Here is a 57671-nt window from a genome sequence, read left to right on the forward strand (position 1 = left end):
CGCGTCGCCAAAGCTCAGTTGCATCGAAATCGTCCGCTTGGATCGTCGGTCAATTGTCGCAGATCAGGCTGCTTTGTTCAGAGCGTCCTTAACGGGATTTTCTGAGCTGCCTACGCGGCAGTGAACATCGCGCACTCGCCAAGCGCCGCAACGTCCGTTTTCTGAGCTGCCTACGCGGCAGTGAACTGGATTGTGCATGTTGGTCGGGCAGCCCGGATTTTCTGAGCTGCCTACGCGGCAGTGAACAGAAACCAGTCACCACGATATTTTTCGTGTGTTTTTCTGAGCTGCCTACGCGGCAGTGAACGCCCGGATGGCTATCCCATGCGCCTAAATTTAGTTTCTGAGCTGCCTACGCGGCAGTGAACTCTCGATATAAGGGCGATGAGGTGGCCGTTAATTTCTGAGCTGCCTACGCGGCAGTGAACTATTTGGAACATTCGTATCGCTATTAAGTGATTTTCTGAGCTGCCTACGCGGCAGTGAACGTTCGCGGCGCACGGATCAAGGCCACCGCAGCTTTCTGAGCTGCCTACGCGGCAGTGAACCTGAAGGGGATGATTGCCGAGTACTTCACAAATTTCTGAGCTGCCTACGCGGCAGTGAACTGAGGTAGGACATTGTTAGCTTCCTTTGGATTTTTCTGAGCTGCCTACGCGGCAGTGAACTGCGAGCGTGCTATGAGCAGGCCGCTTGCGATTTTCTGAGCTGCCTACGCGGCAGTGAACGATTTTGAATGATGCTGCATTTTTGCTGGGAGTTTCTGAGCTGCCTACGCGGCAGTGAACGGTTCCTGCGACATAGCGGGTGCGTCCTTTGGTTTCTGAGCTGCCTACGCGGCAGTGAACCGACGGCCGCCGGCTTCGATCTTTCGCGCTTCTTTCTGAGCTGCCTACGCGGCAGTGAACGCATCGCGTGCTTGAGCGAGGAATCCGCTAATTTTCTGAGCTGCCTACGCGGCAGTGAACATGAGAATGGGGATATCGTGGAGACGGTGGGGTTTCTGAGCTGCCTACGCGGCAGTGAACACATGATCGCCTCATCCGCTTCCGGCGGGCTTTTTCTGAGCTGCCTACGCGGCAGTGAACATGCTGGATAGGTTCTCGGCCTGCTGGTTCTCTTTCTGAGCTGCCTACGCGGCAGTGAACATCTGCTTCATGGCCTGTCGCAGCTTGTTGACTTTCTGAGCTGCCTACGCGGCAGTGAACTGCAGGATGCGCGGATACACGCATGTGGACCCTTTCTGAGCTGCCTACGCGGCAGTGAACTCGACGCAAGTCATGTTCCCGCTGAACGGGTCTTTCTGAGCTGCCTACGCGGCAGTGAACTTAGCTTGCAGGCAAGGCGCATGGTAGCAAGCTTTCTGAGCTGCCTACGCGGCAGTGAACAGTGGGCGGAAAGCAACCTTCGCATCCCTGCCTTTCTGAGCTGCCTACGCGGCAGTGAACACCCTTCAGCGTCGGCGTGCTGATTTCCATCATTTCTGAGCTGCCTACGCGGCAGTGAACGACACTTCAGGTTCGGGGGCAGCGGCCGGCTCTTTCTGAGCTGCCTACGCGGCAGTGAACCTGCGTGTACCCGCTTGTGCCGCCGGTATCCAGTTTCTGAGCTGCCTACGCGGCAGTGAACGGATGCCCGGTGTAAAGGTCGGAGCCGGTAAGTTTCTGAGCTGCCTACGCGGCAGTGAACCGGGCCGGCGTGGACAAAGAGCAGCTGCATAATTTCTGAGCTGCCTACGCGGCAGTGAACGAGCACGAGGCCGCCGCCAAGCACATGCTGCTTTTCTGAGCTGCCTACGCGGCAGTGAACCAACATCATCTTGGGGATACCGGCCCGGCATCTTTCTGAGCTGCCTACGCGGCAGTGAACCGGGTCGTTTCATCCCACTGGTGCCGGTCTGGTTTCTGAGCTGCCTACGCGGCAGTGAACGCGCCTCAACTTTTCCTCGGAGTTTTCCTGATTTTCTGAGCTGCCTACGCGGCAGTGAACGCGCTCTCGCAATGCCGAGCGCATGAAGGTCTTTTCTGAGCTGCCTACGCGGCAGTGAACCCAGCGACGGCGCTGAACCTGGTGCGCGGCATTTTCTGAGCTGCCTACGCGGCAGTGAACTCGATTCTGCTGGAGCCATGAACGGGCTGTATTTTCTGAGCTGCCTACGCGGCAGTGAACGCTTACTCCCGTAAAGCTGCCCTCGCCGACCATTTCTGAGCTGCCTACGCGGCAGTGAACCCGGCTCTCCGCCATTCTCCAGCGCTGCGTCCTTTCTGAGCTGCCTACGCGGCAGTGAACTGCGCGGTACAGGCAGCATTGGGTCCGTAAAATTTCTGAGCTGCCTACGCGGCAGTGAACGCGAACCACTCGGGCGCAGGCGTAGACTCCACTTTTCTGAGCTGCCTACGCGGCAGTGAACAGTGCGGAAGGAAGGGTCAGGCTACCGAGTTTTTTCTGAGCTGCCTACGCGGCAGTGAACATCAGAGTGGAAAGTAAAATCAGATTTCCCCGTTTCTGAGCTGCCTACGCGGCAGTGAACATGTCGCACGAAGCCATGATCGAATCACTCATTTTCTGAGCTGCCTACGCGGCAGTGAACGGCAACCGTTTCGCACCCATGCGTCTACAGTCTTTCTGAGCTGCCTACGCGGCAGTGAACAATCCATTCGCCCTCGCGGACGGCGGCCACGCGTTTCTGAGCTGCCTACGCGGCAGTGAACTGGAGCTGCGCCGGTGTCGCCGAGATCGAGCCTTTCTGAGCTGCCTACGCGGCAGTGAACGTGACGAAGGTTGTTGCATTACGTGTGTAAGTTTTCTGAGCTGCCTACGCGGCAGTGAACAAGAGAAGGTTCTCTTCAATGCATTGATAAATAAGACAATACTGACGAAAAAGAGCAGGCACCCTTTCCTTCAGGGTGCCTGCTAAGTGACTGATTCTTAAGAAGGCCGCATGCTTACCGAAAAAAGGGTCAGAACCAGGGTACGGTCGCTTCCTGGCTCAGGCCATAGCTGCTGAAACTGCCGTCTTTGGGTTTAGGTAGTAGGGGGCCATGGCAGATGAAGAGCGGGAATGATGCTTGGCCGGTACTACGGCTGCCCAGCGTCACGAACGGGAGCCACAACTGTTCGGCTGTCGTGTCCGGGATGCGTTGGGTCGCTGTTTCGGCATCGATCCCGTGACGCCGCATGGCACGACGTCGCAGGCGCGATGGGCTGCTTTTGGCCTGAACCCGTGTGACCTGCCGGTAAGAGGGACTGGCCGCAACAGCAGTGATACTCGAGACCAGCAGGTGATCGCGCATGCCGTGCAGCCAGGGACTTGCCATCACTGTCTGCAAAGCGGCCTGTTGTCCGTGCAGACGCAGGTGGCTACCTAGAGTCGGTTTGCGTGCGTCATGGCCTGGAAAGCTGACTCCGATGTCCTGGCGTTGCTGTTGTGCCAATACTCGGTGCAGACGTGTGTACAAGCCACTGAGCAGTTGGTGCGGTGCCAACTCCGAGTCTGGACGAAGGTGAAGGTCCACGTAGTGGTCCATGGTCTCAGCCCGCATCGCCAAAGACGCCGCCACGAATCAGTGTTGCGATCACGAAGTGCTGCTGGTCCGGCTCCGGTTGCTTGTCCTTGAGTACCCAACCATCGAGCAGATTGTAGAAATCCTGCTTGGCCTTGGGTTGTCGGTAGGCTTTGCCTTGCGTGGTCACCGAGCCGTAGGGCTCTACGGCGATCGGACCATTTTTTTCGGCCTCCGGGTACCATGTGTCGATGGTGCGCAGTGCGTTGCCGATCTTCTGCGAATGGATCGCGGCCACTGCATTGTCGCCGTGGCCAACGGCATAGAGCGTCTTGCTCTTCTTGCTGCTGCCCTTGTCCAGAATGAGTTCCTGCGAGGGAAATACTTCCTGGCCCGCTCCCACACGCACGAACGCGGTGACTTGCAGCAGCAGGTGTGCACTGCCTGCCAGCGCAGTGGCGATCAGTGCGGAAAGTGCTGCCAGGTCCGCAGCTTCGGCGGGAGGCGCCTGCAAATCGCGCAATGAGTGGTCGTGCGCCTGAAACGTCCAGTGCGCGGCAGGCGCACCGTTCTTCAGATGTGCAACCTGTACCTCCACCTGCTCGGCACCAATCCGGTTGCGCCATAGAAAACGTCCGTTGGCCAGATTGGCCGCGTAGCGCCGCGCCAACGTGTCGAAGCCGTGCTGTTGCACGTAGCCAGCAACGGTGGCGGCCAGTTTGTTGCGGTAGTCGGTATCGTTGCAGGCCGAGGGCGTGCCGGTACCACCAAGCACGCGCAGCGTAAATTGTACTTTTAGCGTATCTGCATCTAGCGGCAGTGCGGCTACGTCCACGGTCTGCAGGTTGGGATTTTCGATTTGCGCATCAAGCTTTGCAGGGTCTTGGTCTTTGGTCTTGAGTCGATTGGAAATCGTGCCACGCACGGATTTTTCGCGCAGCTTCACGGGTTGCCAGTCGGCGGGTGCCGCGCGTGCTGCCCAGGCGCCGGAAAACAGCAGCGCGTCGGAGGGGTCGAGCTTGCGCTCGAAGGCGAGAACGGAGGCGGTCTTGAGTTCGGTTGCCATGCTGGAATTCCTTGTCGTGAGGTCAGTCGAGAAAGTAGTTGAAATCAAGCGAGTCATCTTCAATGTGTGCCGCAGCGAAATCGTTGCGGCAGCGATACAACCCCCGATCCGGTTCGCTGCCGGGGTACCAGAGCAACTGCTGCGGCGTGTCCAGGCGGTGCGGGCTGATCCACTGGCCGAGCGAGTACAGGCTCTCGACGAAGCGGAATGCAGTGGTCGTGTCGCGCGCGTTGGCAATACTGTCCGGTGCCTGCAGTTCACACAGGGCGCCATAGCCCACCGGAATCGGCACGGTCCAGCCACGCCCTGTGCGGTCATGGCGCCATCCGGGGGTGTCGTCCGGGGTGTCCTGGCCCTGGTGGTAGCGCCAGTTGACGCGTGCCAGCGACAGCCAGGCATCCAGCCCGGTGGCATCGGGAGCGGTGGCCCGCAGCTCGGCCAGGCGGGTGTCGAGCAGGTCGGCCCGTTCCACCAGCGCAAAGCCCGGCAGCAGACGCGTGCGTGCCTTGCGGAACTGCGCCGCGCGGTCGTCTTCGGTGCCAGTCAGATCCAGTGTCCACGGTTGATAGCGATGCCTCCAGGCGTCGGCCGGTGGCCGCAGGCTGCCACCGGCGATGCGCATGCCGGCGAGCAACCCGGCCACCGTCGCCGTTTCGGCCTGGTGTGCCTGCGGCTGGTCTTTCCAGCGTTGGCTGTTCACCGCCAGCACCAGACTCAGTTCCAGGTGGATACGGCCTTCTTCGACGATGGCGGCGGTCTTGCCATCCTCGTCGACCGGGTTGCGGGTCAGGTGAAACGCCTTGACGAAGCTGCTATCGGTGACCTGCTCCTGATGATCGTGGCAAACCGTGCCAATGGCCTGGAAGGTCAGCTCCAGGCCGGCGGCGTGAACCTTCCGTTGCAGCGCCCACATCACGCCCAGCAACGCAGTCATGGAGGGAAAGCCATGGGTCAGCGGGCTGGAAACGGCATTGGCGTTGTGGACGCGCAGATGCGGGATCACCAAGAGATGACTGAATGTCGGGCACTGGTTCATGGCCGGGCTCCGCCAGGCGCACGCCGTTGCAAGGGCACCGGCCAAGCCGCCTCGACGATGGCCTGTTTTGCCCAATGTCGGTACTCGCTGTCGCCGATACCCGTCAGCCCTGCCTTGCGCAGTTGTGCACTGATCCAGTTGGCAAAGCGGCCTGCCACCTGGTCTGGCCAGTCGCCAAACAGATAGGCCGCGTTGAACGCTTCGTCGTCCTGCGTCCATTGCCCATGTTGCGGATCGTGGCGGATCGGCAATTCGGTGCGCTCCGGGTCAAGCCACAATTGTTCGTCCAATGGCAGCATGCAGTCGGCATCACGGGTCCAGCCGGGTGCGAGGCTGGCCTGGGTTTGCGCAGCAAAGACGGTCAACTGTGCACCGAGCTCCTGCGCAATACGGTCACGGGTCTGGCGCGTCCTGTCGTTAGCGGGGGGAGCGCCACGCAGGAAGTCTGCAAGCGCCTTCATGATCGCGCGCACCTCCTTACCGTAGCCAAACCGCTCCATCGCCGACTCGCTCTTCAGCAGACTGCGTGGATGGTCATGCGCCCAGCTCGGCGGCAGCGAGGCCAGCAGGTAGTTCACGCCGCCGCGTTCGCTGTTGAGCTGGGAAATATTCTGCGGTTTGGTACCGCCGAGCTTGCGGGCGACCAAGTTGCGGTAATCGCGGTAGTCGTCGGCATGCGCTTGCCTGGCGCGGTGCGCCTGACGGGCCAGCTTATTGCGTTCGCCAAAACGGGCATCCTGGATATCGGCGTGCACCACCTGTGCCAGCGTGCTGGAGAACATTGGCTGCAACAGGTGGTAGTGCGTGTCGTCGGTCGGCTCTTCGCCGACAAGCCAGTAGACCTGCTTGGCCATCGCATGCGAACTCAGCTGCGGCTCGCTGCTGACAAGCGTGCCGAACGCCTGCATCCAGCCGGTGGCAACCTTGGTATCGGCATGCAGCGCAGCCCGCAGATCACTGTCGCCGGTCTGCATCCACGCCAACAGACCCTGGCCATCGACCTCGACCTTGAGGAACTTGAACACGTCCAGCGCAGCGGCATTGCCCACCACGTCCGGCGTATAGCCGCTGCCCAACAGGTGGCTGCCAACCTCGGCATGCCGCGGCAGGCTATCAGGTGGCACATGCAGGCTACTGCCACGCGCATCGGGGTGGGTGGCCTTGAGCACATGGGTGACGGCATGGATCTGCCCAACCCGACGCGCCGCATCGGCCAACCAGGTGGTGTAGTCGTATTTCGTCGCCGCGCCGGCCTCGTCTTTGCCGTCCTTCAGCTTGGCCAAGCGCCGGGCTTCGATAAAGTCGGCGATGGCGGAGCGGAAGCGTTGTGAACGCTCCGAGACTTCAGTCATATGGGAGTCCTTCCGTTGGCCCAAATTGGATCAGCCATGTAGACTCGCGCCCAGCAACTTGCTGGGCGGGAGATGGTCTGGGGGAAACGTAGTTCCCCTCAGACTCTTAAGAGCAGACGAACGCTATTCATCCTGCCTCCTTGGACTTTCAGGGCTGGTGCTAGCCAGCAAGGTGTCGAGACGGCCGGATCACCGCTCGCAACGGTGATCCGGTCTACATAGGCTAACTCGTGATTTTTGAATTGTCCATAGTTGCCGAAACTTCAACTGTCGAGAAGACAGCTCAGAAAATAGTGGCAGAGACTTCTACATGCACTGCCGCACAGGCAGCCCGGGCAGGGATGCCCTTATCGATTGCCGGCAAAGCCCAGCCATGGGTGATAGCGCCAGCCTTGTTGGCTGGCTGGCACCTCCACCGTTGCAAACTTCCGGGCGCATGCCTCCATCGGTAACTCAAGGCTCTCGGCCTGCTCGGTCAGAAGGTCTAGCAACCTGGCGTCCCCCCAATGACCGATCCCCGGGCTGGAGGCCAACGCGACGTCGTGGCGCTGGCTCTGTTCGATGCAGACATACAGGTCGCCGGCATACCGGTCGGTAGATGTCTCGACGCGGTGCAGCCGTAGCGTGTCGTCGTCATCCGGCAGGAACACCAGCGCGGTGTGGGGCTGGCTGTCGTTGCGGAAGGGCTGCTGTTGCGGCAGCACACCGGTCAAGGCCGCATCGGGGTATCTCCAGGCGGCAAAGGCATGATCGGGTTCCAATGCCGTGCCGGCTGCGCTCATCGGTAGCATGCAACGGGCGATGCGCGCCTGCTCCAGGTCCACCAGCCGCTCGCGTGGTGTCCATTGTGCGTAGTCGTCAGGGCGCGGTCGGATGCGCGGTATGGCACTGAGTATGCGGTAGTCTTCCTCACGCAGCAGTTCGCGCAGCCACGGCGTCTTCAACTGGAACTCCTTGCCGCTGCCCTCCTTTTCGAACCCGGGCCTGACGTAGGTGCAGCGGTCCTGCCCGCCGTGACGGAACTGGCGCAGGTTGGTATCGAAGATCAACACGTTTGGCGTATTGCTGACCTTGCCGCGATGGCGTTGCACGCGCCCGGCCAGCTGGATCAGCGAGCGCATGGAAGACGGTTCGGCCACCGCCCAGTCGGCATCCCAATCGCGGCCGACCTCGCACACCGGCGAGGCCAGCACCACGAAGATGTGCTGGCGTGCAGGGTGTGCGTCGATCAACGCACGAATGGTCGGCAGGTGGTAGACGCCACTGCCATCGCCGCGCCGGTTGAAGGCCTGGTCCAGCTGGTACTCGATGGCTGAGCGTTGTATCAGCGGAAAGCGCGCGTGGTAGACGCATAGGTGGATCTGGGTATCCTCCGGCGCACCGCCGGCATGCAATGCTCGCGCAACGTCGAATAGCGGCTCGATGTTGGCCATGCGCACCAGCCCGAAGCTGACACGCTTGCCGCTGACCGGGTCCACTTCGGCGTGCGCGTGATGCAGGCGCAGGCAGGCGTCGCGGACATGCGGCGCAAACTGCTCTGATCGCTGTGCGTCGGGTAGATTGCGTGGCAGCTCCAATGGCAACAGTTCGCCGCGCCGCAAGGCAGGTGACTTGGCGAGCGTGGCGATACGTTTATCGACGAAGCGCATATGCAGGTCGAGAAAGCCGCTACTGCCCGCACATGTGGCGGTCTGCACACCGAACTCGTCGCTCCACAGGCAGGCAACTTCGACGGCGGCGTCTGGCTGGCCGCCATTCTGCCCACGGTTGCGTCGGTACTGCTGGCGCCCTTCACGATAGGCCAGGTACATGCCGGTCACCAACGCTGGCGGCAGCGTGGCCGACGACAGCAGGACGCGCGTGCCCAGCATGCCTGCCGAGTGCATCAATCGGGTCAAGGCGGGCAGGTCGTCGAGCTGGTAGTCATCCAGTTCGTCCAGGATCAGGTCTGCACTCAGCAGGCGCAGCATCGGTGCGATCTGGCGCCCGGCACGAAGTGATTCGGTGGCCGGCACCATGTGATCCACGGTACACACCAGCATCGGTGCCGACAGTAGCTTGCCAATGCCAGGATCATGCAAGGCACGCGAGAGCAGCGGATGATCGGTTGTGATGCCTTCGTAGAATACGTGGCTGTCTTCTTCAAGCAGGTCCTGTACGGAAGCCGAGCCATGTGTATCGGCCTTGTGCTCGTAGAATTCGAACAACGCACGGCTGGCAGAGCCGCCGACATGGATGGCCAGTTCGTCCTCGTCCAGGTGCAGATCGGTACGGAAGCTGCGTCCGGTTTGCAGGGTCAGCGTGCGCAGTCCCAATGCATACGTGGCGCGTAGGCCCTGCTGCGGATCGGCCAATGCATACACGATGCGTGCATTGGCCAGCGTCTTGCCGCAGCCGGTGGAGGCCATGTTGACGATGAAGGCGCCATGCTCATGCGCTGCCTCGCGCATCGCGGTGGCCGCATCGAACGCTTTGTCCTGCCAGCTGAAGCGCGCATCGGCACTGCGTTTGCGCAGGCCGCGGTGATTTGCCAGTCGCGGTAGATGCCGCTCGAAGCCGGGAAGCGCATGGGCGATCAGTCCGGCATCGCGTGCGACGCCGAGCAAGTGTTCATCCAGTGGCTGCTTGAGACCCTCGCGGTCGGTGTTGGCGTAGAGCTGCGTCCTGCCATCCCCTTGCACGCGGCCTGGAGAATGCCGAGGCAGCGCAGAGTAGTAGTGGTCGGCCAACATCAGCGACAGACGCGCAAGATGCATGACGTAGGGATTGTCCAGCCAGTTGTCATCACGGCGCAGGCGCAGCGCGAGCAGGCGCTTTGCCAGCCGTGCGGCCTGGGCGCGCCATTTGGTCTCCATGACCGGCAATGCTCCGGCAGGCGTCCAGTACTCGAGTATCCGATCAGGTTCTGCCGGCTGCCGGATTTCGTTCCAGTCGTGCGCCACCCACTGCAAAGGTGTCTCCAGCCAAGCCTGGTTGAAACTCTTGGAACGCCTACCGAGCCGGGCCTGTTGACCATCGTCCTGCTGCACGGGAACGACCGGAAGCCGGTGGTGGGTGAGTATCAGCCAGGCGACGGCTGCGGCCAGTGGGGCCATGCCGACGAAGGGGTGGCGTGAGGCCGCATTGATGCCATCGCGCTGGTAGCGCTGGGTTCCTGTCCAGTCTGCTTCGGTGAAAGCGTCGGTGTCGGCCAGGCGCTGCAACCAGGTGGCATCGTCGTCGTTGCCGACGAAGGCCTGGAATAGCCGCAGCGACACCCATTCATGCCGATAGAGATTGCGCTCGCGCAAGTCGCCGCGCAGGCGTGCCTGGAAGGCGACACTGGCTTTACCCAGGTCGTGCAACAACCCGGCCAGCTGCGCGAGCAGACGGATATCTTCGGCGCGGTGCCAGTCATTCTCGTCTTCGCGGCGCAGGATGTTGCGCGTAGTGGTATTGGTGGGTACCGCGCCTTCTGCATTGAAGCGCCGCGCATCGCCCACGATCCAGAGCAACTCGGAATGGTCGCGGCCGCGAATCCAGTGGCAGGCGATGGCGCTGTTCTTACGCGCTGTCTTGCGCAGCAGTTTGCGTAATGTGACCAGCCCGGCCTCGGTGATTGGGGTCTGCCAGGTGCGGTCTCCGCGTCGTTCGGCGAACTGATCGAGGAGACGGCGCGTTTCGTTGAGTGCGCGCTTGTCGCACTGTGAGATCAGCAAGATGTTCACTGCGGAAGGCCCGGCTGCCTTGCGGCCGCGGTTTGCAGCGCAACGAACTTGAGCGTGTCCAGCATGAAATCCAGCGCATCGCTGCGGGCGAGCTGCGCAATGCATTCGCGCCGAAACGCCTGCTCGTCGTCGCCGCGCATCGCCGAGAGAAAGGCTTGCGGCAAGATGGTGGCATCCTTGACCAGATCGGCAATATCGAACACCAACCCACCTCTGCGCGTCTTGCCGTGCAACACGGCCAAACCATGTGGCAGACCCAATACCCAGCTGGCGGTAGCACCCAGCCCGTAGGCCAGATAGTTGCCATGATCGAGAAAGCGATTGGCTGGATCGCCGCCACTACCGCGCTTGGCGCGGGTGAAATCGCCGTAGCCCACGGTGTCGACCGCCAGTTTGAACAAGGCCTTGGTGAGCCTGGCCTCTTCGGTCAGCAGGGACGCATTGTCCTGTGCGTGTTCGATGTTGTGGCGTGTTCTGGTCAGCAGTGCCTCCAGCCTTGCAGCGTCGGGCGCGAAGCCGGCTTCCTTGAGTGCGCGTTGCTGCCATTGCTCGCCGATTCGCGTTGCGCGTGCCTGCTGGAACGCCTTGGCTGCGTTCAGACGCAGGCTGTCATCGAACCAGAACGACACCCAGGCCTGCAGATACTCGGTGGGGCGATACTCGCTCTGCGGGCAGAACCAGGCCACTTCCACATCCATCTCGTTGACCGTGAACAACGGTGTCCCACCGCCGCCACAAAACCCGACCAGCACACCGGCCTTGGCCAGCTCGCGCATCGCCGCCTGGGTGACGGAGGTTCCGGTGCCCAGCAGCACCGTTGTAGTGTTGGCGATGGGAATGTTCCAGTACAACGAGCGCTTGCCTGCATCGGTCACATATTCAACCCGTCCGCCATTGACCAGCACCCGGCAATGTTGCAGGTAGTAGATGTTTGCGCGCTTGGAATGCAGGATGGTCTTGAGGTCTGAAGCCGAGAGTTCGTCCATGCGCCTGGTCCACGTCCTGGGCAGCGTTCAAGGTCTTGACCTTCGATACTAGGGCGCTCTGCCTTGCCGGTGCAATGCATGGATCCGTGGTAACGGACCGGCCGCAGAGTCCTGGCCTGGCAAGCTGGACGCTTGCCTTCGCTGCAGCAGGGCCGCAGACACGTTGTCGTCGGTCGTATTCGGTTCGAGACCTCGCCACGGCCGGTGCGCGGGTCTTCGATTCACGCGCTGGCGGGTGGGTTCAGCGCTCTGAATCCCCACTCTCGTCGTGCCCGCGCGGGGTGAATAGATCCGGCTGGATCAGTTCGATGAAGGCATGCGCCTGCGGCGACAGGTACTTGCCTTTGCGCACCACCACGCCGTAGCTGCGGGTAGGGAAAAAATCCTTGAGCGATCGCGTGGCTAGCCGGTCGCGATCGGCATCGGTGACGCAGATGGCGGTGACGATGGAAATGCCCATGCCCATCGCCACGTACTGCTTGATGACCTCCCAACCGCCGACTTCCAGCGCCACGGTGTACGGCACGCGCGCCTGCTGGAAGATCAGGTCGACCAGGCGGTAGGTCACCTGCCGGCGTGGCGGCAGGATCAGCGGATAGGGCGAGAGGTCGTGCAGGCTGACGGTGGGCTTGCGCGCCAGCGGGTGGTCGGGTGGGGTAATCAGCAGTTGTTCGAACCGGTAGACCGGCGCATAGGAGAGGTCGGCCGGCACGTCCAGCATCGAGCCCACTGCCAGATCCACCGCATTCTCGCGCAACAGATCGGTGCCGTCGGCGCTGATGGCGTTGTGCAGGGTCAACCGCACGTCCGGGTGGCGCGCGCGGAAGTGTTCCACGATGCGCGGCAGCAGGTACAAGATGGTGGAACTATTGGCGGCGATGGTGAGTTCGCCGGCATCCAGGCCGCGCACTTTTTCGCGAAAGCTGGCGTCCAGCCCGTCCAGGCTTTCCACCAGCGGCAAGGCCATGTCGTACAGCAGCTGGCCCTCGCGACTGGGCGCCAGCCGCCGTCCCGAGCGCTCGAACAGTGCCACCCCCAGGTCGCGCTCCAGCGCCTGTAACTGCTGCGTCACTGCGGGTTGGCTGACATAGAGCGCCTCAGCGGCCCTTGAGACGGACCCTAACCGCACCGTCTGGCAGAACGCGCGCAGCGGTTTGAGACGATCGGATTTGTAGGAAAAACGAGGGGTTGGCGCCATGGCACTGAGCTAGCGGGATTAGATATAAGTCCAGCTTATTTACAGCATTGATAAAACTGTTTTGTCAAATAATGATTGCCGGCGCACGGTGCAGGTCCGGACGCACAAGGATCTCCCACATGTCTGCCACCGCTTTTGCCTCACGCCCCACCGACCGCGCCACGCCCGGCCTGTCGTTGACCACCCAGGTTGCAGGGCAGGCCGAGCTGCTGCCGCCGGCCGCGCTGGCCTTGCTGGTGTCATTGCACCGCGCCATCGAACCGGGCCGGCAGCAGCGCCTGGCACAGCGGCGTGTGCGCCAGGCCGCCTTCGATGCCGGCCAGCTGCCGGACTTCCGCGAGGACACCCGCGCCATCCGTGCCGGCGACTGGCGCGTGGCTTCATTGCCGGCGGCGTTGCAGGACCGCCGTGTGGAGATCACTGGCCCCACCGATCCGAAGATGGTCATCAACGCGCTAAATTCCGGCGCCAAGGTGTTCATGGCCGATTTGGAGGATTCCACCGCGCCCACCTGGCGCAACCTGCTGGCCGGCCAGCGCACCCTGGCCGCCGCCGTGCGCGGCGACCTGCGCTTCGACGCCCCCAACGGCAAGCAGTATGCGTTGCGCCCGGAAGCCGAGCGCGCCGTGTTGATCGTGCGCCCGCGCGGCTGGCACCTGGATGAAAAGCACGTCCAGATTGACGGCCAGCCGCTTGCCGGCGGCCTGTTCGACGCGGCGCTGTTCGCCTTCCACAACGCCCGCACGCTGCTGGCCAAGGACCGCGGCCCCTACCTGTACCTGCCCAAGCTACAGAGCATGGAAGAAGCTGCGCTGTGGGACACCGCGCTGTCGCATATCGAAGCGATGCTGGGCCTGCCGCATGGCCAGATCAAGGTGACCGTACTGATCGAAACGCTGCCGGCGGTGTTCGAGATGGACGAGATTTTGCACGCGCTGCGCGAGCGCATCGTGGGGCTCAATTGCGGACGCTGGGACTATATTTTCTCGTATCTGAAGACCTTCCGCGCGCACCGCGACCGCGTGCTGCCCGAGCGCGGCCAGGTCACCATGACCCAGCCGTTCCTGAAAGCGTATTCGGAACTGCTGATTAAGACCTGCCACCGCCGCGGTGCGCATGCGATGGGCGGCATGGCCGCGCAGATCCCGATCAACCACGATGAAGTCGCCAACGAGCAGGCGATGGCCCGCGTGCGTGCCGACAAGCTGCGCGAAGTCAGCGCCGGCCACGACGGCACCTGGGTGGCGCATCCGGCCCTGATTCCGGTGGCGATGAAGCTGTTCGACGAACACATGCCCACCGCGCACCAGCAACACGTGCTGCGCAACGATGTGCAGGTAACGCGCGACATGCTGATCGCCCCGTCTCCCGGCACCATCACGCGCGCCGGTTTCGAGGGCAATGTCGAAGTCTGCGTGCGGTATCTGGCCGCGTGGCTGGATGGCAACGGCTGCGTGCCGATCCACAACCTCATGGAAGACGCCGCCACCGCCGAAATCAGCCGCGCGCAGCTGTGGCAGTGGCTGCATCACGGCCAGCACCTGGACGATGGCACCACCATCGATCAGCCGCTGTTGCAGGCCAGCCTGCGCGCGCTGCCGGCCCGGCTGGGAACTGCCAGCGCGCTGCCCGGTGCCGCGCACATCGATGAGGCGATCGCACTGCTGGAAGAACTCAGCCGCGCCGACGAGCTGGCCGATTTCCTCACCATTCCGGCCTACCGCCTGATCGACTGATCGTTTCGCTGCAGCAACCTTGGCGCTGCAGCGCTCGCCGCAACGCTCCACACCGCCCGTTGCGCGTGCCTGCGCAACGGAGGGCCGCGCCATGCCGCGTGCATCGCGTGCGCGCCGTTCCTTCCTCGTTCCATCCGTCGTCCCTCTCCAGGAGAACGCAAGATGAGCACTGCACTGCAAAGCGCCGACCACCTGCAGCAAGACTGGGCCAGCAACCCACGCTGGGCCGGCATCACCCGCAACTACACCGCCGCCGACGTGGTGCGCCTGCGCGGCACCGTGTATGTGGAGCATTCGTTGGCGCGGCTGGGCGCCAACAAGCTGTGGACCGCGTTGCATGCCACGCCATTTGTCAACGCGCTGGGCGCGCTGACCGGCAACCAGGCCATGCAGCAGGTCAAGGCCGGCCTGAAGGCGATCTACCTGTCCGGCTGGCAGGTGGCTGCCGATGCCAATCTGGCCGGGCAGATGTACCCGGACCAATCGCTGTACCCCGCCGACTCGGTGCCGGCGGTGGTCAAGCGCATCAACAACACCTTGCTGCGCGCCGATCAGTTGCACCATGCCGAGGGCAACGACGCCATCGACTTCCTGCAGCCCATCGTGGCCGACGCCGAAGCCGGCTTCGGCGGCGTGCTCAACGCCTTCGAACTGATGAAGGCGATGATTGAAGCCGGTGCGGCCGGCGTGCACTTCGAAGACCAGTTGGCCTCGGTCAAGAAATGCGGGCACATGGGCGGCAAGGTGCTGGTGCCCACCCGCGAGGCGATCGAGAAGTTGAACGCCGCGCGCCTGGCCGCCGACGTGCTGGGCGTGCCGACCGTGCTGATCGCGCGCACCGATGCCGAGGCGGCCGACCTCATCACCAGCGACGTGGACGCCAACGACCGCCCGTTCACCACCGGCGAGCGCACGGTTGAAGGCTTCTTCAAGACCCGCAACGGTCTGGACCAGGCCATCAGTCGCGGCTTGGCGTATGCGCCCTACGCGGACCTGATCTGGTGCGAAACCGGCAAGCCGGACCTGGAATTCGCGCGCGCCTTCGCGCAGGCCATCCACGCCAAGTTTCCGGGCAAGTTGCTGGCCTACAACTGCTCGCCCAGCTTCAACTGGAAGAAGAACCTGGACGACGCCACCATCGCCAGGTTCCAGACCGAGCTGGCCAGCTACGGCTACAAGTTCCAGTTCATCACCCTGGCCGGCTTCCATGCATTGAACCACAGCATGTTCCAGTTGGCGCATGGCTATGCACGCCGCCAGATGAGTGCATTCGTCGAACTGCAACAGGCCGAATTCGAAGCGGCGGAAATGGGCTTCACTGCGGTCAAGCACCAGCGCGAAGTCGGCACCGGTTACTTCGATGCGGTGACGCAAGCCATCCAACAGGGACAGTCATCTACGACCGCACTGCGCGGCTCTACCGAAGAAGAACAGTTCCACGGCGACAAGGCGGCCTAGCCCAAGGCGTAGGAGCGCATCCCGTCGTTGCGTTGCGTCTGTCGGCTGCCACCGGCCGCTGCTGGAGCAGGTGCGATCAGGACGCTTGCGATGCCAGATGGAAGCATCGGGCATCGCAGCTGCATTCTGCAATGGCCTGGCACCAGCGCTGGGTTTGCTTCGCCGACGATGTTGGCAATACCGCGCGCTTGGCAACACCGCGCATGTGTTCGTGCAGCGGTGCGCCACCGGACACGAATAATTCGCGTTGTCGCAAATGCACTGCGCTGTCCACGCAATTGCCTAATACCACGTCCCGCCTTGAGACCCGACAGTTCGTCTCTATTACTGCTGAGAAGATCCGTGATCTGGTACTGAACAGACGGCTACGGTAGGATTTGCCCATGGGCCAGCGTTGCAGGTTGGCCTGGGGATACCGGATGACATGCCATGACACCGCTGGCGCAGTCGAGCCAACGGGAAGCGTTGCCAAAACGCATCCCGACGGGCTGCATGCGTCCATGACTGCTGGAGAACTGGCGTTCTTCGCGCGCTTTGGCCGGGCGCGCGAGGTTGCCGCAGGTCAGGTGTTGTTCGAGCGCGGCGTAGTGGGCACGCAGATGTTCATCGTCATCAGCGGTCAGATCGATCTGGATTTCGGCGAAGACCTGATGCTCAAGCATCTGGGGCCCGGCGAATTCTTCGGCGAGCTGGGTCTGCTGATAGGCGATCATGCGCGCAGCGCCGGTGCCAGCGCTTCGATCGACAGCCGCCTGATCGAGTTGACCCATGACGATTTCCAACGCCTGGTCGACCAGGATCCGTCGATGGTGGCGCATTTTCTGCGCCGCTCCATCGTGCGCGTGGTCAACAACGAGCAATTGCTGATTCGCCAGCTACGTCGCCGCAATCACGACCTGGAGGCGGCGCTGGACAACCTGTATGTCACCTCGCACCAGCTCAACCACAGCGAAGAGCTCAGCCGCACCGATGAGCTGACCGGCCTGCACAACCGGCGTGGCCTAGCGCTGCATCTGCAGGAGTGTCGGCGCTCGGGCGTGGTGCCCGGCGTGGGGCTGATCCTGATCGACTGCGACCGTTTCAAGCGCATCAACGACCAGTTCGGCCATCTGGCCGGCGACCGGGCGTTGCAGAACGTGGCGCATGCATTGCGGTCGGTCATCGCCGACGGCGATCTTGCCTGCCGGCTGGGTGGCGACGAATTCTGTGTGCTGGTGGCGCAAGGCGCGCCGGAGCTGGTGCAGCACATCGGCGAGTGCATCGTGCGGGCAGTGGAAGCGCGCCTGTGCAATGGCCTGGGCGAGCAGGGCTGCTCGGTCAGCGTCGGGCTGTGCATGATCGATACGGATGCGGCCTGGAACGATTGGTACACGCTGGCCGACAGCGCCTTGTACGAGGCCAAGCGGCAGGGCGGCAACATGTTGTCCATGCGCGATGCGCCGGTGCCGGGTAGCGCAGCGGCATCGGGTCATCGCTGAGCGATGGGCCGCCGCACCCACGCACGCAAGGATGCGTCGTCGGAAGCGATCCAGGCGCCACGCCTACGCACCTTGTTGCTGACCGATCTGTGCGATTCGACCGCGTTGGTCGAACGCATTGGCGACAACGCTGCCGCCACCTTGTTCCGTGAACACGACCGGTTGGTGCTCAAGCTGCAGCAGCAGTGGCGTGGTCGCCTGATCGATCGTTCCGATGGGTTGTTGCTGTTGTTCGATCGCCCGATCGATGGCCTGGGCTTTGCGCTGGATTACGCCCATGGTCTCAATGTGATGGGTCAGGCGCATGCGCAGCTACTACGTGCGCGACAGGGGTTGCATGTAGGCGAGGTGCTGACCTGGCGCAATAGCCACGAAGCGGTGAGCATCGGCGCCAAGCCGCTGGAGGTGGAGGGCCTGGCCAAACCCACCGCTGCGCGCCTGATGTCGATGGCGCGGCCGGGGCAGATCCTGATTTCGGCCGTCGCCGAATCGCTCACGCATCGCGCCGCACGCGAACTGGGCGCGCGCGCCGGACGCATTGCGTGGAAGTCCCACGGCCGCTGGCGATTCAAGGGCGTGCCCACGGCGATGGAGATCCACGAAGTCGGTGAAGTCGGCCTGACCCCGCTACGCACGCCCAGGAACTCCCCCAAGGCCTGGCGCGACGTCCCGCTGTGGCGGCGGCCTGCCACGCTGGTGGCGGAGCTGGGCGTGCTACTTGGCATTGGTGTTGCAGTCTGGCTGGTTGCGCGCCCGCAGCCGGCGATCGCGTTTGCAGAGCGCGACTGGGTGGTGGTCGGGACGGTGCGTAACCTGACCGACGACGTGATGCTGGAAGGCTCGCTCGACCAGGCCTTTCGAATCAGTCTGGAGCAATCGCGATACGTCAACGTGCTTGGTGAAGACAGGGCGTCGAAGCTGTTGACGCTGATGCGCAAGAATCCCGCCAAGGATCCACTGGATCGCCGCAATGCCTCCGATGTCGCATTGCGCACGGGTGCACGCGCGGTCCTGCTTCCTTCCGTGGGATACGTTGGTGGCCGCACGCGTTTCGTTGTGGAGGTCGTCGATCCCAAGACCCAGCAGACCGTAGCGGTCAGTACCGCATTCGGCTCCAGTCGCTCCATTCTTGCTGCTGTCGATAGCGTGACCGCTGATTTGAGACTTCAGCTCGGCGAGAACCGCCACAGTATTCGTCACAACAGTGCGCCGCTGCCGGAGGTCACCACATCCAGTCTCGATGCGCTGCGTGCGTATGCGCTTGGACAGCAGCGCTATGCGGAAGGCAAGTATGTCGCTGCCCTGGATTTCTTCCAGAAGGCCGTGGAGATCGACCCGCATTTTGCACTGGCATGGCTTGGGCAAGTGAGGGCCCACTTCGCAAGCATCGATTACAAGCATGCCATCAAGGCCTTGAAGGTTGCCACGCAGTTCAAGTCGCGGCTGCCTCCGCGCGAGGCCCTGTATGTCAAGAGCTGGAATGTGCAGCTCCTGGATCCGGCGGCAGCGGCCAGCTCCTGGATGCAGATGGCCGAACTGTATCCGGACTACGGTCCTGCCCAGGCGAATGCAGCGATGGATCTGTTCGTGGCCAACCGCTTCACCGAGGCGCTGCCGTATGCGCGTGCATCGGTGCAGGAGAAGTACGACCTGTCCAGCATATCGCTGGATATGTACGGGCGCATCCTGCTCGCGCTCGGTCGCTACGAACAGGCCGATCTGGTGGTGAAGAAAGCCGTTGGCCTGGGGTGGAACGGTGCGTTGCTGCGTCAAGCGGCCATCGCGGCTGCGCAGCGTGACTATCCCGAGGCACGCGCTGCGCTTGCACAGGTCGACAAGGCCAACTTTCATGCCGATATCACCCGGACCACGCTCGCTCTGGACGAGGGGAATCCGCAGGCGGCAATTGCCTATGCGCAAGCCGGATTGGAGGCCGGACGCATCCGGCGAGGTACCGACCGCATCAACTACTACGTTCCGTTGGCGACCGCGCTGCTGGCGTCCGGACAGCACGCCAGGGCCGTGGAAATCGCGAAGAAAGGCGCCGATCTGGCGCTGCAGGACCTGAGCATGGACGTGCCGGTGGACACCATCGACAACCTCTCCACCGCCCTGGCGGCCGCGCTGGTCATGGCGCGCGCAGGGGATCCAGCGGGTGCGGCGAAGATCCGCGACCGCGTCAAGGCATCGCGGTTGGTCTTTGCCAACCGCCTGGTCGTTGAGTTGGGCGCCGTTGTCGATGCGGAAATCCTGCTGGTCCAGAAGCGGCCAGAGGACGCATTGCGCGTGCTGACGCCTTATCTGGATTCGGTCTCCCGATTCCAGACGCGCGCCACTGCCATGCGTGCTGCACGGCTGGCGCAACGCGCTGCAGATGCACGAACCCAGCACGACTGGATCCGCCGGCGTCGGGGATTGGCTTACGCGGAGATCGAATGCGGATACTGCCTGCAGCCGCTCAACCTGCTGGATCTGAAAGCCGCCGAGGAATCCTGGGTGACAGACGCGCAGGGGTGAAGCTGTGGCATTGCGGCAGGTCTATCGTGTCCGCGTGGCCAGTCGTCTACTTGAGCGTTCTGTCGCCGCGATAACCGGCATCCAGTTGCGGGACGATGTGGGAGGTTCCCGAAGTCAGCATCGCGTTGATCTGCTCGCGCGCACTTGCAATGACCTCCTTGTCCGCCAGCTGGATCTTGGCCACGCAGTTGCATACGAATGCTTCCAGGTCGTCGCCCGGCGCGGCGACATGTCCAACCTCGGTGAGTGCCTGCACGGTGTCCGAAACGAACAATGCGCGAAAGGCATCGTCGGTGGACAAACGGTCGATCAGATTGCTTGCAACGGCAGGATCAAGCTTCAGCGTGGGCATCGTTGGCGCTATCGGTGGGGTCGAGCATCACATAACGGCCACGCGCGGGTCGGCTTGAGCGCCCTTCTGCAAGTACCTCAAGTTCGATTGCGTGGTGACGTTATCCCTGGGGCAGAAAGGTCTGCGCAAGCTGCATATGAAGCCGTTGGAGAAGCTGATGCGAGTCAGGCGTTGTGCGATTGTCGTGCTGGAACCACGCGAAACCGTTTCCTATACCCTGGAGAGCCTGCTGCAAGGAGGCAATGGGCTGGACCATGTGATGCAGTGGTTCGCGCTGGCGGCGCATCTGGATGAGCCGGTAGCAGTATCGGAACCTCAGCAGAAGATGTTGGGTGAGCTCAGTCCGACGCACTGGGCAGACCGATCGCCGTATGACGGTGACACGCTCGATAGCCTGGTCGCCGAGGGTCTGGTGTTGGAGGAACACGCACCAGAGTGCGGATTTGCGCAAGCCGACGCATGCCTGCGGACTGCGCACTGGCATCCGCTGGCTGCATTGCTGCATGCATTCACGCGCTGGGACGATGTGGACGCGGTCAAGAATACCCGGGATTCCGGCACCGAGACCGCATTGGCAATGCGGCGTGTGCTGGGGCCCGCACCAGCGGCGGTTGGGGCGATCGATGACCAGCAGGCATGCATCGGGTTGCCGCCGGTGGCCTCGGGTGATTTTGATGATTTGCTGGGGCGACGTGTCACCTGTCGTAACTTCGATCAACACCGGCCAGTGCCGCTGCACACCTTCTCGCACCTGGTGCAGCGGGTGTTCGCGGCGCGCGCGCAGGTGAAGGTGGGTGATGATCTGGTCTTCCTGAAAAAGAGCGTTCCCTCCGGTGGCGGATTGCATCCCATCGAGGCATACATCTTGGTCAGGCACGTGGATGGGCTGGAACCAGGCGTGTATCACTATCGTGCCGATGCGCACGCCGTGGAGCGCATTCCAGGCCTGGAGTGCTCCGACGCGTTTGTCATGCAGGCTGTCGGGCAGCAGCACTGGTTTGCAGAGGCGCACGCACTGGTGGTCCTGGTGGCGCGTTTTGACCGCACGTTCTGGAAATACCGGCAACACGCCAAGGCGTACCGTGTGGTGGCATTGGAAGCCGGCCATCTCTCGCAGACACTTTATCTTGCGGCGACCGACCTTGGCCTGGGGGCATTCATCACGGCTGCAGTGAACGAAAAGCATCTTGAACGGGCGCTTGGACTGGACCCGGTCTCGCAAGGTGTTCTGGCTGTCTGCGGCTTCGGCTGGCGCGCCGCAACGATGGTCACCGCAGAGCTGGATCCTGCGGGTGCAATCTGGACCGAGGCGTCGTGACGCATCGCACGCGGTGTGCGTCGTCGTGCAACGAGAGCCGGCCACCCGGGCCGGCTCCCGCTGTGCCCCGGATGACCGGGGATTGCGTGGTTGCTACTGCCGGATCGTCTGGGTATGCGCCTTCAAGGCATCGCCCAGCCCGGTGATCTTGTCGGCGCCCTCCGGCACGGTGATGCTGGAGCCTTGCAGATCCGTGCCGATCGGCTGCACGCGGCCGCCCAGGCACTGGCCAAGGAAGGCTTCGGTCACTGCATTGAAGGCCTTGCTGTTTTCCGGGCGGCGAAAGCCGTGGCCTTCGTCGGGGAACAGCACATAGGTCACCGGGATGTTCTTGGCTTTCATTGCATTGACGATCTGGTCGCTCTCGGCCTGCTTGACGCGTGGGTCGTTGGCACCCTGGCCGATCAACAGCGGCTTGCTGATCTTGTCGACATGCGAAAGCGGCGAGCGTTCGGTCAACCACTGCTTGCCGGCTTCGGTGGCCGGGTCGGCCATGCGCTTGATTAGCCGTTGGTACATGCTCGCCCAATAAGGAGGGATGGTGCCGAGTAAGGTGTTGAGATTGACCGGGCCGACCAAGTCAACGCCGCATTTGAAAGTGTCGGGCGTGAAGGTCAAGCCGACCAAGGTGGCGTAACCGCCGTAGCTACCGCCCATGATGGCGACCTTGTCGGGCGTGGTGACACCTTGCTTGACCGCCCATTGAACGGCATCGAGCAGGTCATCGTGCATCTTGCCCGCCCACTCCCCGTCACCGGCATTGAGGAACGCTTTGCCCAGCCCCGACGAACCGCGAAAATTCACCGCCAACACGGCATACCCGCGGTTGGCCAGCCATTGGTGATATGCATTGTAACCGTACGTATCGCGCCCCCATGGGCCGCCATGTACGAATACCACCAGTGGTGCCGGCTTATCGGCGTGACCGTCATGGTTTGTATCGACCGTGGTCGGCAGGGTGAGGTAACTGACGAGCGTGAGGCCGTCGCGCGATGCGATTTCCTGCGGCCACATCGGTGCGAGCGGCTTAGCTTCTATCGTTGGGCGTGCTGAAAACAATTTCGTTAATTTACCGCCATCGGCGCGCGCGTAGCGGTAATAGGTCAGCGGTGTTTCTGCGGCGGAATATGACACGATCCAGATGCTATCATCCCGCGTGCGTGCGGTAATGGTTATATCGCCACTACCAAGTGTCTTGAGGGCCTGCAGGTCCTTGGCGATGCCTGAGTCCAGCGGCTTCCATTCTTCGCGCAGATAGTTGGTCGACACCGCCTGCACCGCCCCGGTAGCGGGATCCGTCAAGGTGGTATCCACGTCGGCACGAGGGTTTTCGAACAGTAGTGTGCGCGTATCAGTTGTGGTGTTGATCGCGTACAGCGCTGACGTGTCGCGTTCACGCGAATCGAGCATGTAAAGCGTTTTTCCGTCGTCTGTGAGTCCTTCAAAGGACGTGTTTGAGACGTCTTCAAATGGAACCACATCCACACTTTTCCACCGCTGTTGATCGGGAATCAGGAGTTCCTTGCTCGCGTCTTTGGTGGTGCGCGTTGCATAGCGAAGCTGATAGTCAGCATCGAGCAGGTAAGACTCCAGGTTGTCGGTGTTCCGTCTAACCAGGGTACGCTTTCCTGATGCCAGATCCACACGATACAGATCGTGCCATTTCTGATCGCGGTCGTTCATGCCGACCATGATCGCCTCGGGATGCATGGCACTGGTTCGATACAATTCGGCTTTGGTCTTCTTGAACGGCGTGAGATCTCGGCTGACGCCATCTGCAAGATCGACCGCGAACAGATGGAAATCTTCATCTCCGCCGTTATCACGCAGATACAGCAAGGTGCCGGTGTGGTAACTCCAAAAATAGTCGCGGATGCCGCGCGCGGTGTCCTTGGTGATGGCGCGCGCCTGGTCCGGCGCATCCACCGGTGCCACCCAGACGTTGAGCACGCCATCCAGCGGCGCCACCCAGCTGAGGTACTTGCCGTCCGGGCTGATGCTCACGTTGGCGCGCTCGGGATTGCCGAACAGCGCCTCGCGGGTAATCAGCTCCGGTGGCGCCGCAGCGGCGGTGGCCGCCGGTGCGGAGGAGGAGTTCTTCTCCGCAGCGGGTGCGGTCTTGTCGTTGCAGGCAGACAGTGCCAGCAGCATGCTGGACACAAGGAGCAGGCGTTGCATGAAGCCTCCGATGGGAAAACGGCCAAGCCAGCCGCTGCCACAACGCTAGAGGCAGCCGCCACCTTTGCATACGTGCCGTTGGTCATCCCACCCGCCGCGCTACGCAGAAGCGGACACGAATTCCACCAGCGCGACGCCATCGGCCACCAATTCGCCCTCGGCCACCAGGTAACGTTTGACCGTGCCGTCGCTGGGAGCGTGCAAGGTGTGCTCCATCTTCATCGCTTCCAGCACCACCAGCGCCTGCCCCCGGGTGACCGGCTGGTCGACCGCAGCCACCAGTGAGACGATGCGGCCGGGCATCGGTGCCGTCAGCCCGCCGGCATCATGCGCGGGTTGATCCGCCTCGGTGAGCACATCGTGGTGATGGAAGACCGCCCGTCGCGTGGCATCGATCAAGATCAGCGTGGCGCCGTCGTGCAGCGCCTGTACGCGCCACTGCCGGCCATCCAGTTCCACGCGCACGTGCTGGTCCTGCGCGTGGTAGCGCAGCGTGTGGGTGTGGCCTGCCTGCGTCACCTGCCAGTCGTTGCCGTGCCGGCGAACGCCAAGCTCGCGGCGCTCGCCGGCCGCTTCCAGGTGCACGCGCTGCGTTGCATGCGCGCCAATCCGCCAGCCATCGACGGCCTGCCAGGGCGAAAACGGATCGGCTGGATCGGCTGCGGGTGTGGGCAGCGCGGCGACGATCAACACGGCGGCCAGGCACCACCAGGCCTGCTCCGGTGCCACCGCAGCCGGGAACAGCGCCGCCTGCTCGCGTTCGATCAAGCCGGTATCCAGATCGGCGGATGCGAATGAGACGGTGTCCACCAGCCGCGCCAGGAAGGCGCTGTTGGTGGTGACACCGACCGCATGCACCTGCGCCAGCGCCGCGCGCATGCGTGCCAGCGCGGCGGGGCGATCCACATCCCAGACGATCAGCTTGGCAATCATCGGGTCGTAGTAGGGGCTGATGGTGTCGCCTTGTTCAACGCCGGCATCCAGGCGCACATGCGCGCCGGTGGCAGGCAACTGCAGCTGGCGCAAGGTGCCGGTGGAGGGCAGGAAGCCGCGGTCGGCATCTTCGGCATACAGCCGCGCTTCCAGTGCATGCCCGTTGATCTGCAATTCGTGTTGGCGGCGTGGCAGCGGCTCGCCAGCGGCCACGCGCAGCTGCCACTCCACCAGGTCGGTGCCGGTAATCAGCTCGGTGACCGGGTGCTCCACCTGCAGGCGGGTGTTCATTTCCATGAAATAGAAATCGCCCTCCGGGCCGGCGATGAACTCCACCGTGCCGGCGCCGACATAGCCCACCGCGCGCGCCGCATCCACCGCCGCCTTGCCCATGGCGGCGCGGCGTTCCTGCGTCATGCCGGGTGCGGGCGCTTCTTCCAACACCTTTTGATGCCGGCGCTGCACCGAGCAATCGCGTTCGAACAGATACACCACTTCGCCCCGCGTATCGCCAAACACCTGGATCTCGATGTGACGCGGGCGCTCGACGTATTTTTCCACCAGCACCTGCGCATTGCCGAACGCCGATTGCGCTTCGCGCTGGCAGCTGGCCAATGCCGGCTCGAAGTCGGCGCTGGCATCCACCCGGCGCATGCCCTTGCCGCCGCCGCCGGCGCTGGCCTTGATGAGCACCGGATAGCCGATCGTATCGGCTTGGGCACGCAGGAAATCCGGCGCCTGGTCATCGCCGTGATAGCCGGGTGTCAACGGCACGCCGGCACGTTGCATCAATGCCTTGGCTGCGCTCTTGTCGCCCATCGCACGGATCGCCGTTGCCGGCGGGCCGATGAAGACGATGCCTGCCTGGGCGCAGGCCTCGGCAAAGCCGGCGTTTTCCGAAAGAAACCCGTAGCCGGGATGGATCGCCTGCGCACCGCTGGCGCGTGCGGCCTCCAGGATCGTCTCGCTGCGCAGATAACTCTGTTGCGCCGGCGCGGCGCCAATATGGATGGCCTCATCGGCCAGACGCACATGCCGCGCGTTGCGGTCGGCATCGGAGTACACCGCCACGGTGGCAATGCCCAGCCGGCGGCAGGTGGCAATGACCCGGCAGGCGATCTCACCGCGATTGGCGATCAGGATCCTGTCGAAGGGGCGCTGGCGCGGGGTGGCGATGGAAGGCTGCTGGGTCATTGGTTCGGTCTCTGCACAGCGCCGGCGTGGCCGGTGGTCGTGCGATCGGATGGTGCGCTTGAAAGCGGGTGTTCATGCGTGATGGATACGGCGTTGTTGCCAGACGCATCCAGCGTGAGCGCATGTGTCGACACTGGTTCGGAACGGTTGCGCGGGTGCGGCATAGGCAAGTACACAGTGCAGATAGGCGTGCACGCCTGCATGCGCCGTGCCCGGCTGCGCACCGTCCTGCTCACATCCGAAACACGCCAAAGCGCGTGGGCTTGATCGGCGCATTCAACGCGGCCGAAAGGCCCAGCCCCAACACGCGGCGGGTATCGGCCGGGTCGATGATGCCGTCGTCCCACAGCCTTGCACTGGCGTAGTAAGGATGGCCCTGCTGTTCGAACTGTGCGCGGATCGGCGCCTTGAAGGCGTCTTCTTCCTCGCCCGACCACGCGCCGCCCTTGGCCTCGATGCCGTCGCGACGCACCGTGGCCAGCACGCTGGCGGCTTGTTCACCGCCCATCACGCCGATGCGTGCGTTCGGCCACATCCACAGGAAGTTGGGTGAGTACGCACGTCCGCACATGCCGTAGTTGCCCGCGCCGAACGAGCCGCCGATCACCACGGTGAACTTGGGCACCTCGGCACACGCCACCGCCATCACCAGCTTGGCGCCGTCCTTGGCGATGCCGCCATGTTCGTATTTGCGTCCCACCATGAAGCCGGTGATGTTCTGCAGGAATACCAGCGGAATCCCGCGCTGCGTGCACAGTTCGATGAAGTGCGCGCCCTTGAGCGCGGACTCGGAAAACAGGATGCCGTTGTTGGCGATGATGCCCACCGGGTAGCCGTGCAGATGCGCAAAGCCGGTGACCAGGGTGCTGCCGTAGCGTGGCTTGAATTCGTCCAGTCGCGAGTCGTCGACGATGCGGGCGATCACCTCGCGTACGTCGAAGGGTTTGCGCGTGTCGGCGGGGATCACTCCATACACTTCATCGGCCGCATGTCGCGGCGGTAGCGGTGCCTGCAGCGCCAGCGTGGCAGCGGGCTTGCGCCAGTTGAGCTGGGCGATGATGGTGCGCACACGTGCCAGCGCTTGCAGATCGTTGTCGGCGAAGTGGTCGGCCACCCCGGAGATACGCGTGTGCACGTCGGCGCCGCCCAGCTCCTCGGCGCTGACTTCCTCGCCGGTGGCGGCCTTGACCAGGGGCGGGCCGCCCAGAAAGATCGTGCCCTGCTCGCGCACGATTACCGTTTCATCGCTCATCGCCGGCACGTACGCACCGCCAGCGGTGCACGAACCCATCACGCAGGCGATCTGCGGGATGCCGTTGGCCGAGAGGTTGGCCTGGTTGTAGAAAATCCGCCCGAAATGATCGCGGTCGGGGAAGACTTCATCCTGCAGCGGCAGGAATGCGCCGCCGGAATCGACCAGGTAGATGCACGGCAACCGGTTTTGTTGCGCGATCTCCTGCGCACGCAGGTGTTTCTTCACCGTCATCGGGTAATAGGTGCCGCCCTTGACGGTGGCATCGTTGGCCACGATCACGCATTCCACGCCCGACACGCGGCCGATGCCCGCCACCACACCGGCGCAGGGCACCTGGTCGTCGTACATGCCGTGCGCGGCCAGCGGTGCGATTTCCAGCAAGGCGCTGCCCGGGTCCAGCAGCGCATCGATGCGTTCGCGCACCAGCAACTTGCCACGCGCGCTGTGCTTTGCGCGCGCGGCGTCGCTGCCGCCGAGTGCGGTCTGCGCCAGCGTACGGCGCAGGTCCTGCACCACCACGCGCATGGCCGTGGCATTGGCCTGGAAACTGTCGCTGCTCACCTGCAGCTGGCTGTTGATGACGCTCATGGTGGCTCCGTCAGGCAGTGCGTTCGAACAGTTCGCGGCCGATCAGCATGCGCCGGATCTCCGAGGTGCCCGCGCCAATTTCGTACAACTTGGCATCGCGCCACAAGCGCCCGGTGGGGTAGTCGTTGATGTAGCCGTTGCCGCCCAGCACCTGGATCGCCTGGCCGGTCAGCCAGGTGGCCTTCTCGGCGGCGTACAGGATCGCACCGGCGGCGTCCTGGCGTGTGGTGCGCCCGGCATCGCAGGCGCGCGCCACCGCATACACATAGGCACGGCAGGCATTGAGGCCCACGTACATGTCGGCCAGCTTGGCCTGCATCAACTGGAAGCTGCCGATCGGCTCGCCGAACTGCTTGCGCTCGTGCACGTAGGGCAGCACCACGTCCATTGCCGCGGCCATCAGCCCCAGCGGGCCACCAGCCAGCACAAGGCGTTCGTAATCCAGCCCCGACATCAGTACGCGCACACCGCCGTTGAGCGTGCCCAGCACGTTCTCGGCTGGCACTTCGCAATCGGTGAACACCAGCTCGCAGGTATTGGAGCCGCGCATGCCCAGCTTGTCCAGCTTCTGTGCGGTGGAAAACCCCGGCATGCCCTTTTCGACAATGAAGGCGGTGATACCGCGTGCGCCGGCGTCCGGGTCGGTCTTGGCGTACACCACCAGCACATCGGCGTCGGGGCCGTTGGTGATCCACATCTTGTTGCCGTTGAGCACGAAGCGATCGCCACGCGCATCGGCGCGCAGCTTCATCGACACCACATCCGAGCCCGAGCCGGCCTCGCTCATCGCCAGTGCGCCCACATGCTCGCCGCTGCAGAGCTTGGGCAGGTAGCGCTGCTTCTGTGCGTGGCTGGCATTCTTGCGCAGCTGGTTGAGGCACAGGTTGGAATGCGCGCCATACGACAGCCCGATCGCACCGCCGGCGCGCGAGATCTCTTCCATCGCCACCACGTGTGCCAGGTAGCCCATGCCGGTGCCGCCGTATGCTTCTTCCACGGTTAGCCCCAGCAGGCCTTGTTCGCCGAACAGTGGCCATAGCTGTGCGGGGAAGACGTTGTCGTGATCGGCTGCGGCGGCGAGCGGGGCGATATGGTGGCTGGCGAAGGCGGCCACGCTTTCGCGCAGCAGGTCGATCTCTTCACCAAGCTCGAAATTCAAGGACGGCACATGCATGCAACAACTCCACAAGGATCGGAACGTGCCGGGTGGGGGCGGGCGGGCCGCGCGGCGGATATGACCAGCCTAGCGGTCCGAGACAAAAAAGTGAACTAAAATTCAACTATTGAACCAAGAATCACACCATGGCTTATCGACGCTCCGCCCTGATGGAAGAACGCCTGGCCGGCAATCGCGAACGCATCCTGCAGGCGGCGCGGGTGCTGATCGCCGAGGGCGGCTACCGCAATGCCCCGATCACCGCGGTCGCGGCCGCTGCTGGCGTTTCAACCGGGCAGATCTACCGGCATTTCCCCTCCAAGGCAGAACTTTTCGTGGAAGTTCTGCATGCTGCCGTGCAGCGGGAGGTGACTATCCTGCGTGCCGTTGCCAACACCCCGGCACCGCCGAGCGAGCGCCTGCGCACGGCTATCGCCACCTTCGTGCGGCGCGCGCTGGCCGGCCCGGCGCTGGCCTATGCCTTCATCGCCGAGCCGGTGGAAAGCGAGGTGGACGCCGAACGCATTCGCGGCCGCCGCTTGTTCGGCGAGGTGTTTCGGCAATTGCTGGCCGAAGGCGTGGCCGCCGGAGAATTTCCCGAGCAGTCGCTGGATGCCGCCGCGGCCTGCCTCGTGGGTGCCTTTACCGAGGCCCTGGTCGGGCCGATCGCGCCAAGCCGTGGCGATCCGCAGCAGGGCGAACACCTGGTGGAGGCGATCTGCGGCTTCTGCCTGCGCGCGGTGGGGACGTCTGCGCGGGCCTGACACGGCGCTGACCGTACTTCAACTGTGCTGGATGAATGCGCATTTCTGTGCATATACTGTGCGCGACTCCTATCCGAGCACCTCCATGGTTGCCGTCCTCAATCCCCTGTCCCTGACCGAGCGGTTGCGCGCGCCCGACCGCACGATCCTGTCGCCCTCGGCCATGGCCGGCCTGCTGGAGCTGTCGCAGCAGGAGCTGGCCGAGTTGGCCGGTGTGCACCGCAACAGCCTGCGCGTGCATCCGGAAAGCCCGCGCGTGCAGGACCTGTTGCGCAATCTGTCGCGGTTGCTGGTGGCCATGGCGCAGATCCAGCCGGACGAACGCCAGCTGGTCTTCCATCTGAAGAACACCCCGATCCCCGCATTCGAATTCGCCACCTTGCTGGAAGTGGTCAAACAAGGCCGCACCGACGATGCGCTGACCTACCTGCGTACCGTGGCCGCCGGAGCGGCTGGTTGAAGCTGAGCGCCCCGGCGCACTGCACGCTGTATCGCGCCTTCACCCCGCGCTGGGCCGCCGAGCCGTTGAGTGGCGCCGGTGCCGCACGCTCGGGCGGGCGCTTCAATCGCTTCGGCCAGCCGGCGCTGTACCTGTCGCTGCAACTGGAGACCGCCGCGGCCGAATATGCGCAGGCGGCGCCGTTCCTGCCGCCGTTGACGCTGGTCAGCTATGCCGCGCAGCTTCCGGCGCTGGCCGACCTGCGCCTGCTCGACGACAGTTGGGACGCACTGTGGGCCGACTGGACAGACGACTGGCGCAAGGCCCTGGTCAACAAGGTCGAACCGGTGAGCTGGGTGCTCGGCGACCTGCTGCGCGAGGCGCAGATTCCCGGGGTACTCTTCCCAAGCATGGCACTGCCGGATGGCGTCAACGTGGCGCTGTTCCTGGACATGCTGCAGCCCGAACAGGTGCTACGCGTGCTCGACGACGGCCGCCTGCCGCGCGACGGCCGCAGCTGGGGCGATCCGCCGACGACGGTGTAGCCGTGGTGCGCACCGCTTGCACCGCAGCGGCAGGTGCATGCCGAAGATCGCGTGCGGCATCTGCGGCTGCGCTGTAGCGAGCACGCAGCAATCCGATTATTGGAGGATTGGCTGGCGTAGCCTTCCGCACACCGGGGGCCTATCCACAGACATCGCGTATCCCGGCACAACGCCACCGAGACTGCGACTTCACCGCGACCGATTCAACCCGCCAGCAGCTGCGCCATGCCCGCCAGCATCGGCGCGAGCAGTGCTGCCGGCAAGATCCATCCACGCCGATACGGCAGCAGCCATAGCGCCAGCACGGCCGTCGCCGCCGTGAGGCTGCCCAGCCATAGCACGGGCCCGATGCCCCAGCCCTGCGCGTGCACGGCCAGGCCAAAGGTGAGCAGCAACAGCGCCCAGCCCACCAGCCGCAACTGACGCGTGCGTGCAGTGCCCAGGCGGCGGCCACGGACCTCGTGCTGATGCTTTTCCATCGCCAGGCACAACGCGGCAAACCCGGAAAAATTCAGCGCCAGCACCAGCAGCACGTTCATGCGCCTTCCTGCATCGGCACGTTCATCGGCACGTTGCTCTGCGCCACGGCCGCGCGCTGGCGGCGTGCGGCCGCCGATGGCGGCGCGGTCCAGCGCGCTGCAGGCGCCAGCCGGCAATGCCCAGGCCCACGCCCAGGCCCAGGCAGACCAGATCGACGCCAGCCAGGGCCCATTGCCCGGCCGGCAAGGTCACGCCCAGATGCACATCGGTGGTCACGGCATTGAGCAACGGGATCAGCGCCAACAGCGCCGCGCCCAGATACAGCTGCCAGCTCCACATTGCCCGTCGCGGCAACACGAAGGCCGCCAGCAACGCCGTCGCCCAGGCGGCGAAGAACACATGCGCCTCCATCGCCGCCCGCCCGTCCAGCGCCACCGGCAGCAGCCGGTTGGCCCAGAAGAAACTGGCAAAGGCAATCGGCAGGCCGGCCACGGTGCCGATATTGAGGGCATCCACCAGCCGCAGGCCGAATCCGATCCGCCCGGCCTTCAGATGCTTGGGCCGTTCCTTCACCGCCCACATCACCACGCCGCTGGCCACCATCAGGCAGCCCAGCAGGCCGGAACCGAAGAACAGTGCGCGCAGCCAAGGCCCGGCGAAGTGGGCAATATGCAGGCCCACCATCACCCCGCGCGTTTCACTTGCACCACCAGGCGCGCCGCTGCGTTGCAGGCGTTGGCCGCTGGTGCCGTCGTACAGGATGGAGGGCGCGTTGCTCGACAGCGCGGTGGCCAACTGGCTCACGCCCACTGCCGCATGCGCATCGTTGGGGAGCGACACCGCCACGTTGCCGATCTGCGCGCCGCGCAGGTCGCGGCGTGCACGCTCCACGAACTGTTCCAGCGGCAGCATGCGCGCCGGCGTACTCGCCGCTTGCCGCGTGTCGGCCACACGGTTGGCCGACTCGTCGTAGAAACGCATCTCTTCGCTGCCGTAGCGCGCCTTGATGCCCCACGGCAGGTACATGAACATCAAGGTCACGATGCCGGTGTAGGTAATCATCGCGTGGTACGGCAATGCGGTCACCGCGCTGACATTGTGGAAATCCAGCCACGAGCGCAGGCCCTTGCCCGGGCGAAAGGTGAAGAAGTCCTTGAAGATCTTCTTGTGGGTGATGACGCCACTGATGATGGCCACCAGCATGAACATCGCGCAGAACCCCACGATGTAGCGCGCCCACAGCACCGGCATGTAATGCAGGTCGAAGTGCAGCCGGTAGAAGAACTCGCCGCCCAGCGTATCGCGCGCAGCGATTTCCCTGCCGGTGGCCGGGTCGATCATGGCCGTGCCGTACATCGGCCGGCGCCCGGCCGGTTCGCCGGCGGCGGGCGCGGGATTTTGCCAGTACATGCTCACCACCGGCGTGCGTGCATCCGGCAAGGTGATGTTCCAGCTCAGCGCGTCGGCCGCATGGGTGCGCAGGTACTGCTCGGCACTGCGCAGCGCGGTGGCGGTGCTCACCGTGGTGGTGGGCAGCTCCGGGCGCATCCAGCGGCTGATTTCATCGCGATAATAGCTGGCGGTGCCGCCCATGAAGATCAGCAGCAGCACCCAGCCGACCAGCAGGCCGGTCCAGGTGTGCAGCCAGGCCATCGACTGGCGCAATCCCTGCTTCATGGTGCGCCCTGTTGCAGCCAGGCGACCAGCGCGAACAGCAGTGCGGCCGGCACCGCGATACCGGCCCAGGCGCGCCACACGCTGGCAGTGGCGAACGCCCACAGCGGCGCGCAGGCGTACACCACGATGCCGACCAGCATGCTGGTCAATACCGCTTCGCTACGCGGCATCGGCAGCACCAGCGCCAGCACCAGATTGGTGGCGCTGGCCAGCGCGTAGCCACCGACCATGGCCGCCAGCGTGCGCGACAGTACCCCCAGCCAGGGGCGCCTGAACCAGGCCGGCGGTTGGGCAGCGGTTGCCATGCGGGAAACGACGCGGCTGCGGTTATTCGGCCTGGAAGGTCAGCGTGCTGATGTGGTGCACCAGGGTGACCTGCTTGCCGGCAATCTCACGCTTCACCGGCTCCTTGGTATTGACCACCAGGATGTGGCGGCCGGCACGCAGCGTCGGCAGCGTCACCTGGCCCTTCGCATCGGAGGTCAGCGTCTTCTGCCACTTCTGCGGGTCGATCACGGTGACGTCGGCCTTGGGCAGCGGCTTGTTGCGATAGAGCACGGTGAGCGTGTTGCCGTTGGCGGTGGTGGGCACCAGCTCCAGGTCCAGCTTGGCCGACGTGGTGGAACGGCCGGCACGGGCGTAATAGCTCACCGTTTCAAAGCCGCCGGCGTCGCCCTTCCACGGCTCGAACACGCCCTCGTCGCTCAGCCAGGCATCGCCGGCACCGGACAACGGCGCGGTCAGGAACTCGCTGCCACGTTGCAGGGCACCGGCCTTGCCGGCGCTGCCGAACACGGTCGGCTTGACCACGCGCTTGATCTCGTCCTGGCCGTGGTCGAGGACTTCCTGTGTCGGTTCGCCGAAGTAGATGCGCACCGGACCGCTGCCGTCGCGCTCGATCCAGATTTCGTGGGCCTGGGCGGACAGGCTGAGACTGGCCACGGCCAGGCAGGACAGCAGGAAGGCTTTCATCGCGGCAACTCCTCGGAAGACTGGCTGGGCGCCGCGCGAATCGCGCGAGCCCTGTATTGATGGGAATGATACGCAATTCCCACAATCGAGACCAATGCGCCATGCGGCATTGCGGCAATTCGACGGCATTCCCCCGCGCGGGTTAGCCGCGCGAACGTGTGGTTGCCGGGGTGCTGTGCAGGTTGCGGTAAAAACTGTCATCCGCTCTGGTCAGACTGGCGTGCACTGTGCTCTATACTCGGCCGCTAGCAGAGGTCTTCGACCAACAGCCAGGGGTGAGCGCGTGCGGAATTACGACCTCGAGTTCCTGAAAAAATTCTCGATGGTGATCGGTTTGCTGGTGGTGATCACCCTGGGGCTGATCGCCCTGGCAGCCTATTTGCAACGGGTCATTCCCGACGAAGTCTCGCCGACGGCCGCCAAACGGCTGCAACAGCGCATCGCGCCTGCAGGCGCGGTGTACGCCGGCACCACGGGCGCAGCGGCCCAGGCAGCCGCCCAGGCGGCCGCCCTGGCCAAGGCGGCCTCACAGTCCGCCTACGGCGGCACCACCGACGGCAAGACCATCTACAACAACCTGTGCACCGCCTGTCACACCAACGGGATCGGCAAGGCGCCGACGCTGGACCACTCGCATTGGGATGCGCGTATCGCCCAGGGCAAGGACACCTTGTACAAACACGCGATCCAGGGCTACACCGGCCCGGACGGTGGCATCATGCCGCCCAAGGGCGGCAATCCGGCACTGACCGAAGAGCAGGTGCGTGCCACCGTCGACTGGATGCTGGGCAACCTGAAATAAGATCCTGGCGGGCCGTTGGGGAAGGGCGGTCCAACGGTATCAGTTCTGCTTGGTTGAGCTGGTTCGCGATTGGCCGCCATGCCGGTGCGTTGCCTGCAGACCACGGTGCAGGTATCCATGGCCAAGCGCGCTGCGTGGTGCAATGCATCGGCTGCGCCGCCTCCTTGGTAGCGTCGGCTTGATCGCTTTCTGTAGAGCGCGCGCGCCTGGCGCCACTTCATCGCGGTTTGCTAGCCTGCTTCCGCGCTTTGGTTATGACGCGCCGCCTCCCGGGCGGCGTTTGCGTTTGGTCCACTTCTTCTGGAGTCGTTCGATGTCGCCTCGCCCGCTGGTTGTGCTCGGTCTGGTTGGTTTACTGGCCCCGCTGCTGTGCAGCGCCGCCGATGGCACCGCGCAGCTGCTCTCGATTGCCGACGTGCAGGGCGAAGACAGTCGCAGCCCCTACGACGGCCGCGTGGTGGAGGTGGAAGGCATCGTCACTGCCGACACGCGCATCGGTCTGGCCGGCCTGTTCGTGCAGCAGCCCGGTTTCGAGCCGCGCCGCTCGCACGGCCTGTTCGTCACCGGTGCCGGCAATGCCGAGGTGGTAGTGGGCGACCGCGTACGCATCACCGGTACCGTGCGCGAGGTGGCGGCCGGCGGCGATGCGAGCCTGACCAGCGTGGACGCCAGCAGCATCGAGCGGCTCGCCGGCGACCAGCCGGTGCCGGTGCGCATGCTCAGCGGACCGCCCGCCGATTGGGAAGCACTGGAAGGCGAGCATGTGCGCATCGCCGCGCTGACGCTCAACGGCAGCGACCGCCTGGACACCTATGGCGAGCTGATCGCCGGTTTCGGCGGGCGCCTGTGGCAACCCGGCGAGGTGGCGGCGGCCGGCACGCCGGCATTCGCCCAGGTGCAGGCCGATAACGCGCGCCGCCGGGTGCTGCTGGACGACGCCCGCAGCGGCCGCAACCCCAAGACGGTGTCCTACCTGCCGGCCGATGCGGTGCTGCGTAGTGGCAGCCTGCTCAAGGCGGTGGATGGCATCGTCGATCAGCGCTACGACGGTCAGTACCGCATCCAGGTGCTGCGCCCGCTCAGCCCGCCGGCGCTGCCGACCGCAGTGGCGCCGCAGGTGGGTGGGGATCTGCGCATCGCTTCGTTCAACCTGGAAAACTTCTTCAACGGCAATGGCCGCGGCGGCGGCTTCCCGACCAAGCGCGGCGCCCGCACGTACGCACAATTCCAGGCGCAGCTGGCCAAGCTGGTGGCCACCATCGTGCCGCTGCGGGCCGATGTGGCCGCGCTGATGGAACTGGAAAACGACGGCAACGACGGCGACGCTGCGGTGGCGCAACTGGTGGCCGCGCTCAATGCGGCCGGCACCGACAAGGATTGGCGCTTCGTCGATACCGGCAACGGCCCGGGCGAGGACGCAATCCGTGTTGGCATCATCTACCGCAGCAGCCAGGTCACCCCGGTGGGCAAGCCGGCCACGCTGACGGGCGGGCCGTTCGATCACCACAGCCGGGTGCCGTTGGCGCAGGCATTCCGCACCACCCGGGGGGCCACGTTCGTGATGGTCGCCAATCACTTCAAGTCCAAAGGCTGCGGCAACGCCAGCGGAGCCGATGCCGATCAAGGCGACGGCCAGGCCTGCTGGAACGCGACCCGGACCGAGTCGGCCAAGCGCCTGCACCAGTGGCTGCAGACCGACCCGACCGGCGCGCAGACCAGGTTGGCGGTGCTGCTGGGCGACTTCAACGCGCATGCGATGGAAACCCCGATGCGCAGCCTGCGTGCCAGCGGCTGGCAGGACGCCTTCGCAGTGGCCGGCGTGAAGCAGCCCTATAGCTACGTCTACGACGGCATGAGCGGGCGCCTGGATCACGCCTTGCTCAGCCCGGCGATGGCCAAGCAGCTGCGTGGCGCGGTTGAATGGCACATCAATGCCGACGCCATGGACGAGGCTGGCTATGCCAAACGCAATCTGCCCGGCCCGTGGCGCAGCTCCGACCACGATCCGGTGCTGCTGGGGTTTGCGCTGTAGTGGGTGGATGACCGCAGTAGGCGCGTCGATCCGCGCGGCCCGCTCGCTCAGGTCGCACAACTCCGGCGACGCAGACGCAGGTTGAGCAGATGCGCGCTGGCGAGCAGCAGGCTGGCCACTACCGTGATCGGTGTTTCCAGGTGTTCGTCGGCGATTCCGCTCGCGCCCAGCGCCAGGCCAGCCAGGCCGCAGCCGGCCATGCCCCAGAGCGCGGCCGGGAGCGCGTGGCGCCGCTGATTGCTCCACAACGCATAGCCACTCAGCGGCACCGCGGCGGTGGCGAATACCACATGGACCCACTCGGCACGGCTCCAGGTGCCCAGCAGCGGGAGTGCTACCGCCAGCAGGGGCAACGCCAGGCAGTGCAGCAGGCACAGGCTGGAGAGGGCGATGGCGGAGTTGTCCAAAAGCGAAGTGCTCGGGCGCATACGGCTGCCTCGTCCATTGAATGTTATATAGTAACACTTTGCCTATTCGAGATCGTCCGGATGTCTCCCGCTGCCGCCCGCGATTCGCGACTCCCCGTCACCGTGTTGTCCGGCTTCCTGGGTGCCGGCAAGACCACCTTGCTCAACCGCATCCTGCACAACCGCCACGGGTTGCGGGTGGCGGTGATCGTCAACGACATGAGCGAGGTCAATATCGACGCGCAGCTGGTGCGCGACGGCGGGGCGGCCCTGCGTCGCACCGAAGAGACGTTGGTGGAGTTCAGCAATGGCTGCATCTGTTGCACCCTACGCGACGATCTGCTGCAAGAGGTACGGCGCCTGGCCGAGCAGGGCCGCTACGATTACCTGCTGATCGAGTCGACCGGCATCGCCGAACCGATGCCGGTGGCGGCCACCTTCGCGGTGCGCGATGCCGACGGCTTCAGCCTCTCGGACATCGCCCGTCTGGATACCATGGTGACGGTGGTCGATGGCAGCGGGTTCCTGCGTGATTTCGGCTCGGCCGCCACGCTGGCCGAGCTGGGCCAGCAGGCCGGCCCGGACGACACGCGCGGGCTGGTGCAGCTGCTGGGCGAGCAAGTGGAATTTGCCGACGTGCTGGTCATCAGCAAGTGCGACCGCATCGATGCGGCGCAGCGCCAGCGCCTGCGCGCGGTGCTACGTGCGCTCAACCGCGACGCGCAGATCGTGGAGGCGGAACATGGCGAGGTGCCACTGCACCACCTGCTCGATACCGGGAAATTCGATTTCACCCGCGCGCAGCTGGCACCGGGTTGGATGCAGGAATTGCGTGGGCAGCACACGCCGGAGACCGAGGAATACGGCATCAGCAGTTTCGTGTACCGCGCACGCCGCCCGTTTCACCCGCAGCGCTTCGCGCGCATGGTGCATAGCGGCTTGCCGCAGGTGATCCGCAGCAAGGGTTTTTTCTGGCTGGCCAGCCGCATGGATTGGGTCGGCGAGCTGTCCAGCGTGGGCGGTGCCACCCAGACCAATGCGGCCGGTTTCTGGTTCGCCGCGCGTCATCGCGTGGATGCCAACCTGCAGGGCCAGCCGGTGGCGATCGGCATGACCCCGCTGCCCTACACCGATATCGGTTGGCAGCGGCAGCAGATCCAGTGCTGGACCGCCCCGCTGCCGCAGCCGCACGAAGTGGACGATGCCAACGAATACGCCGCCATGCAGCGGCTCTGGCATCCGCTTTGGGGCGACCGCCGCCAGGAACTGGCGGTCATCGGCGTAGACATGGACCCTGCGCAGACGCGCGCGGCGCTGGATGCCTGCCTGCTCAGCGACCAGGAGCTGCACCAGGGCCCTGCCCACTGGCAACTGCTGGATGACCCGTTTCCGCAGTGGGAGCGCTGACCGCGCACCCTGGCGTCTGGCATGCGCATCGCATCGCTGAGCGCTACGTCAGCGCGAGTCCCACGCGATCAAGGCGATGGCCAGCACCGCCAGTGCCAGGCCCACGCGCGTCCAGCGCGTAGTGCGCTCGCCCAAGGCCACCATGCCAACCAGCGCACCCAGCACCACCACCCCGATATTCATCGTGGCAAATACCGTGGCCGGGCTCTGCGGCAGGCGCTGGTGCGCGCGCACGTAGAACAGGATATTGCCGAAGTTGAGCACACCCAGCAGCAGGCCGGCAGCGATGCTGGGGGCATGCAGGCGATGACCGCGGCGCAGGCGCAGTCCCTGCACGCCCAGCAGCAGGACGAAGGCGATGGCAAAGCACAGCGTCAACGCCGTCAGCGACGGGGTGCCGGACAAGGCGATGGTCTTGAGCAACACATCGATCAGCGCAAAGCCCGCCCATACGCCCAACAGCCACGGCCACGCGCACGGCGGTGTGCCGGCAGCGCAGGCAGGCGCGAGCGTGGCAGTTGTGCGTGGACGCTGCACGATGCCGACGATCGCCAGCAGCCCAACCGCCAGTCCCGCCAGTTTCCACGGCCCTGCCGTCTCGCCGAACACGGTGAACGCCGCCGCCAGCGACAGCAGCAGTGACAGGCGTTGCGCCACATCGGTACGCACGATGCCGGCCACGCGCACCGAGCGCGCCAGCACCAGGAAGATACCCGGCAATGCGATCGCCAGCCCCAGCAGGGCCGCCCAGGGCGTGCTGGCCGCGCTCAGGCTGGAGAACGCCGGCTTGAGCAAGGCCACGGCCAGCACGCTGGCGGTGGCGTAGTTCCAGGTGATGGCCTGGAATACATCGATTCGGTGGCGCGGCGCCAGCTTCAACACCACCGACACCAGGACACTGCAGACAACGGCAAACAGCAGCAAATGCATGGGCAACGCAACAAAGTGTGCAGGCAGGGCGATGAACGCGGCCGGCGGGGCGGCTATTATGACGGCATGTCCAATCCCCCATTCCCCACCGAATCGGCTGCGTTGACGCTGGACGGGCCGGTCGGCGCGCTCGATGTTGCCGTCGATCTGCCCGAGAGCGATGTCACCGCGCAACCGGTCACTGCCATCGTCTGCCACCCGCTCTCCACCGAGGGCGGCAGCATGCACAACAAGGTTGTCACCATGGCCGCGCGCGCGCTACGCGAGTTCGGCATCACCGTGGTGCGCTTCAATTTCCGCAGCGTCGGCCATTCGGCGGGCGCGTTCGACCATGGCGACGGCGAGCAGGACGATCTGCGCGCCGTCGCCGAGTGGGTGCGTGCGCAGCGGCCCGGCGACACGTTGTGGCTGGCGGGTTTCAGCTTCGGTGCGTATGTGTCGCTGCGCGCGGTCGGTGCGCTGGCGCCGCAGGCGCTGATTTCGATCGCACCGCCGGCCGGGCGTTGGGACTTCAGCGACCTGCAGCCGCCGGCGCAGTGGCTGCTGATCCAGGGCGATGCCGACGAGATCGTCGACCCGCAGGCGGTGTACGCCTGGCTGGAGACGCTGGAGCAACAGCCCGAGCTGGTGCGCATGCCCGACACCAGCCACTTCTTCCACCGCAAATTGATCGACCTGCGCGGTGCGATCCAGCATGGTGTCCGGCGTTGGTTGCCGGCCGCCGTCTGATCGCGGCACGGCCCATGCGCATCGCCTGCCGATGCGCCGTTGAGCGGGCATGACAACTGCCGCCCGCGGAGAACCGTAATGAGTGAGATGACCCCGTCGCAGCGTTACGCCGCCGGCGTACACCGTGGCGACTGGCGCGCCGACCCCGCCCAGCAGGCGGCCCTGGCGGAGCTGGACCGTATCCATGAGGCGCTGCTGGACAGCGCGCAGGACGGCTGGCTGGACCGGCTGTCGGCGTTCTGGAAAAAGCCCGAGCCGGTACGTGGCCTGTATTTCTGGGGTGGGGTGGGGCGCGGCAAGACCTTCCTGGTGGATCTGTTCTACGACGGGTTGCCGATCAAGCAGAAGTACCGCACGCATTTCCACCGTTTCATGCGCGGCGTGCACGAGCAGTTGCGCGAGCATGCCGGGCAGAGCGACCCGCTGGCCCGGATCGCCCAGCAATGGCGCGAGAACCTGCGCGTGCTGGTGCTGGACGAATTCTTCGTCACCGATATCGGCGATGCGATGCTGTTGGCACGGTTGCTGGAGCGCCTGTTCGCCGAAGGCGTGACGCTGGTGACCACCTCCAACACTGCGCCGGAAAATCTCTACGCCAACGGCCTGCAGCGCGACAGTTTCCTGCCGGCGATCGGCCTGTTGCAGACATTCTGCGTGGAGCTCTACGCCGAAGGCACCGAGGATTACCGCATGCGCGCGCTGACGCGCTCGCCGGTGTACCGCGCGCCGCTGGATGCGCAGGCCGATGACTGGCTGCTGCAACGCTGGAGCGAGTTGAGCGGCAATGCCGAACCACGCGCGGGCAATATCGAGATCGAGGCGCGCAAGATTCCGGTGCGCGCACGCGGCAAGAGCATTGCCTGGTTCGATTTCGCCGCGCTGTGCGAAGGTCCGCGCGGGCCGGCCGACTACATCGAGATCGCACGCGAATTCACCACGGTGCTGCTGGGTGGCATTCCGCACTTCGACCGCATGAACGAAGATGCCGCGCGCCGCTTCGTCAACCTGATCGACGAGCTATACGACCGCCACGTCAACCTGGTCTGTACCGCGCAGGACGCCCCGCCGGGACTGTACAGCGGCCAGCGCCTGGCCGGTGCCTTCGAACGCACCGCCTCGCGCCTGATCGAAATGCAGAGCGCGGAGTATCTGGCCACCGCGCACCGGGCATGAGTTGATGGAGTAGCCCGCATAAGCCGAAGAAGCCTGCGGGGATTATTTCGGTGGCCGGTGGATCTTGCCGATGTCGCACCGCCATTGCGCGCGCCGTCGCTGTTGACTTCAGGGACTCTCCCAATTGCTGCGGCTTGGGACAACGTCGAGAATCTCGGCGTCGCCGTTGAGTAGACGGCGATAGATCAGCGTGAATTTTCCGCTGCAAGCCGGTGCCAGATAGGTTCCTGGTTGCACGCCTTTACGGTGGGTCATGACATCATCAAGCGTCTGGCCCTTGTCGTAGATTCGCTGGTCCTGAGCATCTGCAGTTGCTTCGCTGGTCGCTTGCATGCAATCGATCCAATACTCGACCCTGGCTTCATCCGCACGTAGCGCCCAGTACACTGTCATGTCTTGGTGATGCGTTTCCTGGCCTGCTGCTTCAGTGCCTGCAAGCGATCACGTGCTTGCTGGCCTGTCAGCGAGTCTGCCGGATTGGCATCGGCTGCTTCTACGGCCAGGCGTGTACGGTCGGTCAGAAAACGCAAATACGCGGCATCCTTGTGCACGCCTGCGATGCGGCTCTGCTGATCTGCGCGCTTGCGTAGTCTGATGCGCACAGTGTTTGCCGGATCCACTTTCCGGCTATTGTCTACGCGGTAGCTGTGGATGCCGATCTGGTGCAACGCCTTGGCCGCCGCTTCGATTCCTGTAAAGGTGCGTGGCTCTCCCAGCTTGGAAATGAGCAGGCGCCGACTATGGTCGCGTGCAAGCAACTGCACCGCATAGCCATCGTCGGCCCCGAGCACGATCGCGTCGGACATCACGCCGGCTGCCACAAGATCCTTGGCGGCCGCCAGCTGTACGGCCGGCATGTCTTTCACCAGAGGCGATGTTTTTCCCTCCAGCTGAAGCAATCTGAGGACAGCGCTAAGGTCGGGCATACGAGTCTGGCGATACGGAACGGGTTCCCGCTTACTTATAACTCAGGAAGGCTGCCTTCTGCATGGCTGCAGCGAGTCGTGTCTTAACGACGGCAATTTAAGTCGCTTGCAATTAAATAGTGCGCGATATAAATTGCAGTGATGGATACCGCAACCGCCGATCAAGCCCGCACCAACGCACTGCTACAGCTCGATAACCAGCTGTGCTTTGCGCTGTATTCGGCCAACCTGGCGATGCACAAGCGCTATCGCGTGTTGCTCAAGGCGCTGGATCTCACGTATCCGCAGTACCTGGTGATGCTGGTGCTGTGGGAGACCGATGGCCGTAGCGTGTCGGAAATCGGCGAGCGGCTATATCTGGATTCGGCCACGCTCACGCCCTTGCTCAAGCGGCTGCAGGCCGCTGGCCTGGTGACCCGCACGCGCGCGGCCAGCGACGAGCGCCAGGTCATCATCGCGCTGACCGATGCCGGCCGTGCGCTGCGTAGCAAGGCCGGCGGCGTGCCCGAGCAGGTGTTCTGCGCCTCGGCCTGTACGCTGGACGAACTGCGCCAACTCAAGCACGACCTGGAAAAGCTCCGTACCGGCCTTGGCATGACCTAGCCGCTCATTGGTAGTACCGGCCGTTCACCCTGGATCGCAGGCGCTTGATCGCCTGCAGTCATTCCCCTCTTCAACGCGCACTGCGCTCAACCCTGGAGAACCACCATGGCCTCACCCGAAAAGATCCTCTACACCGCCCACGCGACCGCCACCGGTGGCCGCGAAGGCCGTGCCGTGTCCTCGGACAAGGCGCTGGATGCCAAGTTGTCCACCCCGCGCGAGCTGGGCGGCGCTGGCGGCGATGGCACCAACCCCGAGCAGCTGTTCGCGGCCGGTTACGCTGCCTGCTTCATCGGTGCGATGAAGGCGGTGGCGGGGCAGGACAAGCTCAAGTTGCCGGGCGAGGTCAGCATCGATAGCAGCGTAGGCATCGGCCAGATTCCGGGTGGTTTCGGCATCGCGGTCGAACTGCGCATCGCCGTGCCGGGCATGGACAAGGCCGAACTGCAGGCGCTGGTCGACAAGGCGCACCAGGTCTGCCCGTATTCCAACGCGACCCGCGGCAATATCGATGTCACCCTGACCCTGGCCTGATTCAGCCCTGGGCCGCGCGCCACGCGCACGGCACTGTCAGCCAGCCAACGGCCCGGCGCCTGCGTCGGGCCGTTGGCGTTGCAGGGGCTGTCATTGCGGTAGCAGGAGTGGGTATCGAGACGGCGTTGGCGTGGCCGTTGCCGATCTTTGCAATTGGCCTGCGCCAGCGGGCAGCGGCCTTGTGCTGCACCGCCGGGCAGCTGCCCAGGCGCCGTTCATTGGCAGCCGCCAAAGCGTGAAACGGGTCGGATATTGGGTTGCCAACGGTATTTGAACGCCGTAGTCACTTGATTCTCACGTCCGATGGTGTGAATTATGTTGCAAAGCAACATCGGAGCTCGGCAATGCGCGACTTACGTATCGAGAAGGTCGATCTGGCGTTGAGCGAGATGACCCAGGACCCATCGGAAAAGGTGGCGCTGTGGCAGTGGGCGTGCCGCGAGATGCTGCATGAAACCCTGATCGGCATGCACCAGCTCTCGCACCTGGCGGGCATTGCGCGGCACGTCGCCAATGACTGGCGCGCGCCGGTCGATGTAATCGCACCTGCCAAGCCTTATCTGGCGGCCTCGGCACTGGCGGATCGTCGTTTGCCACAGGTGCTGGATGGCCTGGGCAGCACCCACGACGACCATGACCGCGCCGACCTGTGGCGGGTGCGCTATGCCAGCCTGATCGCTTCGACCTTGCAGGGCATGCAGGCGCTGGCGGAGAAGCACCGCATCGATCGGCAGGCCATGGCGGTCGGGCAGTTGAATTGACCAGGATGCCCGGCCGGCAGTCGCTGGCCGGGGCTGCAGCCGCGTCGTGGGCGCTGTCCCGCCCGCTTGCGCGCGAGCGCGGGGCATGGCGATCGCCGTCCAGTGGCACGCCCGGTTGAGGAACCGGGACGCGCGGGTGCCGTGCCCGGCCCTTAGTCCAGGGCGACGATGGCCTTGCCGAAATTCTTGCCGCGCAAGACGTCGATCAGGCCTTGCGGGGCGCTGTCCAGGCCATGCAGTACGTGTTCGCGATACTGGATCTTGTCTTCCCGCAGCCATTGGCCCATTTCGCGCAGGAAGGCCGGCATCAGGCGGATGAAATCGTGCTGGATGAAGCCGCGCACGGTCAGGCGCTTGCGCAGGACCAGGCCCATGAACTCCGGCAGGCGATCGGGTCCGGGCAGCACCTGTCCGCGGCTGTTGTAGGTGGCGATGACGCCGCAGACCGGGATGCGTGCGAAGTCGTTGAGCTGCGGCAACACCGCGTCGAACACCTTTCCGCCGACATTCTCGAAGTAGATATCGATGCCATCGGGCGTGGCCGCACGCAGCTGCTCGGCAAAGTCCTCGGCGCGATGGTCCAGCGCCACATCCACCTTCACCCTCTTGCGCAGGTAGTCTACCTTTTCCGCGCCGCCGGCAATGCCGACCACGCGCAGGCCTTGCAACCGCGCCAGCTGCGCCACCGTGGCACCGACCGGGCCGCTGGCGGCCGCCACCACGAGGGTTTCACCGGCTTGCGGTTTACCGATCTCGTGCAGGCCGGCGTAGGCGGTGAAGCCGGGCATGCCATATACGCCCAGTGCGGTACTCGGCGACAGGCCGTCGTTGGCGGGCAGCTTGCGCAGCGATGTGGTTGGCGTCAGCAGGGTGTGGGTCTGCCAGCCACCCGGCAGCACCACCAGCTCGCCGGGCTGGTAGTCGGCGTGGTGCGACGCGATGACCTCGCCCACGGTGCCGCCTTCCATCACCGCATCGATGGCCACCGGTGCGGCGTAGGACGGGCCATCGTCCATGCGTCCGCGCATATACGGATCCAACGACAGGAAGCGGTTGCGCACCAGGATCTGGTCGTGCCCGGTGGGCGGCAGGGCCACGTCTTCGATGCGGAAATTGTCGGCATGGGGCTCGCCCTGCGGGCGCGAGGCCAGCACGATGCGGCGGTTGGTGATCGATGTCATGCAAGGTTCCTTGTAGAGCGGCCGCACATGCGCGGCACAAGCGTTGCCGCCGATCCGGACGCGATGCTGGCCGGAGCGGCTCAGGGGGTGGCTGCGCTGGCGTCGTCCAGTTGCGCGATGTGCGCCGCGCTCAATGACAGCTGCGCGGCGGCCAGCACGTCGTGCAGTTGGTCCACGCTGGTGGCGCTGACGATCGGCGCGCTGATGCCGGGGCGTGCGATCAACCAGGCCAGCGCGATCTGTGCGGGCGTGGCATGGTGGCTGGCAGCCACATCGTCCAGTGCCTGCAGGATGCGCAGGCCGCGCGGGTTGAGGTATTGCTTGACCACCGAGGTGCCACGCGCGCTGCTCTTCGCAGCATCGTCGGCACTGCGGTACTTGCCGGTGAGGAAGCCACTGGCCAGCGCGTAGTAACTGATGACGCCGAGCGCATGTTCGCGCACCAGCGGTTCCAGCTCCGCTTCGAAGCCGGCGCGGTCGTAGAGGTTGTATTCGGGCTGCAGGCTTTCGTAGCGCGGCAGGTTGTACTGCGCGGAGACATCCAGCGCATCGCGCAGGCGTGCCGCGCTGTAGTTGGACGCACCGATCGCGCGCACCTTGCCCTGTTCGATCAGGCGGCCAAACGCGGCCAGCGTGGCTTCCAGCGGAACCGATTCGTCGTCTTCGTGCGCCTGGTAAAGATCGATCACATCGGTTTGCAGGCGGCGCAGCGACGCATCGACCGCAGTGGCGATGTTGTCTGGCGACAGCCCCGGATGCTCGCTCCACTTGCCCACCTTGGTGGCGATGAGCACCTTGTCGCGCTTGCCGCCGCGCGCCAGCCAGCGCCCGATGATGGCTTCCGATTCGCCACCGCGGTTGCCGGGTACCCAGCTGGAGTAGGTGTCGGCGGTGTCGATCAGGTTGAAGCCGGCATCGACGAACGCATCGAGCAATGCGAACGAGGTCGCCTCGTCGGCGCTCCATCCGAAGACATTGCCGCCGAAGACGATGGGTTGGATCTGCAGGCCGGAGCGGCCCAGTGCGCGGGATTGGGTCATGTGTGGATGCTCCTGATTCGAACTGCCCCCAGGATAGTCATGCGCATCGCCATTGCGTGTGACATGGATGTGGATTCAGCGTTCCGCCGGCCACCGCCTCCGGCTCACAGGATCTGAACATGTCACGCCTGGCCGTCGGCGCGCAGCACGGGAGCGAGGTGCGTTGCGGGCACGTGGCAGGCGCCGGGCCGCATGCTAGGCTCGCGCTACTTTTTCCGGAGAGGGCGCTGCGATGATCCGCAACAAGTTGGCCTGTGCATGTGTGATGAGTGTGATGGTGGCGATGAGTGCGCCATCGGCGCTGGCGATGAAGCCGGCCGACAGTGCCAGCCTGCCGGCGCCGGATGTGGCGCTGCAGACGGCCATCGACGGCAGCTGGCGCGACCGCGTCTATGTGCAGCGCGACCAGTATCGTCACCCCGGCCAGACGCTGGCCTTCTTCGGTCTCAAGCCCACCCAGACGGTCATCGAGATCACCCCCGGCGGCGGCTGGTATGCGGAGATCCTGGCACCCTACCTGCGCGAGAACGGCAAGTATGTGGCGGCCGTGGTCGACCCCGCATCGGTGCCCGAAGGCCGCGCGCGCGACTATGCGCAGCGTGCACGCGACGAACTGGAAAAAAAGCTCAGGGCCAAGCCGGAGGTGTACGGCAAGCCGTCGTTCGTCTCGTATGTGCCGAAGTCACCTTCGTTCGGCGTGGACAACTCGGCCGATCTGGTGCTGACCTTCCGCAACGTGCATAACTGGCGCATGGCCGGGAATGCCGAGGCGATGTTTGCCGGCTTCTATAAGGTGCTCAAGCCCGGTGGCGTGCTTGGCGTGGTCGAACACCGCGCCAAGGCCGACGTGCCGGCCGACGACAAGAGCGGTTACGTGGGTCAGGCACAGGTAACCGCGATGGCTGAAGCGGCCGGCTTCAAGCTGGCCGGCAAGAGCGAGATCAACGCCAATCCACGCGACACCAAGGACTATCCGGGCGGCGTGTGGACGTTGCCGCCGAGCAACAGCCACGATGCCGCCGACGATGCCAAGTACAAGGCGATCGGTGAAAGCGATCGCATGACGCTGAAGTTCGTCAAGCGGTGATCGTTTGCCCGCATGCCGGCGCCTGAGAGCAGCCGGCATGCGGCCACGCCGGTGCGCGGCATGCATCGGCGGCGATGCGGTGCTGGCGTCTTCGCATCGCGCCCGTGTGGTCCCGGCACGCCGCATCGTGGCGGTTTCCTTCCATTGCCGCCTGCGACGTGTGCAACAGGATGTCCATGCTGGTGCTGTTGAACAAACCCTATGGCGTGCTGTCGCAGTTCAGCGACCGCTCGCAACCACCCAGGCGCACGTTGGCCGAATTTGGCCTGCCAGCGGAGGTCTATGCGGCAGGCCGCCTGGATCACGACAGCGAAGGGCTGTTGTTGTTGACCGATGACGGCGCATTGGCGCACCGGCTGACCGATCCGCGCTACAAGCAGCCCAAGACCTATTGGGTGCAGGTGGAGGGCGATCCGCAGGAGCCACAACTGCAGGCGTTGCGCGAGGGTGTGGTGCTCAACGACGGCCGGACCCGGCCGGCCAGCATCCGCCGGCTCGATCCCACACCGACCCTGTGGCCGCGCGATCCGCCGGTACGCATGCGCAAGACCGTGCCAGACGCCTGGCTGGAAGTGCAGATCAGCGAAGGCCGCAATCGTCAGGTGCGGCGCATGACCGCCGCCGTCGGCCTGCCGACCTTGCGGCTGGTGCGCGTTGCCATCGGTAGCTGGCGGCTGGAGACGCTGGCACCTGGTCAGTGGCGGGAGGAAGGCGGCCGGACGCCACGATCGGGGCGGGCACGCCGCTGAAGCGTGGCACGAGCGTGGCATGCGGCCGCGCCGCTGATGCAGGCGCGTGGTCGTTGGCGTGCATGCCCAGGCTGCATGCCACGCAGTGGTTGGCTCGGATCTACGTCACGCGCGCTTGCCGCGCGGTGCCCTGCCTGTGGAAGCGGCGCCGGCGCGACGAATACGCGGCTGTGGCCACCAGCAAGGCAACGTCCTCAACGGCCACGCCGTCGTTCGACCTTCCGCAAACGACAACGCCACGGCCCGAAGGACGTGGCGTTGCAAGGCGAGTCGTCGCACAGCGGGGTCAGATACCCCGACGCGATTTACTCGATACCGTCGCTTGGCGTCACCGCATTGCGGCGCTGGTAGGCGGCGCGGCGGGCATTGGCATTGCCTGCATGCTCGCGATCCAGGCGGTGCACATTGCCACCCGGTAGCTGCTGATCGCGCTGCCGCTTGCGATAGACCGCGTAGCCGATCAGGCCCAGGCCGGCCACAGCGGCAGCCACGGTCACCGCCGGGTTGCGCTTGACCAGTTTGGTGGCGACCTTGCCGCCGGTACGCACGGCACCCAGGGCGGCGCCGGTCTTGAGCCAGTCGGTGGCGCCGGGACCAAAACCACGCAGGCTGCTGCCTGCATGACGGGCCTGGTCGCCCGCGCTGGAGGCGGCATGGCGCAGATGATCGCCAGCGTTGCCCGCCAGTTCCAGGGCACGCTCCAGGGCGCGTTCGGTGATGACAGTCAGCTTGCTCATTGGGGGCGTTTCCTTTCTGAGTACGTGGGGCGCAGTTTGTGGGCTGTGGCGTATAGACGGTGTTAGCGGAATCGGGCGCTGTTTGGCTTGCGGTTAAGTAATGCTGCGCCGCGCTGCGTCGGTGCCTGGGGGTAAGTGGTAGCGGTGAAAGAGATCAGGGGCTATCAGGTGCCGCGTGGTTTTGCCCTGTGGGTTGCCGAGGCGGTCCACGGATCATCCGGCCACGGATGCCGCGGATACCGCCCCTTCATTTCCTTCCTGACCTCCGGATACGTCGTCGCCCAGAAGCTTTTCAGATCCTGGGTCACCTGCAGCGGGCGGCCGCCGGGCGAGAGCAGGTGCAGGGTCAGCGGGATGCGGCCATCGGCGATGCGCGGGGTTTCGGCCAGGCCGAACAACTCCTGCAGTTTGACCGCCAGCACCGGTGGTAGCGGGTGCTGCGCATGGTCGAGCGCGTAGTGGATCTGCCGCTCCATGCCCGACGGCACGTTGATGCGGGTGGGGGCATGGCGGTCGATGGCCTGGCGGCGCTCCCAGGGCAGCGCCGCCTTCAGCGCTTCGCCCAGGCTGGCTTCGTCCAGCGCGTCGAGCCGGGTCTTGCCGGCGAAGGCCGGGCGCAGCCAGTGGTCGAGCGTGGCCAGCAGCGCCGTATCGGAGAGATCGGGTAGCGCCAGCTCGGGCATCCATGCCCGCAGCGACAGCACGCGGGCGCGCCATTGCTGCAGGTTGTCGGTCCAGGGCAGGGCGTCCAGGCCGAGTTGGCGCACTGCCTCGGTCAGTGCGTCGGCGGCCTGCGCCGGGTCGACGCGGCCGGCGGGGCGGCTGTCGAGCACGATGCGGTCGAAGCTGGATTGCCGGCGTGCGATGAGGGCGCGCTTATCGGCGTCCCACTGCACCACGTCCTGCTGCACGAAGCGCTCGGGCAGGCTGCGGCGCAGGTAGTTTTCGTCCACCGGTGCGGCCCGCAGCAGCAAGGCGTCCTTGGCTTCGTAACGCAGTTCGCTGGCCACAAGCCAGGGTTCGCCGCGCAGGTCGCTGTGGTCGAACAGGCGTGCGCTGCGGCCGTTGGCCAACAGATAGCGCAGCGGGTCGGTCGGGTGGCGGGCGGCGATGCGGTCGGGGAAGGCATGCGCGAGCAGGTCGCCCAGCGCATGCGCTTCCACGCTGGCCGGCGGGGTGGTGTCGCAGCGCAGCCGGCGTCGCCATTGCTTGGCGGCGCTGTCGATGGCGGCCAGGCCACCGCGGTTGGCATCGGGCGCGCTGTGGCCCTGGCGGAACGCGGCCAGGGCACGCCAGCGCGCGGCCAGGCCATCGCCGCCCTGGCGCAGCGGATCGCGTGCTTCCAGCAGGGCGGCCAGGTCGCAGGCCAGTGCCAGCCGCGGGGCGTCGCCGGCCTGCGCGAGCATCGCCGCCAGACGCGGATGCGTGCCCAGTGCCAGCATGCGGCGGCCCAGCGCGGTGATGCCGCCGCTGTCGCTGAGCGCGCCCAGCCGTTGCAGCAATTCGCGTGCGGCGGCCAGCGCGCCGGCAGGCGGTGCATCGACAAAGCGCAGCGCATCGCTGCCCCAGGCCGCCAGTTCCAGCGCCAGCCCGGCAAGCTCCACCTGGGTGATCTCGGCACGCCGCTGCGGTTCCAGCCGCTGCGATTGCGGCCATAGCCGGTAGGCCCAGCCGCTGGCCACGCGGCCGGCACGGCCGGCGCGCTGGTCGGCCGAGGCCTGCGCAATGGTGGTCACATCCAGCCGCGAGAACCCGCTGTTGGGATCGTAGTGCGGCTCGCGTGCCTGGCCGCTGTCGATCACCACACGCACGCCTGGCAGCGTCACCGACGACTCGGCCACGTTGGTGGCCAGCACCACGCGGCGACGGCCCTGCGGGTCCGGCTGCAGCACCTGGCTTTGTGCCTCAACCGAGAGTTCGCCGTGCAGCGGCAGCACCTGGATGGCCGGGTCCAGCACATCTTCCAGCACGGCGTGCACCCGTGCGATCTCACGCTGGCCGGGCAGGAACACCAGCACATCGCCGGGATGGGTGGCCAAGGCCTGTTCCACCGCACGGCGCGTCTGCGGCTCCATGGCCTCGTCGCGGCGCGCCGGAAAATGCGCGATCTCCACCGGAAAGTTGCGCCCGGCGCTGCTGAGCCGTGGTGCGTCCAGGAAGCCGGCCAGGCGCTCGCCATCCAGCGTGGCCGACATCGCCACGATGCGCAGGTCATCGCGCACCTGTGCCTGCACATCCAGCGCCAGCGCCAGGCCCAGGTCGCCGGCCAGATGGCGTTCGTGGAATTCGTCGAACAGCAGCGCGCCCACGCGCTCCAGCAGGGGATCGTCCTGGATCATCCGGGTCAGGATGCCTTCGGTGACGACTTCTATCCGGGTACGCGCGGAGGTCTTGTTCTCGAAGCGGATGCGGTAGCCCACCGTCTCGCCGACCGGCTCGCCCAACTGGCGCGCCATGAACAGCGCGGCGCTGCGCGCGGCCACCCGGCGCGGTTCCAGCATCACGATGCGGCGTCCGGCCAGCCACGGCTCCTGCAGTAGTGCCAACGGCACCTGGGTGGTCTTGCCGGCACCCGGTGGCGCCTCGAGTACCAGACGCGGGTGCGCGGCCAGGCTCTGCCGCAGCTGCGGCAGCAGCGGGGTGATGGGGAAGGCGGTGTTGGTCATGCACGACAAGGATACGGGCCCGCTCGTGCAGGTGCGATGGGTGGAAGGCAATGTGAGGCCCGTCAGATAATTGCACAGTCGCCTTCGCCTGCGCAGGTGATTAGGCCGTCTAACAGCGTGCGGTGGCCTATGACTGAATTGGCGCTTGCGCTGCATCCGCAGGCGCAATGCGTGCAGATCGCTGCACCTTTCTGATATCTGCAGTGTCATCGCGGTTGCGTGTTAGCCGATCTGGTCCGAATGCAGGCGCCCAGCTCGCTTCAGAGCATACGGGTCACGTCGATAACCCGGGTTGAGTCCCGACTCTGGATTCACCATGTCCACCCCGTCCCTGCGTTTTGTCAGCCTGCAAAGCAAACTGCTTGGTGCACTTGCGCTTGGCTTGTCGATCATTTTGTTGTGCGCACTTGGCGGGCTGGGGACGGCGTGGTTGAGCCTGTCCGGCAAGGTGCCGCCTGAGGTGGCGCAGGCGTCCAGCAGCGAGGAGATCAGCCGCGACTTTCGCATGCAGGTGCAGGAGTGGAAAAACGTGCTGATTCGCGGGCGCGACCCGGCGCTGCTGGACAAACATCTGACTGCCTTCCGCGACAAGGGCCGGCAGGTGCAGGCCAGCACCGAGGCGCTGGCCAAGGCAACCCAGGACCCGCAGGCGCGTGCGTTGTCGCAGCAATTTGCGCAGGCACATCTGGCTCTGCAGGTCAGTTACGAGGCGGCATTGAAGCAATTCGCGCAAGCCGGGTACGACACCCAGGTGGGCGATCAGCTGGTGAAGAGCCAGGATCGCGCGCCCAGCCACACGCTCGAAGCATTGGTCCAGCGCAACAAGACGCTGGCCGATGTCGCGGTGCTGGCCGGAGCGCAGTCGGCGCAGCGCAAGCTGGTGTATTCGGCGCTCGCCACCATTGCCGCCGCGCTGTGCCTGGTGGCGGTGCTGGGGTGGTGGATACGCCAAGCGATCGTGCGTCCGATCGAAGCCGTTGCGCAGGCCGCGCGCCTGGTGGCGGCCGGCGACCTGTCGGCGCGTGCGGCGGTGCAGACGCGCGACGAGATCGGCTTGCTTGGGCAGGCGATGACGCAGGTGGTCACCACGCTGGCCGATGTGTCCAGTGCGCAGGCCGACATGGCCCAGCGGCATGACGCCGGGCAGATGAGCTACCGCATGGATGCGCAGGCCTTTCCGGGTGCCTACGGACGGATGGTGGATGACAGCAACGGCTTGGTCGATGCGCAGGTCGGGCTGATTGGCACCATGCTGCAGGTGATGCAGCATTACGCGGTGGGCGACATGTCGGTGGACATGCCGCGCCTGCCCGGCGAAAAAGCCCAGATCACCGATGCGATGGATACCGCCAAGCGCAACCTTGCCGCGATCAATGGCGAAATCCGCAGCTTGGTGGATGCCGCCGCCGCTGGCGACTTCGCCGCCCGTGGCAACGCCGATGCGTACCAGTTCGAGTTCCGCGGCATGGTCGATGGCCTCAACGGTTTGATGCACAACGTGGACCACAATCTGGGCGAGCTGTCGCAGCTGCTCAAGGCGATCGCCGCTGGCGACCTGACCGCGCGCATGCACGGCAACCAGCAGGGCGTGTTCGCGCGGATGCGCGACGATGCCAATGCCACCTTGCAGCGCCTGACCGAGATCGTCGGCGACATTACGCTGGCCGCGCAGACCATCCGGACTGCGTCGGCGGAAATTGCCGCCGGCAACACCGACCTGGCCCGGCGCACCGAACAACAGGCCGCCAACCTGGAAGAAACCGCCGCCTCGATGGAAGAGCTGACCTCCACCGTGCGGCAGAACGCCGAGACCGCGCAGCAGGCCAGCCGGGGCGCGCAGGCGGCGGCGGAGATCGCCAGCCGCGGCGGTGAGATGGTGGCCAGCGTGGTCGACACCATGGGTGAGATCGAAGGCGCGTCCAGGAAAATCGCCGAGATCATCAGCGTCATCGACGGCATCGCCTTCCAGACCAATATCCTGGCCTTGAACGCGGCGGTGGAAGCAGCGCGTGCCGGGGAACAGGGTCGCGGCTTTGCCGTGGTGGCTTCCGAAGTGCGCGCGTTGGCGCAGCGATCGGCCGGTGCCGCCAAGGAGGTCAAGCAGTTGATCGATGCCTCGGTGGACAGCGTCGAACGTGGCAGCGCCCGCGTGGATCAGGCCGGGCGCACGATGCAGGACATCGTGCAGTCGGTACAGCAGGTCACCACGCTGATTGCGGAGATCTCCGCCGCCTCGCGTGAGCAGGCGTCCGGCATCGAACAGGTGGCGCGCACCCTCAACGACATGGACGAGACCACCCAGCGCAATGCGGCGCTGGTGGAAGAAGCCTCTGCCGCCGCGCGCGCAATGGAAGAACAGGCGGTGGAATTGAGCGAAGCGGTGGCCGTGTTCCGGCTGGATGCACGCACGCGGCGCCTGGCGGCAGTGGCGTAAGCGAACAGGGCTTGCGCCTGCGCCCGGCGCCGCGCGGGCGAGACAGCTGCACGCTCTCTGACAGCGACGTGCGGGCCGGGAGACGTGGCCGCACAGCGTGCAGCCAGACAGCGCGCACCGGCGTTCAGCCGGCTTCGCGGACGCGCGCGGTCAGCCCCTTGAGGAAGGCGCGCAGCAGCTGGTCGCCGCAGGGACGGAAATTCTTGTGGCCCGGTTGGCGGAACAAGGCGGACAGTTCCGGCTTGGACAGCGGGAAGCCGGCACTGGCGAAGATCGCGTGCATGTCCAGGTCCTTGAGTTCGAAGGCCACGCGCAGCTTCTTCAGTACCAGGTTGTTGCCGACGCGGCTTTCCAGCGGGCGTGGCGGCTGGCTGTCGTCACGCCCGCGAAAGCGCAGGACCAGGCCATCGAGGAAGCGCGCCAGCATGGCATCGGTACAGGGTTCGAAACCGAGCTCGTCTTCCTTCTTCAACCAGGCCTGGACCTGCGGCTTGTCGAGCGCGAACGCCGGGTCGGCCAGGTGGGTGATCTGCACCACCTTGTCGTCGCTGAGGTCGAGCATGTAGCGGATGCTGCGCAGTACATCGTTGTGGATCATGACCATTCCGGAGCTCCGACCGTGGCCGGAAAGCACATAGTCTACGGGGCCGGAGTGAAACCTGGCTGACACCGCCGGCCCGCGTGGAGCGGCGACGGACTGCGGTCGCCGCGACAGGCATGCGTAAGCGTATCGTGCAGCGGCAGCCGGGGATGCTAGGTTCGCCTGAGACCACTCTTCGGGAATGCACAGCGATGGGACCTTCGTACCGATACATCGGGCTGCTGGCACTGGCCAGCCTGATGCCACTGGCCGCTGCCGCTGCCGCACCCGACGGCGCTTACCGGCAACCGCCGGAACCGCTTCTGGGCGTGATGCGCGCGCCGCTCAATCCTTCTCCGCTGCTGGACCCGACCGGCACCACCTTGCTGCTGGTGCAACGCACTCAGTATCCGCCGATCGCGCGTGTGGCCGAGCCTTACCTGAAGCTGGCCGGTGTGCGGGTGGAGCCGCGCACCCATAGCCGCCACGACCGGTCGAACGGCTATGGCATTCGTGCCTGCCTGGAAGGGTTCAGTCTGGTGGACCTGGCCAGCGGCCGGCAGACGCCGGTGAACCTGCCGGCCGGCGCATGCCCTGCGCTGCCGGTGTGGTCGCCGGACGGGCGGCGGTTCGCGTTCAACGTCACCGCCGCCGATCGTGTGGAGCTGTGGATCGGCGAGGTTGCCACCGGCGCGGTGCGCAGGGTCGATGGCGTGCAGCTCAACCCGGTGCTGGGCGATGAGCTGCAGTGGCTGGGCGGGAGCGCAACGCTGCTGGTCAAGGCGGTGCCGCCGGACCTGGGCGCCGCCCCGCGCAAAACCGCCGTACCGCTCGGCCCGCAGGTGCAGGAAACACTGCAGGGCAAGGGCGAAAGCAGCACCTACGAAGCACGCGACACCTTGTCCGGCCCGGAGGATGCGGCCTTGTTCACGTATTACGCCACCGCGCAGTTGCTGGCCGTGGATGCGGCCAGTGGCGCCCAGCGCCGGTTGGGGCGGCCGGCGGTCTACGCGGGGGTGGACGGCGCGCCCGATGGTCGCCATGTACTGGTGGAGCGGCTGAAACAGCCCTATTCCACTGTCACCACCTATACGCGGTTTGCCCACGACGTGGCGGTACTGGACCTGGACGATGGCCGCGAGCGCGTGCTGGCTGATCTGCCGGTGGCCGATCGGGTGCCGGTGGCGGGCGTTCCGACCGGGCCACGCGCACATGCCTGGCGCGCCAACCAACCGGCCACCCTGGTGTGGGCCGAGGCGCTGGATGGCGGCGATTGGAAAGCCAGCGTGCCCGCGCGCGACAAGCTGCTGACCTTGTCCGCGCCGTTCACCGCCAAGCCGCGTGAACTGGCGCGGGTGCAGCAGCGTTACGCCGGACTGTCGTGGTTTGCCGACGGTGGACGGGCGTTGCTGGAAGAGGAGGACGAAAACCGCCATTGGCACCGCACCATCCTGCTGGACACGGACCGGCCGGGCAGTGCCGGGCGGGTGCTGTTCGACCTGTCCACGGACGACCTGTATGCCGATCCCGGCACGCCGGAAATGCGCCAGCAGACCAACGGCCATCCGGTCCTGCGCGAGCAAGCTGGTGCGCTGTTGCTCAGCGGAAAGGGCGCCTCGCCCGCAGGCGACAGGCCGTTCCTGGATCGTTATGCGCTGGAGACCGGCAAGACCGAGCGCCTGTTTCGCAGCGATACCACGGTGGACGAAGTGTTCGCCGGCTTTGCCGGCGACGATACGGCGCAGCTGCTCACCTGGCGACAGTCGCCGACCGATCCACCCAATCTATACCTGCGCCGGCTTGGCCAGCGGCAACCGGCGACAGCGGGGGAGGCGGTCTATGCGTCCACCGCCACGGCCGTGACACATTTCCCGGACCCCACACCGCTGGTGCGCCAGATCGGCAAGCGTCTGGTGACCTACACGCGCAAGGATGGCGTGGAGCTGTCGTTCACCCTGTACACCCCGCCCGGCTACAAGGCGGGAACCCGCGTGCCTGCCATCCTCTATGCCTACCCGCTCGACTACGCCGATGCGTCCAAGGCCGGTCAGGTCAGCGGTGCCGGCGATTGCGACTTCACCCGCCTGCGCGACTATCAACTGTTGCTGCTGGCCGGTTACGCGATCATCGACAATGCGGCGTTCCCGATCGTTGGCGACCCCAAGACCGCCTACGACACCTATCTGCAGCAGCTGGTGGACAACGCCACCGCCGCCGTGGACAAGGCGGTGGCGCTGGGCGTGGTCGATCGGCAACGGATCGGCGTCACCGGGCATAGCCATGGCGCACTGATGACGGCCAACCTGCTGGCACATACCGATCTGTTCCGGGCCGGTGTCGCCACCAGCGGCAGCTACAACAAGACCCTGACCCCCTTTGGATTCCAGAGCGAGCGCCGCTCGTTCTGGGCGGCGCCGGAGGTGTATGCGCAGGCGTCGGCGTTCTTCCACGCCGACAAGATCAACGAACCGTTGCTGATCGTGCATGGCATGGACGACGCCAATCCGGGCACCGAAACCACGCAGGCACCGCGCCTGTTCCAGGCGATCCGCGGCAATGGCGGCACCGCACGCCTGGTGCTGCTGCCGTTCGAACCGCACTGGTACACCGCGCGCGAATCCAACGAGGACGTGGTGGCCGAAATGCTCGACTGGTTCGACCGCTACGTGAAGCATGCGCCGGCGGGTGCGGCCCCCGCTGGTGCCAACCCGGCACCCTAGTCCACTAAATCATTGAAACGATCCCACTTGGCGCATTACAGCCGATTCCTCGGATTCAGTGGACTAGTCTGCGGTTGGCCACAGCGCTCGGATGGGCGCTGCGTGTCGATCGCTGCTGGCGACAGGCAGGTGGCCAAGAGGGTGCTCGCCGGCAGTTGCTCGGGTATTGCGAATGGACCGCCGTCGATGCGGCCAACGCCATGTCGGCGATCCATCGACGCCGCCGACATGGCCTCGATGGAGCGTGGATCGGCTTCGCCAAGCCGGCGCTGTGTGATCGAATAG

At 65.1% G+C, this 57671-nt stretch carries 44 protein-coding genes, 1 pseudogene and 1 CRISPR repeat array; of the genes and pseudogenes, 20 read left to right on the forward strand and 25 right to left on the reverse strand.

Features of this window, described 5'->3' with window-relative positions; translation table 11 throughout:
* Positions 1–98 precede the first annotated feature (98 nt).
* Positions 99–2831: a CRISPR direct-repeat array (repeat unit 28 nt; unit sequence TTTCTGAGCTGCCTACGCGGCAGTGAAC).
* Positions 2832–2960: 129 nt separating this feature from the next.
* From cas6f to XcuCFBP2542_RS07185, 7 genes are all read right to left on the reverse strand, one after another.
* Complete coding sequence (gene cas6f / locus XcuCFBP2542_RS07155) at positions 2961–3527, reverse strand: type I-F CRISPR-associated endoribonuclease Cas6/Csy4 (protein WP_104602999.1); 567 nt, start codon at positions 3525–3527, stop codon at positions 2961–2963.
* A gap of 4 nt (positions 3528–3531) precedes the next feature.
* Positions 3532–4626 carry a type I-F CRISPR-associated protein Csy3 gene (gene csy3 / locus XcuCFBP2542_RS07160; RefSeq protein ID WP_249027623.1) on the reverse strand — a complete coding sequence of 365 codons (1095 nt, stop codon included), beginning with the start codon at positions 4624–4626 and terminating at the stop codon, positions 3532–3534.
* On the reverse strand, positions 4592–5605 hold the full coding sequence (gene csy2, locus XcuCFBP2542_RS07165) for a type I-F CRISPR-associated protein Csy2 (protein WP_104602917.1): 1014 nt from the start codon (positions 5603–5605) through the stop codon (positions 4592–4594). Before csy2 ends, csy3 begins: the two co-directional genes overlap by 35 nt.
* Positions 5602–6957: a type I-F CRISPR-associated protein Csy1 gene (csy1, locus tag XcuCFBP2542_RS07170; protein ID WP_104602918.1), complete on the reverse strand. Its 1356-nt coding sequence runs from the start codon at positions 6955–6957 to the stop codon at positions 5602–5604. Before csy1 ends, csy2 begins: the two co-directional genes overlap by 4 nt.
* A gap of 347 nt (positions 6958–7304) precedes the next feature.
* A complete protein-coding gene (gene cas3f / locus XcuCFBP2542_RS07175) occupies positions 7305–10664 on the reverse strand; it encodes a type I-F CRISPR-associated helicase Cas3f (protein WP_104602919.1) in 3360 nt (1119 codons plus the stop codon).
* Positions 10661–11650 carry a type I-F CRISPR-associated endonuclease Cas1f gene (gene cas1f, locus XcuCFBP2542_RS07180; RefSeq protein ID WP_104602920.1) on the reverse strand — a complete coding sequence of 330 codons (990 nt, stop codon included), beginning with the start codon at positions 11648–11650 and terminating at the stop codon, positions 10661–10663. Before cas1f ends, cas3f begins: the two co-directional genes overlap by 4 nt.
* A gap of 241 nt (positions 11651–11891) precedes the next feature.
* Positions 11892–12848 carry a LysR family transcriptional regulator gene (locus XcuCFBP2542_RS07185; RefSeq protein WP_104602921.1) on the reverse strand — a complete coding sequence of 319 codons (957 nt, stop codon included), beginning with the start codon at positions 12846–12848 and terminating at the stop codon, positions 11892–11894.
* A gap of 119 nt (positions 12849–12967) precedes the next feature.
* Here XcuCFBP2542_RS07185 and aceB point away from each other — a divergent pair, with 119 nt between their 5' ends.
* The 4 genes from aceB (at position 12968) to XcuCFBP2542_RS07205 (ending at position 20037) form a co-directional block, all read left to right on the forward strand.
* On the forward strand, positions 12968–14584 hold the full coding sequence (gene aceB, locus XcuCFBP2542_RS07190; RefSeq protein ID WP_104602922.1) for a malate synthase A: 1617 nt from the start codon (positions 12968–12970) through the stop codon (positions 14582–14584).
* A gap of 162 nt (positions 14585–14746) precedes the next feature.
* Positions 14747–16042 (forward strand): isocitrate lyase, encoded by a 1296-nt coding sequence (gene aceA, locus XcuCFBP2542_RS07195; protein WP_104602923.1) that lies wholly within the window; start codon positions 14747–14749, stop codon positions 16040–16042.
* Between the two features lie 419 nt (positions 16043–16461).
* The gene (locus tag XcuCFBP2542_RS07200) at positions 16462–17520 is read left to right on the forward strand and encodes a GGDEF domain-containing protein (protein WP_104602924.1); all 1059 of its coding nucleotides are present in this window, start codon (positions 16462–16464) and stop codon (positions 17518–17520) included.
* A gap of 3 nt (positions 17521–17523) precedes the next feature.
* Positions 17524–20037 carry a putative peptide modification system cyclase gene (locus XcuCFBP2542_RS07205; protein ID WP_104602925.1) on the forward strand — a complete coding sequence of 838 codons (2514 nt, stop codon included), beginning with the start codon at positions 17524–17526 and terminating at the stop codon, positions 20035–20037.
* 46 nt (positions 20038–20083) lie between these two features.
* On the opposite strand, the gene XcuCFBP2542_RS07210 is transcribed toward XcuCFBP2542_RS07205, so the two are convergent.
* Positions 20084–20389: an NHLP-related RiPP peptide gene (locus tag XcuCFBP2542_RS07210; protein ID WP_104602926.1), complete on the reverse strand. Its 306-nt coding sequence runs from the start codon at positions 20387–20389 to the stop codon at positions 20084–20086.
* A gap of 157 nt (positions 20390–20546) precedes the next feature.
* Between XcuCFBP2542_RS07210 and XcuCFBP2542_RS07215 the strand changes: the two genes are divergently transcribed.
* Positions 20547–21707 (forward strand): putative peptide maturation dehydrogenase, encoded by a 1161-nt coding sequence (locus tag XcuCFBP2542_RS07215; protein ID WP_104603000.1) that lies wholly within the window; start codon positions 20547–20549, stop codon positions 21705–21707.
* Between the two features lie 93 nt (positions 21708–21800).
* Here the strand turns inward: XcuCFBP2542_RS07215 and XcuCFBP2542_RS07220 are convergent, their stop codons facing one another.
* The 4 genes from XcuCFBP2542_RS07220 to XcuCFBP2542_RS07235 form a co-directional block, all read right to left on the reverse strand.
* Positions 21801–23885, reverse strand: coding sequence for a S9 family peptidase (locus XcuCFBP2542_RS07220; protein ID WP_104602927.1), 2085 nt, complete (start codon positions 23883–23885; stop codon positions 21801–21803).
* A 99-nt stretch (positions 23886–23984) separates the two neighbouring features.
* On the reverse strand, positions 23985–26012 hold the full coding sequence (locus XcuCFBP2542_RS07225; RefSeq protein ID WP_104602928.1) for an acetyl/propionyl/methylcrotonyl-CoA carboxylase subunit alpha: 2028 nt from the start codon (positions 26010–26012) through the stop codon (positions 23985–23987).
* Positions 26013–26244: 232 nt separating this feature from the next.
* Positions 26245–27855 (reverse strand): carboxyl transferase domain-containing protein, encoded by a 1611-nt coding sequence (locus tag XcuCFBP2542_RS07230; protein WP_104602929.1) that lies wholly within the window; start codon positions 27853–27855, stop codon positions 26245–26247.
* Between the two features lie 10 nt (positions 27856–27865).
* A complete protein-coding gene (locus tag XcuCFBP2542_RS07235; RefSeq protein WP_104602930.1) occupies positions 27866–29029 on the reverse strand; it encodes an isovaleryl-CoA dehydrogenase in 1164 nt (387 codons plus the stop codon).
* Positions 29030–29157: 128 nt separating this feature from the next.
* Between XcuCFBP2542_RS07235 and XcuCFBP2542_RS07240 the strand changes: the two genes are divergently transcribed.
* The 3 genes from XcuCFBP2542_RS07240 (at position 29158) to XcuCFBP2542_RS07250 (ending at position 30759) form a co-directional block, all read left to right on the forward strand.
* Complete coding sequence (locus XcuCFBP2542_RS07240; RefSeq protein ID WP_104602931.1) at positions 29158–29775, forward strand: TetR/AcrR family transcriptional regulator; 618 nt, start codon at positions 29158–29160, stop codon at positions 29773–29775.
* Positions 29776–29860: 85 nt separating this feature from the next.
* Positions 29861–30235 carry a hypothetical protein gene (locus tag XcuCFBP2542_RS07245; protein WP_055853635.1) on the forward strand — a complete coding sequence of 125 codons (375 nt, stop codon included), beginning with the start codon at positions 29861–29863 and terminating at the stop codon, positions 30233–30235.
* Positions 30232–30759: an RES family NAD+ phosphorylase gene (locus XcuCFBP2542_RS07250; RefSeq protein ID WP_104602932.1), complete on the forward strand. Its 528-nt coding sequence runs from the start codon at positions 30232–30234 to the stop codon at positions 30757–30759. Before XcuCFBP2542_RS07245 ends, XcuCFBP2542_RS07250 begins: the two co-directional genes overlap by 4 nt.
* A 203-nt stretch (positions 30760–30962) precedes the next feature.
* Here the strand turns inward: XcuCFBP2542_RS07250 and XcuCFBP2542_RS07255 are convergent, their stop codons facing one another.
* From XcuCFBP2542_RS07255 to XcuCFBP2542_RS07270, 4 genes and pseudogenes are all read right to left on the reverse strand, one after another.
* A complete protein-coding gene (locus tag XcuCFBP2542_RS07255; protein ID WP_104602933.1) occupies positions 30963–31298 on the reverse strand; it encodes a DUF3325 domain-containing protein in 336 nt (111 codons plus the stop codon).
* Positions 31295–32916, reverse strand: a pseudogene (locus XcuCFBP2542_RS07260) (PepSY-associated TM helix domain-containing protein). Before XcuCFBP2542_RS07260 ends, XcuCFBP2542_RS07255 begins: the two are co-directional and overlap by 4 nt.
* Entirely contained in the window at positions 32913–33221 is a 309-nt protein-coding gene (locus tag XcuCFBP2542_RS07265) for a DUF3649 domain-containing protein (RefSeq protein WP_104602934.1), read from the reverse strand. Before XcuCFBP2542_RS07265 ends, XcuCFBP2542_RS07260 begins: the two are co-directional and overlap by 4 nt.
* A 22-nt stretch (positions 33222–33243) precedes the next feature.
* Positions 33244–33888, reverse strand: a complete 645-nt coding sequence (locus XcuCFBP2542_RS07270; RefSeq protein WP_104602935.1) for a DUF4198 domain-containing protein — start codon at positions 33886–33888, stop codon at positions 33244–33246.
* Positions 33889–34171: 283 nt separating this feature from the next.
* On the opposite strand from XcuCFBP2542_RS07270, the gene XcuCFBP2542_RS07275 reads away from it, so the two are divergent.
* The gene (locus tag XcuCFBP2542_RS07275) at positions 34172–34690 is read left to right on the forward strand and encodes a c-type cytochrome (protein ID WP_104602936.1); all 519 of its coding nucleotides are present in this window, start codon (positions 34172–34174) and stop codon (positions 34688–34690) included.
* A 313-nt stretch (positions 34691–35003) separates the two neighbouring features.
* On the forward strand, positions 35004–36722 hold the full coding sequence (locus tag XcuCFBP2542_RS07280) for an ExeM/NucH family extracellular endonuclease (protein ID WP_104602937.1): 1719 nt from the start codon (positions 35004–35006) through the stop codon (positions 36720–36722).
* Positions 36723–36769: 47 nt separating this feature from the next.
* On the opposite strand, the gene XcuCFBP2542_RS07285 is transcribed toward XcuCFBP2542_RS07280, so the two are convergent.
* Positions 36770–37150, reverse strand: a complete 381-nt coding sequence (locus XcuCFBP2542_RS07285) for a MerC family mercury resistance protein (RefSeq protein WP_104602938.1) — start codon at positions 37148–37150, stop codon at positions 36770–36772.
* Positions 37151–37210: 60 nt separating this feature from the next.
* Here XcuCFBP2542_RS07285 and XcuCFBP2542_RS07290 point away from each other — a divergent pair, with 60 nt between their 5' ends.
* Entirely contained in the window at positions 37211–38536 is a 1326-nt protein-coding gene (locus tag XcuCFBP2542_RS07290; RefSeq protein WP_104602939.1) for a GTP-binding protein, read from the forward strand.
* Between the two features lie 48 nt (positions 38537–38584).
* On the opposite strand, the gene XcuCFBP2542_RS07295 is transcribed toward XcuCFBP2542_RS07290, so the two are convergent.
* On the reverse strand, positions 38585–39466 hold the full coding sequence (locus tag XcuCFBP2542_RS07295; protein ID WP_104602940.1) for a hypothetical protein: 882 nt from the start codon (positions 39464–39466) through the stop codon (positions 38585–38587).
* 66 nt (positions 39467–39532) lie between these two features.
* Here XcuCFBP2542_RS07295 and XcuCFBP2542_RS07300 point away from each other — a divergent pair, with 66 nt between their 5' ends.
* Both XcuCFBP2542_RS07300 and zapE read left to right on the forward strand, forming a co-directional pair.
* Positions 39533–40195 (forward strand): alpha/beta hydrolase, encoded by a 663-nt coding sequence (locus XcuCFBP2542_RS07300; RefSeq protein ID WP_104603001.1) that lies wholly within the window; start codon positions 39533–39535, stop codon positions 40193–40195.
* 78 nt (positions 40196–40273) lie between these two features.
* The gene (gene zapE / locus XcuCFBP2542_RS07305) at positions 40274–41368 is read left to right on the forward strand and encodes a cell division protein ZapE (RefSeq protein ID WP_104602941.1); all 1095 of its coding nucleotides are present in this window, start codon (positions 40274–40276) and stop codon (positions 41366–41368) included.
* Between the two features lie 108 nt (positions 41369–41476).
* On the opposite strand, the gene XcuCFBP2542_RS07310 is transcribed toward zapE, so the two are convergent.
* Together XcuCFBP2542_RS07310 and XcuCFBP2542_RS07315 are read right to left on the reverse strand one after the other, a co-directional pair.
* A complete protein-coding gene (locus XcuCFBP2542_RS07310) occupies positions 41477–41701 on the reverse strand; it encodes a hypothetical protein (RefSeq protein WP_146090309.1) in 225 nt (74 codons plus the stop codon).
* A gap of 56 nt (positions 41702–41757) precedes the next feature.
* Complete coding sequence (locus XcuCFBP2542_RS07315) at positions 41758–42294, reverse strand: hypothetical protein (RefSeq protein WP_146090310.1); 537 nt, start codon at positions 42292–42294, stop codon at positions 41758–41760.
* Between the two features lie 141 nt (positions 42295–42435).
* On the opposite strand from XcuCFBP2542_RS07315, the gene XcuCFBP2542_RS07320 reads away from it, so the two are divergent.
* From XcuCFBP2542_RS07320 to XcuCFBP2542_RS07330, 3 genes are all read left to right on the forward strand, one after another.
* Positions 42436–42897 (forward strand): MarR family winged helix-turn-helix transcriptional regulator, encoded by a 462-nt coding sequence (locus XcuCFBP2542_RS07320; protein ID WP_104602944.1) that lies wholly within the window; start codon positions 42436–42438, stop codon positions 42895–42897.
* A 105-nt stretch (positions 42898–43002) separates the two neighbouring features.
* Positions 43003–43431, forward strand: coding sequence for an organic hydroperoxide resistance protein (locus tag XcuCFBP2542_RS07325; RefSeq protein ID WP_023902199.1), 429 nt, complete (start codon positions 43003–43005; stop codon positions 43429–43431).
* A 344-nt stretch (positions 43432–43775) separates the two neighbouring features.
* Complete coding sequence (locus XcuCFBP2542_RS07330) at positions 43776–44192, forward strand: hypothetical protein (RefSeq protein ID WP_167526806.1); 417 nt, start codon at positions 43776–43778, stop codon at positions 44190–44192.
* A 152-nt stretch (positions 44193–44344) separates the two neighbouring features.
* On the opposite strand, the gene XcuCFBP2542_RS07335 is transcribed toward XcuCFBP2542_RS07330, so the two are convergent.
* Both XcuCFBP2542_RS07335 and XcuCFBP2542_RS07340 read right to left on the reverse strand, forming a co-directional pair.
* On the reverse strand, positions 44345–45373 hold the full coding sequence (locus XcuCFBP2542_RS07335; RefSeq protein ID WP_104602946.1) for an NADP-dependent oxidoreductase: 1029 nt from the start codon (positions 45371–45373) through the stop codon (positions 44345–44347).
* A gap of 80 nt (positions 45374–45453) precedes the next feature.
* Complete coding sequence (locus tag XcuCFBP2542_RS07340) at positions 45454–46413, reverse strand: aldo/keto reductase (RefSeq protein ID WP_104602947.1); 960 nt, start codon at positions 46411–46413, stop codon at positions 45454–45456.
* Between the two features lie 232 nt (positions 46414–46645).
* Between XcuCFBP2542_RS07340 and XcuCFBP2542_RS07345 the strand changes: the two genes are divergently transcribed.
* Both XcuCFBP2542_RS07345 and XcuCFBP2542_RS07350 read left to right on the forward strand, forming a co-directional pair.
* Positions 46646–47500: a class I SAM-dependent methyltransferase gene (locus XcuCFBP2542_RS07345; RefSeq protein ID WP_104602948.1), complete on the forward strand. Its 855-nt coding sequence runs from the start codon at positions 46646–46648 to the stop codon at positions 47498–47500.
* Positions 47501–47676: 176 nt separating this feature from the next.
* Positions 47677–48249 carry a pseudouridine synthase gene (locus XcuCFBP2542_RS07350; RefSeq protein WP_104603002.1) on the forward strand — a complete coding sequence of 191 codons (573 nt, stop codon included), beginning with the start codon at positions 47677–47679 and terminating at the stop codon, positions 48247–48249.
* A 305-nt stretch (positions 48250–48554) separates the two neighbouring features.
* On the opposite strand, the gene XcuCFBP2542_RS07355 is transcribed toward XcuCFBP2542_RS07350, so the two are convergent.
* Entirely contained in the window at positions 48555–48986 is a 432-nt protein-coding gene (locus tag XcuCFBP2542_RS07355) for a hypothetical protein (RefSeq protein WP_104602949.1), read from the reverse strand.
* A 164-nt stretch (positions 48987–49150) separates the two neighbouring features.
* Positions 49151–51652, reverse strand: coding sequence for an ATP-dependent helicase HrpB (hrpB, locus tag XcuCFBP2542_RS07360; RefSeq protein ID WP_170066962.1), 2502 nt, complete (start codon positions 51650–51652; stop codon positions 49151–49153).
* 316 nt (positions 51653–51968) lie between these two features.
* Between hrpB and XcuCFBP2542_RS07365 the strand changes: the two genes are divergently transcribed.
* On the forward strand, positions 51969–54086 hold the full coding sequence (locus XcuCFBP2542_RS07365; protein ID WP_170066963.1) for a methyl-accepting chemotaxis protein: 2118 nt from the start codon (positions 51969–51971) through the stop codon (positions 54084–54086).
* A 124-nt stretch (positions 54087–54210) separates the two neighbouring features.
* Here XcuCFBP2542_RS07365 and XcuCFBP2542_RS07370 read toward each other — a convergent pair whose 3' ends face one another.
* Positions 54211–54684 carry a YehS family protein gene (locus tag XcuCFBP2542_RS07370; RefSeq protein ID WP_104603004.1) on the reverse strand — a complete coding sequence of 158 codons (474 nt, stop codon included), beginning with the start codon at positions 54682–54684 and terminating at the stop codon, positions 54211–54213.
* Positions 54685–54878: 194 nt separating this feature from the next.
* On the opposite strand from XcuCFBP2542_RS07370, the gene XcuCFBP2542_RS07375 reads away from it, so the two are divergent.
* Complete coding sequence (locus tag XcuCFBP2542_RS07375) at positions 54879–57386, forward strand: S9 family peptidase (RefSeq protein ID WP_104602951.1); 2508 nt, start codon at positions 54879–54881, stop codon at positions 57384–57386.
* Positions 57387–57671 lie beyond the last annotated feature (285 nt).

The organism is Xanthomonas cucurbitae (genome assembly GCF_002939885.1).
Lineage (GTDB): Bacteria > Pseudomonadota > Gammaproteobacteria > Xanthomonadales > Xanthomonadaceae > Xanthomonas > Xanthomonas cucurbitae.

Bases quoted from the DNA above. Each gene is read 5' to 3' on its own strand.
- cas6f (WP_104602999.1), bottom strand. From the start codon at position 3,527: ATGGACCACTACGTGGACCTTCACCTTCGTCCAGACTCGGAGTTGGCA.
- csy3 (WP_249027623.1), bottom strand. From the start codon at position 4,626: ATGACTCGCTTGATTTCAACTACTTTCTCGACTGACCTCACGACAAGG.
- csy2 (WP_104602917.1), bottom strand. From the start codon at position 5,605: ATGAACCAGTGCCCGACATTCAGTCATCTCTTGGTGATCCCGCATCTG.
- csy1 (WP_104602918.1), bottom strand. From the start codon at position 6,957: ATGACTGAAGTCTCGGAGCGTTCACAACGCTTCCGCTCCGCCATCGCC.
- cas1f (WP_104602920.1), bottom strand. From the start codon at position 11,650: ATGGACGAACTCTCGGCTTCAGACCTCAAGACCATCCTGCATTCCAAG.
- XcuCFBP2542_RS07185 (WP_104602921.1), bottom strand. From the start codon at position 12,848: ATGGCGCCAACCCCTCGTTTTTCCTACAAATCCGATCGTCTCAAACCG.
- aceB (WP_104602922.1), top strand. From the start codon at position 12,968: ATGTCTGCCACCGCTTTTGCCTCACGCCCCACCGACCGCGCCACGCCC.
- aceA (WP_104602923.1), top strand. From the start codon at position 14,747: ATGAGCACTGCACTGCAAAGCGCCGACCACCTGCAGCAAGACTGGGCC.
- XcuCFBP2542_RS07200 (WP_104602924.1), top strand. From the start codon at position 16,462: ATGACATGCCATGACACCGCTGGCGCAGTCGAGCCAACGGGAAGCGTT.
- XcuCFBP2542_RS07205 (WP_104602925.1), top strand. From the start codon at position 17,524: ATGGGCCGCCGCACCCACGCACGCAAGGATGCGTCGTCGGAAGCGATC.
- XcuCFBP2542_RS07210 (WP_104602926.1), bottom strand. From the start codon at position 20,389: ATGCCCACGCTGAAGCTTGATCCTGCCGTTGCAAGCAATCTGATCGAC.
- XcuCFBP2542_RS07215 (WP_104603000.1), top strand. From the start codon at position 20,547: ATGCGAGTCAGGCGTTGTGCGATTGTCGTGCTGGAACCACGCGAAACC.
- XcuCFBP2542_RS07220 (WP_104602927.1), bottom strand. From the start codon at position 23,885: ATGCAACGCCTGCTCCTTGTGTCCAGCATGCTGCTGGCACTGTCTGCC.
- XcuCFBP2542_RS07225 (WP_104602928.1), bottom strand. From the start codon at position 26,012: ATGACCCAGCAGCCTTCCATCGCCACCCCGCGCCAGCGCCCCTTCGAC.
- XcuCFBP2542_RS07230 (WP_104602929.1), bottom strand. From the start codon at position 27,855: ATGAGCGTCATCAACAGCCAGCTGCAGGTGAGCAGCGACAGTTTCCAG.
- XcuCFBP2542_RS07235 (WP_104602930.1), bottom strand. From the start codon at position 29,029: ATGCATGTGCCGTCCTTGAATTTCGAGCTTGGTGAAGAGATCGACCTG.
- XcuCFBP2542_RS07240 (WP_104602931.1), top strand. From the start codon at position 29,158: ATGGCTTATCGACGCTCCGCCCTGATGGAAGAACGCCTGGCCGGCAAT.
- XcuCFBP2542_RS07245 (WP_055853635.1), top strand. From the start codon at position 29,861: ATGGTTGCCGTCCTCAATCCCCTGTCCCTGACCGAGCGGTTGCGCGCG.
- XcuCFBP2542_RS07255 (WP_104602933.1), bottom strand. From the start codon at position 31,298: ATGAACGTGCTGCTGGTGCTGGCGCTGAATTTTTCCGGGTTTGCCGCG.
- XcuCFBP2542_RS07265 (WP_104602934.1), bottom strand. From the start codon at position 33,221: ATGGCAACCGCTGCCCAACCGCCGGCCTGGTTCAGGCGCCCCTGGCTG.
- XcuCFBP2542_RS07270 (WP_104602935.1), bottom strand. From the start codon at position 33,888: ATGAAAGCCTTCCTGCTGTCCTGCCTGGCCGTGGCCAGTCTCAGCCTG.
- XcuCFBP2542_RS07280 (WP_104602937.1), top strand. From the start codon at position 35,004: ATGTCGCCTCGCCCGCTGGTTGTGCTCGGTCTGGTTGGTTTACTGGCC.
- XcuCFBP2542_RS07285 (WP_104602938.1), bottom strand. From the start codon at position 37,150: ATGCGCCCGAGCACTTCGCTTTTGGACAACTCCGCCATCGCCCTCTCC.
- XcuCFBP2542_RS07290 (WP_104602939.1), top strand. From the start codon at position 37,211: ATGTCTCCCGCTGCCGCCCGCGATTCGCGACTCCCCGTCACCGTGTTG.
- XcuCFBP2542_RS07295 (WP_104602940.1), bottom strand. From the start codon at position 39,466: ATGCATTTGCTGCTGTTTGCCGTTGTCTGCAGTGTCCTGGTGTCGGTG.
- XcuCFBP2542_RS07300 (WP_104603001.1), top strand. From the start codon at position 39,533: ATGTCCAATCCCCCATTCCCCACCGAATCGGCTGCGTTGACGCTGGAC.
- zapE (WP_104602941.1), top strand. From the start codon at position 40,274: ATGAGTGAGATGACCCCGTCGCAGCGTTACGCCGCCGGCGTACACCGT.
- XcuCFBP2542_RS07310 (WP_146090309.1), bottom strand. From the start codon at position 41,701: ATGCAAGCGACCAGCGAAGCAACTGCAGATGCTCAGGACCAGCGAATC.
- XcuCFBP2542_RS07315 (WP_146090310.1), bottom strand. From the start codon at position 42,294: ATGCCCGACCTTAGCGCTGTCCTCAGATTGCTTCAGCTGGAGGGAAAA.
- XcuCFBP2542_RS07320 (WP_104602944.1), top strand. From the start codon at position 42,436: ATGGATACCGCAACCGCCGATCAAGCCCGCACCAACGCACTGCTACAG.
- XcuCFBP2542_RS07325 (WP_023902199.1), top strand. From the start codon at position 43,003: ATGGCCTCACCCGAAAAGATCCTCTACACCGCCCACGCGACCGCCACC.
- XcuCFBP2542_RS07330 (WP_167526806.1), top strand. From the start codon at position 43,776: ATGCGCGACTTACGTATCGAGAAGGTCGATCTGGCGTTGAGCGAGATG.
- XcuCFBP2542_RS07335 (WP_104602946.1), bottom strand. From the start codon at position 45,373: ATGACATCGATCACCAACCGCCGCATCGTGCTGGCCTCGCGCCCGCAG.
- XcuCFBP2542_RS07340 (WP_104602947.1), bottom strand. From the start codon at position 46,413: ATGACCCAATCCCGCGCACTGGGCCGCTCCGGCCTGCAGATCCAACCC.
- XcuCFBP2542_RS07345 (WP_104602948.1), top strand. From the start codon at position 46,646: ATGATCCGCAACAAGTTGGCCTGTGCATGTGTGATGAGTGTGATGGTG.
- XcuCFBP2542_RS07350 (WP_104603002.1), top strand. From the start codon at position 47,677: ATGCTGGTGCTGTTGAACAAACCCTATGGCGTGCTGTCGCAGTTCAGC.
- XcuCFBP2542_RS07355 (WP_104602949.1), bottom strand. From the start codon at position 48,986: ATGAGCAAGCTGACTGTCATCACCGAACGCGCCCTGGAGCGTGCCCTG.
- hrpB (WP_170066962.1), bottom strand. From the start codon at position 51,652: ATGACCAACACCGCCTTCCCCATCACCCCGCTGCTGCCGCAGCTGCGG.
- XcuCFBP2542_RS07365 (WP_170066963.1), top strand. From the start codon at position 51,969: ATGTCCACCCCGTCCCTGCGTTTTGTCAGCCTGCAAAGCAAACTGCTT.
- XcuCFBP2542_RS07370 (WP_104603004.1), bottom strand. From the start codon at position 54,684: ATGATCCACAACGATGTACTGCGCAGCATCCGCTACATGCTCGACCTC.
- XcuCFBP2542_RS07375 (WP_104602951.1), top strand. From the start codon at position 54,879: ATGGGACCTTCGTACCGATACATCGGGCTGCTGGCACTGGCCAGCCTG.